Here is a 57,671-nt window from a genome sequence, read left to right as displayed (position 1 = left end):
ACCTTGTAGAGGTCGTTGCCAAAAAATCCGTTCTCTTTATTGAGCAAAGAAATACCGGCGCTCACGCCTTTTTCCAGCGCTTCCTTGATGCCCATGCCGGCTTCCCCTTCCGTTACAGAACCCGTGCCTGTGCCGCCTGATTTGAGTATTCCCTGCGCTTTTTTGAGGATCTGCGCCTCAGAGGAAACTGCCAGGCACAATACGCCTGCCGCCAATAGTAATGTTCTTTTGAGCATAGTTTCTAAAATTGATATAGGTGTTTATTCGTGGATGGACAACAAGGGTACATTCGTTTGAAATGCGATCCTTGATGTATGCCCCCTTTTGAATATGCTGTCAAATAAACCGTGCTTTTTCGGGATGATCAGCAGCAGGTCCGCATATTGTTCTTCTGCAAACTCTGTAATGGCATCCGCGATGTTCGGCCGGTCAATAAAATGATATTGCGGGTTATAGTTGTGCAACATGTTGTCCAGCTCCTGGTTTTCTTCAGGGTGGATGTTTTCTTTGCCTTCTTTCTGGATATTCACCACATGCAGCTCCGGTTTGAACTCATCCAGTATTTTAAAGAGCGGTTCCCGGCGCGTGGTTTTGGCCACTTTGCGGAGATCGCAGGCGAATACGATCTTACGGATGGGCCTGAAGCTGGCCTGTGTAGGCACTACGATCACGGGGTATGCGGAAGATTTCACCACGTCCACCGTGTTTGAACCTACCAGTATCTCTTCCAGCTGGCTGCCGCCGGTGATGCCCATCACGATAATGTCCGCCAGTTCCTCGCGGCACACCTGGTCTATATTGGCCGCCAGCAGGTGATTGTCCGCCCGTACCTCCAGTTTTACGTCGTGCGGCACCAGGGGTGCCAGTTCATTCTGCATCCTTTTCAGGCCTTCGAGGCTGGAGTCCCGGAGGTCTTCCATATTCACCATTGGCACGGCGGTGGGAAGGTCCGGAATGGGAACGATCAGTTCGTAAGCATGATAAAGGATCACCTTTGTTGCGCCCGTTTGCCCTGCCAGCCCGATAGCGTAACGGGCGGCGTTGTATGCTGTTTCAGAAAAATCCGTTGGTACAATGATGGTTTTCATGCCGGGAGGTTTTATGATCCTAAAGTTACACAATAACCGCACCAATCGTTGTTAGAAAGTCATAAATAAATTATAAAAACAAGCAATACGGTGCGTAGCCGACGGGATGAGCAAATCCGCCCGAAAACCTCTATTTTTGCGTTCCATTCAGTACAGGGGATGCCCGCATCCTCTTAAAACCAGTATTTATCACAAAAATGAGCGTAACTACCCAACAACAGCTCTCGGAACAGGAGATCATCCGCCGGGATAAGCTGAAGGAACTGCAAAGCCTGGGCATAGACCCGTACCCGGCGCCTGAATATCCCGTGAATGCATATTCCACGGATATCAAAGCCGGCTACTCAGAAGAAACGAAAGACCAGTACCAGGAAGTATGCCTGGCCGGCCGTATCATGAGCACAAGAGACATGGGCAAGGCTAACTTTGCCGTATTGCAGGACAGTAAGGGTAGGATTCAGCTCTATATAAAACGGGACGACATCTGCCCCGGCGAGGACAAAACCCTCTACGACCAGGTGTGGAAGAAACTCACGGACATCGGGGATTTTATCGGGGTGAAAGGGTATGCCTTTATTACCAAAACCGGCGAAACCTCCGTGCATGTAAAAGAACTGACCGTGCTCGCCAAAGCCCTGCGCCCCCTGCCGGTGGTGAAGGAAAAAGAAGGCGAAACCTTCGACGCCGTGACCGATCCCGAATTCAAATACCGCCAGCGGTATGCGGACCTGGTGATCAACCCGCAGCTAAAAGAAGTATTTATCAAACGCACCCGCCTGATGCAAACCATGCGGGATTTCTATAACGGCCTGGGATACCTGGAGGTGGAAACGCCCATCCTGCAAGCCATACCCGGCGGAGCCACCGCGCGCCCGTTCATCACGCATCACAATGCGCTGGACATGCCGCTGTACCTCCGCATTGCAAACGAACTGTACCTGAAAAGACTGATCGTGGGCGGGTTTGAAGGCGTGTACGAATTCGCCAAAGACTTCCGCAACGAAGGCATGGACCGTACCCACAACCCGGAATTCACCGTAATGGAAATGTACGCCGCGTACAAGGATTACAACTGGATGATGGATACCACAGAAGCCCTGCTCGAAAAAGTAGCCATCAATGTGAACGGTTCCACCAAAGTGACCGCAGGCGATAAAGAAATAGATTTTAAAGCGCCTTACCGCCGCGTAAGCATGTACGATGCCATTAAGGAACATACCGGTTTCGATATCTCCGACCTGGACGAAACAGGGCTCCGCGATGTATGTAAACAGCTGAACATCCAGGTGGAAGCACATTCCGGCAAAGGCAAACTGATAGACGAGATATTCGGTGAAAAGTGCGAGCACCATTACGTGCAGCCCACCTTCATCATCGATTACCCGGTGGAAATGAGCCCGCTCACCAAAAAACACCGCAGCAAAGCCGGTGTGGTAGAGCGTTTTGAGCTGATCGTGAACGGAAAGGAAATAGCCAACGCGTACTCCGAGCTAAACGATCCCATCGACCAGCGGCAGCGTTTTGAAGACCAGGTGGAACTGATGGCCCGCGGCGACGACGAGGCTATGTACATCGACCAGGACTTCCTGCGGGCGCTGGAATACGGTATGCCCCCCACTTCCGGAATTGGCATAGGAATTGACCGTTTAACGATGTTGATGACGAACCAGCCGAGTATCCAGGATGTACTGTTTTTCCCGCAGATGAGGCCTGAAAAACCGAACATTGTCGAATAACAATCCTTCGGATAGATATTCGAAAGAGGCGTTTCCCTGGTACGGGAGCGCCTCTTTCCCGTTTTAGCCTCCCCCTAAGTCCAGGTAAAGTCCGGGTAAAGTCCAGGTAAAGTCCAAGTAAAGTCCAGGTATACCTTTATTATGCTACGGGGATGCCAGTACTATACCGCAGTCATACCTGTATCTAACCGCGGTCATACCGGCCTGTAACTCCCATCTCATTCCCTTTTACCAGTTGCCATCACCCGGGACCTCCCCTGATACTATTTTATCCTGTCTTTCATGGCGCTCTCCTATACCTCTCCTTTACGTATCCTATACGTACCGTATACTTTGGGTATAGGTGAAAATACCATCACGTGAACAAAACCAGTTCCATCCCGTTTTTTAAAAAACCCTTTCTCATGAAAATAAAGATCCCCACGTTTGCCGCGGTAGTGGTATTCGCCCTCATCTGGCTTTATTTCGGTATCAATCACCTGATCAACGCGCATACACTGGCTTCCATGGCGGCCGGGCTGCCCGGGGGTACTTTCTGGATCTATTTCACCGGCGTGTGTATGATACTGGCGGGCATATCCATGATCTCCGGCAAATGGACACGGGTGGCCTGTTACCTCCTGGCGCTGATGTTAGTCGTGTTTATTGCGGTGATACATATCCCGGCGCTGAACAAGGGGAATATTTTCGCGCCTTTTAATATCCTGAAAGACCTGGGGCTGGCTTCCGCGGCTATCATCATAGGCAATGTAAGAAGTCATATCAAACAATTGGGGCAGTGAAAGAATTCACCGCCCCTGTTAATTTCGACCATATCCTATGAAAAACCAGTTCGAAAGTAGGCCGCTTTTATATTGCCCACAAACTGCATTTCACAGAAAGCAGCTTTTAACCTATAACCGGCATATTCCTCCGTATATCCGGTAAACCCTTTGCCGCTGGTATATTTCATTGCCAAATTTGATATTTGATCTTTATTTTCGTTGCCTTGCGGCCGAAATACCCGCATATCATCAACCTGTTAATTATGAGAAGCATGTACAAATCTTTACCGGTATGGATTGCCGGACTGACCATGCTGGCTGCCATGCCGGCTGGGGCACAGGAAAAGAAGGAATTAACCTTTGACCAGATTTTTACCCGTCCCGTATCTATCACCGAACCATTGCCAGTTGTAAGAGGCTGGGCGAACAAAGACCATTACATTGAAGCCCGCAGCGGCCAGGCCCTGTCTGTAGACGTTAAGACCGGCAGCACCGCGCCTTACACGCCACCGCCCGCTACAGGCGCCACCGTGAGTGTAAAAAAGAATGATGTATACGTTCAGATGCCCAATGGCGGAGAAGAGATCAGGGTGACCAACAACGAGGCAGTGGAAAAGAATCCCACGCTTTCTCCCGATGAAAAATATGTGGCCTTTACCCGGAACAATAACCTGTATGCCGTGGAAGTAGCCACCAAAAAAGAGATCCAGTATACCACTGACGGGTCCGACGTGATCTACAACGGCTGGGCTTCCTGGGTGTATTACGAGGAGATCCTCGGCCGCCCGAGCCGCTACCGCGCTTTCTGGTGGAGCCCGGACAGTAAAAAGATCGCCTTTATGCGTTTCGACGATTCCAAAGTACCCGTATTCCCCATCTATAGCGAAGTAGGGCAACACGGATTTTTGGAGAACACACGTTACCCCAAAGCAGGCGATACCAACCCGGAAGTGAAACTGGCCGTAGTGCCTGTTGCCGGCGGCAAGATCACCTGGGCGGACTTTAATGAAAAAGACGATCAGTATTTCGGCCAGCCCTTCTGGAGCCCCGATGGCAGCGCCCTCTGGGCGCAATGGATGCCGCGCGAGCAGAACAATCTCATCATCTACGCCATAGATCCGCAGACCGGTGCCAAAAAAGCGCTGTACGACGAAAAACAAAAGACCTGGATAGACTGGTTCACCGATATCTATTTCCTGCAGGGGAATAAAGGATTTATCGTAAAAAGCGATATCTCCGGCTGGGACCATCTCTACCTCCATAATATGGACGGCAGCCTGAAGCAGCAGCTCACCAGCGGCAACTGGCGCGTGCGCGAAATACTCCTGATAGACGAAAAGAAACAGGCCGTATATTTCACCGCCCGCAAAGAAGCTACTACCCGCTTTGACCTGTACAAAGCAAACCTGAAGGGCGGAGAGCCGCAGCGCCTCACCTTCGGTGAATTTTCCCACGACGTGAAACTGAGCCCCGGCGGTGATTATTTTATCACCACCTACAGCAACCTGAATACACCTCCCCGTATGGCCCTGCTGGATGAAAAAGGCAAAGTGATCCGTGAGCTGGGCAATGCCCGCGGCGCCAATTTCGACAGCTACAAGCTGGCGCCTACAGAATTAAAAACATACAAAACCCGCGACGGCCTTACGCTGCCCCTCACCATCATCTGGCCGCTGAACATGGAGCCGGGTAAAAAATATCCCGTACTGGTAAGCATTTACGGCGGCCCTGACGCGGGCACCGTGTATGATACCTGGCGCGCAAACCTGGCTTCGCAGTGGTACGCCAAAGAAGGCCTCATCCAGGTGGCGATAGACAACCGCGCCGCCGGCCATCTCGGCAAAGTGGGCATGAACTACATCCACCGCCAACTGGGCAAATATGAAATTGAAGATTATATGGACGCCGCTACATGGCTCGGCACACAGCCCGGCGTGGACGCCAGCCGCATGGGCATCACCGGCGGCAGCTTTGGCGGGTATATGAGCTGCATGGCCCTCACGTACGGCGCGGAAGTGTTCACCCATGGCATGGCAAACTTCTCCGTTACGGACTGGCAGCTGTACGACAGCCATTACACCGAACGTTTTATGGACCTGCCGAAAGATAATGTGGAAGGTTACAAGGTAACTTCAGTGCTCACGCATGCCCAGAAGTACAAAGGCCTGCTGCGTATCGTACACGGCACCATGGACGATAATGTACACCTGCAGAACACGATCCAGCTGGTGAACCTGTTCCAGGACCAGGGCAAACACTTTGAGCTGATGCTGTACCCTGGCGAACGCCACGGATGGGGCGGGGCCAAAGGCGCCCACTCCCGGAACGAAACCTACCGTTTCGTATACGCCAACCTGTTACAGAAACCGCTGCCTAAATATTTCCAGGGCACCAACTGATATGGGCTGATATAGCCAAACAAAAAAGCCGCCTCGTAAGAAGCGGCTTTTTTTATTCAATGACTTAGGGGCAAAAAAACAGGGCTGCAAGAATACAGCCCCGAAAAATTTTAACCATATCTTTATTGAAAAACCTGTTACAAATTTCCATAATTTAGAAGTAACTCCAATATCCAAACTAGCGAACGCTATATTTTTTCCAGTTAACGTATAGAAAACAGCTTTGAACGATTTGCATAAAGCCTCATTTGCAGCAAAGCCAGTACAGCATTGCATATCATCACACAGAAAATTGTAATATGGGAAATATCGGGGTAGTAATAGTTCTACAGCGGTGAGAGAAATAAAAAAGGCGGTAAGAATACCGCCTTTGTAATAATTTTAACCATATCCTATGAAAAACCTAAACCAAAGATAGGGCGGGAAATTTCCTTCGCAAGCCTATTTCCGTGAACGTAGTGTTTTAGTTCGTGAAGTCTGAAAAACGGTGTTTATGCAGACGTATTAAGATTAAGTTTAAATTAAATTATTTACCATTATGCAATCCTATGGCCGTTCTTCACGGGGCGGTCTGGCTGCAGTAGCACAATTTCCTTCTCATCACCCACCACGCCCAGTACCAGGCATTCTGAAAAGAAGTTGGCGATCTGCTTCACGGGGAAGTTCACCACCGCCGCCACCTGCCTTCCTATCAGCTCATCAGGCTGATATAAACGCGTTATCTGGGCGGATGAACGTTTGATGCCCAGTTCCGGGCCAAAGTCTATTTCGAGCTGGTAAGCGGGATTTTTCGCCTTTTCGAAATTCACCGCTGTAAGGATGGTGCCTACGCGTATCTGTACCTTTTCGAAATCATTCCAGGTGATCGTTTCCATTCGTGAGATTTTAGGAAAGGGAAATTAAGGCCTTTGGCGGAAAACTGATCCGGGAAATGGAGGAAACGGGTGGTCCGGGGATGTAAACGATTTGTCCGGGATAATTACCGGTCAGGGAAGATTCATGTAAACGATCCGGGAGATAAGAAGGAAACCTTCAGTTGGGAGAAAAAATATAGGGCAGTAAGAATACCGCCCTCAAATATTTTTAACCATATCCTATGAAAAACCGATACAAAGATAGGGAGGCAGTCCACACTCCAAACCTGGTTTTCGTAAAAGAGCGGTTTTGTCTCGTAAACGTATTAAATAAACTATTGTTAACATATGGAAGGAAGATGTAAACGATTTTATCCGGGGAAAAGGAAGCAATAGACCCTTCCCGTTCACCTGATCGGGGAACCGATGGCCGGGGGCGAATAACTTATCCTGGGTGTTGATCCCGGAATGAAGAAGCAGGGAAATGGAGAACGTTTCCGGGAAACCGGTGATATGGAAGAAGGAAACCTTCAGTTGGGGGAAAAAATATAGGGCAGTAAGAATACCGCCCTCAAATATTTTTAACCATATCCTATGAAAAACCGATACAAAGATAGGGAGGCGATCCACACTCCAAACCTGGTTTTCGTAAAAGGACGGTTTTGTCTCGTAAACGCATTAAAAAAAGTATTGTTAACAACAAATTAACCAATATGATTCACCCTTTTAATGCGTCGGGACCCTGGGAGCGGTTCCCATAATAGTATCAATTTCATGCATAACTTCCTTAGTGAATTTGGGATACACTTCCAGGGCCTTCAGGTTCTCCTTCAGCTGCTCTTCTTTCGTAGCCCCCAGGATCGCGCTGGTCACATGCGGGTTTGCAATACACCAGGCCACGGCCAGGGTGGCAAGGCTGGTGCCCAGCTGGTCCGCCACGGTCTGCAAAATGGCTACCCTTGCCAGGTTTTCGTCCAGCAGGTTGCGGTTGCGCAGCCATTCGTAGCCTTCCAGGCTCAAACGGGAGCCTTCCGGCACGCCTTTGTTGTATTTGCCGGTCAGTATCCCGGATGCCAGCGGGCTGAAGATAGTCGTGCCCAGGCCTTCGTTTTTGTAGATCTGCGCATATTCCACCTCCACTTTTTCGCGGCGGAAGAGGTTGTATTCCGGCTGCTCCACCACGGGGCCTATCAGGTTGTACTGGCGGGCGATCATGTTCGCGTGCATGATCTCGGCGGCCGTCCACTCGGAAGTGCCCCAGTACAGGATCTTACCCTGCTGTATCAGGTTGGTCATGGTCCATACCACCTCTTCGATAGGTACATTCCGGTCTGGCCGGTGGCAATAGAACAGGTCCAGGTAGTCCAGCTGCATACGCTGGAGGGCTTCATTGCAGGCTTCTACGAGATGTTTGCGGCTCAGGCCGGTCTGGTTGGGCTTGTTGTTGGTCCCTCTCCAGCCGAAATAGGCTTTGCTGGACACGGTGTAGGATGTACGATCCCAGTTCTTCTTTTTTAAAACCCTTCCCATCATTTTTTCGGATTCGCCCAGCGCGTATATCTCGGCGTTGTCGAAAAAGTTGATACCGCTGTCGTACGCGAGGCCCATCAGCCGGTCGGACAGGGAGTCGTCCACCTGGCCGTGAAAGGTGACCCAGCTGCCGAATGAAAGCACGCTAAGCTGTAAGCCTGATTTCCCTAATCTTCTGTATTCCATGATCGTATGTTTAAAAGTGATCCATAAAAATAGTAATACTTTGGCATGGTTGTTGACAAATATCAACCAGGAAATTTTAGGTTAAAAAATAGGTTAAAGCAAAAGAAACCCGGTCAATCGACCGGGTTCTTTTGTTATATCAAGTCTCGTTTTGCTGATCTTACTGAATGGACAGAATACTGTCCTGCGGGGCGAATGTACCGTAAGCGTTGATGAATTCGCTGCGGGAGAAGTCCTGGTTTGCCCTGAACCCCTGGCCGTAAAGTGTATCGTTTGGCGTTGAAAGCCTGCAGAACCGGTCCGTTGTGAACTGGTTGGTCTTGGAGTCCCATTTCAGGTCTTTACAATCCAGCCGCTGGGCCGTTTTAAGGCTGATGAACACCACGCTGTCACGGAGGTATATGTCCGTGCTGTTTTCCTGGTAGGTGCCAAAATTAGAGGTCAGGATGCTTTCCTTGGTGAGTGAATCCGTATAAAACACCACCTGCAGGCCTTTGGGAAAGTCCGTATGCGGGGGGTTGTTCAGATGCCTTTCCATATAAGGCGCGGTGAGCACACCTTTTACATGGCCGGTCTGGCTCATGATGGTTTCGATATCATATGCCTGTTCCACTCCCAGTTTGTTGATATCGAACTCGCGCACGGCATTAATGTCGTTTTCGCAGCTGATAAACACTATGGCAGCAGCCAGATATATTATAATTCGTTTCAAGCGGATGGATTAGTCGTATTTGGTTTTGATGAACCAACGGTCGCTGAGGGTGAAGCCGAGGGTAACCCTGTAGTAGGTTTCCTTCAGGCGCTCCTGGTTTCCGCGGGAGCCCACCTCAAAGGCGGCATTGATCATCGTAAACTGGTTCACGGCCGGCATGATCCTCTTTACAGGAAAACCTGCGCCAATGGAGAAGCCATAGATGTTCGTGTCTTCCGCACCCAATTTTACGTAATCTTTCCCGAAAAAGCCGCCGAGACGATAAGCAACTTTATTCCAGTAACCGGTAAAGGAAGTGGCGTTTGGTACAAACTGGCCGCCAAAGCTGAGCCTCCAGCTGTCCTGCGTGCTGTCTTTCGCTTCGTAGTTCCTGAAATCGCTCCATTTGGCCATGTTGTAGTCCACGCCGAAGGTAAATTTGTCCGCTTTGGTCAGCATGATACCCGCGCCGAGGTTCTGCGGGTAGATCACGTTGCCCCTGTCCCCGCTGGTATACTGGATGGTATCGCGGGTATCGTATTCGTCTGAGGATGCGTCGTAGAAGAGGGTTTCCTGCATGGTTTCGCGGCGGGCCGTGAGTTTTTGCTCAAGGCTTCCGCTGAGGCCGAAGGAAAGGCTGAGGTCTTTATTCAGTGGTACTACCTGCTGCAGACCGATGGTGTAGAAAAAGCTGCCGTAGCTGGTCCTTCTGCTGCTGCGGGAAGGCAGGATGGTGGCATCGGCAGGATAAAGTACTTTGGTACTGTTGGTCACGTTCCCGAAGAGATAACCGAGGTTTACCCCGATGCTGAAGTTGCCGAAGCCGACACCGGTACCTACGTAGGCCTGGTAAATGCCGCCGTTTCCTTCAAACTGGTTTACCACGGGCACTTTGAGGGTGTCAAAGAAAGTTCTTTCCTGGGCGTCCGCAATATTGTAAGCCACACGTGTCATGGGCCTGAGACCGATATTAAGGCCCCACTTCCTGCTCAGGGGCATGCCCAGCTGGAGGTAAGCGAGGGTACCGAAGCCTGACTGGGAACTGGCGTCTTTGGTGGCAAGGCGGCGCACGCCACCGTTCACCCCTACGTCAAAGGTTACCAGCTGCAGCCTGGAATAGCTGGCCGGGTTCAGGTAGTTTACTGCCTGGGGACTGGCAAAAGCCTGGGCTACGCCTCCCATCCCGAGGTTGACGGCATTTTCCGAACGGGAAAGCTCGCCTAATCCGAAACGAGAGTAAGGTGTGTTATCCTGCGCGGCGGCCTTCTTTACAGAAAGCACACTAATGCCAAGCAGGCAAAAGAAACTAGCTTTTGTCCAATACATTGAGTTCTACGATTGAATTTAAACCTTTATACATTAAATACGGGCTTGCAAATATCTTACTTTTAAGGCGGGAAGCAAAAAATTCCAAATTACCCCCTGTTAAAAGCACGTTAAAGTTCCGGTACCTGGCGGAATACGCGGCGATCATGCCTTCCACTTCAGCCAGGGCGCCCTGTTGCACGCCGCTGAGTATACTCTGGCGCGTGTTGTAGCCGATAAAGGAATACTGGGTGCTGCCTTTTACCAGCGGCAGCTTGTCTGTGAATTCATGTAGGGCCCTGAAGCGCATGTCTATACCGGGGCTGATGCCCCCACCCAGGAATACCCCCGTTTTATGGACAAAATTATAGGTGATGGCACTGCCTGTGCCGACGATGAGACTGTGTTTGCCCGGGAACGTGGCCCAGGCGCCCGATGCCAGCGCCATCCTGTCCACGCCCAGCGTTTCGGGTTTGTCGTAAGCCAGTTTGACGGGAAGCGGCGTGGTGTATTGCAGCCTGATGAAGGGGCACCGCTCCGCCAGCAGCGTTTCGAGGGCGGGCGGATGGTCTATCACGGAAGAGAGGATGGCAGCGGATGGCCTGTATTGGTCCAGCGCGGCTTTTACTTCCTCCAAAAGGCCTGGTTCGGAAAAAAACAATTCCTGTTGCAACTCCCCGTTTTGCATAATGCCGCATTTCAGGCGGGAATTGCCCAGGTCCATACAAAAAACAGATCCGGTCATGGCGCCAAGTTAAAAATTATCCACGGATAAATTCTTGAAGTGCCCGTTGAGCTTCACGCGGTCTTTGAGGCGCTCCATCTCGGTCATCACCGGTATCACCTTGAGCAGGTGGCGTTTGAGGTATTCCAGGCGCTGTAATTCCTGGAAAAGGTGCAGTATTTCGTATTCTTCCTGGAGGGAAAGCCCGGCATGATGGGCCAGGTCGTAGGAGCGCAGCACATCGTCCGACTGCGGGAAACTTTTGCTCACCTGCAGGATCTGGTGCAGCTCCCGCACAGCCTCCAGCACCTGCTTCTGCAGCCGGGTGTTGGAGCGTTCCTGGTTGTCCGGGTAATTCACAACGGCGCCGGCATAGAGTTTTTCCGGTACTTCCCGGATGATCTCCAGGATCCGGAATACTTTCAGGCCTTTCGTCCGGATGTCCAGCTCACCGGTCTCATATACTTTCTCCACGCGGGATATCTCCACCAGCGTACCGTATTCATTCACTTTTTTGTCTATCACCGCCGGGATGCCAAAAGGTTTGTTCTCCTGGATGCATTCGCTCACCAGTTGTTTGTACCGGGGCTCAAAGATATGCAGGTTAAGATGCTCCCCCGGGTACACCACGATGCCTAATGGAAAAATCGGGATGAAATTGGTCATAGTGCTAAAATACATTATTTGGGAAAAAATTCCTGCGGCTGTTAGCACGCGGGCGGGCTAAATTATTTTATAGTTCCGGTAGTCCCAGAGCCGTACCCCAAAGCGTTTCTCCACCCAGTAAAGCAGCTTTCTTTTGATGTTTTTGAACTGCTTGCGGCTGATGTCGTGCTCAAACTGCCAGTTCTTCCGGTTGATGCGGTCCAGCATCACCATGGGGTGTTTGCCGCTGAAACGTTCCAGGGAGTCCACTTCGGAGTAGTCGAACTTTTCCGTGGAGGAAATGCGGGTCATGAGATGGTGGTTGTTCCCATGATATAGGGAAGTGGAATTGATCCACTTGCGGGCCTGTTCTTCAGGGTTTTTTACCCAGCCGTAATGGTACATGTATGCGTCCACGGGTTTTACGCGCAGCTTGCGGCCCTGCAGGCGGAAGCCCTGCGCGTCCCGGTAGGAGCGGATGCCGGGGTTATAACGGATCACTCTTATTTCGTGATTGTACCAGATGCGCGAATCGCCCACGTAATCGTAGCTGCCGTAAAAATGACGATAGCGGAAAAGAAGGCCTTCCACCTGGTCGTCGTTGCTGTAACGTTCCATGGCGGCGCGGATAAGGGGCAGGTCCGATTCATGCACCACTTCATCCGCCTGGATATAAAAAGCCCAGGTGGTGTCCCTACTGATATGTTCAAGCGCTTTATCGGTCTCCACGGCCAGTACGCGCCCGCCCGCCCGGATGTTGTCATCCCATTCGGAATGAAAGATGCGGATCTTTGGCGAGCCGATGGATCTGATCAGTTCCAGCGTACCGTCGTCACAGTTACCCACGCTTACGACCACTTCGTCGCACAACGGGAGGATTGAACGTATGGCTTCCGTTACGGGATAATCAAACCTGACGGCATTTCGAACAAATGTAAATCCGGTAACTTTCATTGACACATAATAAGGTGCTGCAAAGATGTGAAAAATCATCGATACATTTGTCCTATGTCTGCGCCGCTATTAGAACGCCTGCTGAAAGGCGATACCAGGGCCCTGGCACGTTGTATATCCCTGGTGGAGAACGAGTCCCCCGGGTATGAGCGGCTGCTGGAAGCATTGCCTGCAAACGGCCATACCCGCGTTACCGGCATTACTGGCCCGCCGGGAGCGGGTAAAAGCACCCTTGTGAATGCATTGATTACGGAATTGTTAAACCGGGACCAGCGGATCGCCATCATCGCCGTGGACCCTTCTTCCCCGTTTAATTTCGGCGCTCTCCTCGGAGACCGCATCCGCATGAGCGAACATTTCTCAGATCCCCGCGTATTCATCCGCTCCATGGCCAGCCGCGGCGCCCTTGGCGGCCTCAGCCCGAAGATCATGGAAGTGAGCGATCTCATCAAAGCGGCAGGCTTCGATTACCTCTTCATCGAAACCGTGGGCGTAGGCCAGAGCGAAGTGGAGATCGCCGGCATCGCGGACACTACCGTGGTAGTGGTAGTGCCCGAAGCGGGAGACGAAATCCAAACCATGAAAGCCGGGCTGATGGAGATAGCGAACATTTTCACGGTGAACAAAGCGGACAGGCCCAAAGCCGACGAGTTCGTGCGCAACCTCCGACTGCTGGCCCATACCAAACGCAGCGACAACTGGGAAACGCCCGTGATCAAAACCGTCGCCATCAAACGGGAAGGCATCAGCGAGCTCATCGCCGCGCTGGATGCCCACCGCGACCAGGTGCAGGGAAACAATCACCGAAAAGCGCTCCTGCTGACGGAAAAAGCCTACCAGCTTATCCAGCACCGGCGGATGCAGCAGGTGAACAAACAGGCCCTTTTTGCCGATGTACAGCAGCAGATGAACAACCCGCAGTTCAACCTTTACCGCATCGTCCAGCAGTATAGCTGAGAAAAACGTATCTTTGCCCCGTCTAAACAAAAAAGCCGCAGTAATGGTTACTACTACAAGAGTATTCCGTCTGTTCTTCACTTACGCCGTGTTCAATTACGGCGGCTGATTCTGCGCGCATAACCCTCGTACATTTTATCGCATCATATTTCCATTTTTAATCTGAACAAATCATTTTGTTATGGCTTGGTTATTTTTAGTATTGGGCGGTCTCTTCGAGATCGGGTTTACGATTTCGTTGAAGTATTCCGAAAACTTTTCAAAGCTCTGGCCCTCTGTGAGTTTTGTGATCTGTATCGCGCTGAGTTTTTTCCTGCTGAACAAAGCGATCAACAACGGGCTGCCGATCGGCACGGCGTATGCCGTGTGGACGGGTATAGGCGCAGCGGGCACCGCCATTGCGGGAATGCTCTTTTTTAAGGAACCGGCGGCGGCCTGGCGTATCTTTTTCCTCGTGATGCTCATCGGCTCCATCATCGGGCTGAAGTTTGTTTCCGAAGGAGGACATTGATCAAATCCCTATTCCGGGGGATAACCAGGTTTAAATTTCCCCGGGAAAGGGTATTTTCAGACGCAAACAGGCCCGGACGAATGCGTTCCGGGCCTGTTATATAAAATGAAGATTATCGGCTTAATTATGCCCGTTATTGCGGGAAGCCAATAACGGTTTCTGCGAAGCGTTCTCTAAGCCTTGTATGCGATGATATTTTCCGTTTGCCCCACTTTAGGCATTTCTTCTTTTGTATTTACCGGCCTGGTCACCATCGGTTTGTCTGTTTCCAGCAGGCCCGCGTTCAGCAGGGTGTAACCGTGTTTCTTCAGCAGGTCGAAAATGTCGTTGCGCATGCTTGCCGGTATCTCCAGGAATATCTCCGCGATGATCACCGGGTGATATTTCTCCAGGATCTTTTCCAGCGTGGTGAGCACAAAATAATCCAGTCCTTCCGTATCGATCTTGATCAGGGACAGTTTGGGCAGCCAGTCCTGGTATTCCTGCTCTAGGTAGTTACCCAGGTGTTTCCCTTTGATCGATTCTTTCAGTTTGTATTTACCATGACGGTTGTCGTTCAGATCGGTGATGAGCCCGCCGTTGCTCATGGATGCTTCGGAAGAGGCGTAATAGAAATCCACGTCCTGATCCGCCGCGGCAAACTGCAGCGGTACAATGTTCGCTTTGCCTTTGTTCAGTTTTGCGTTTTCCTGCAGTACGCGGAACACGTGGGGGTTCGGATCGAGGGCCAGCACCTTGCCGGAGCCGCCCGCCGCAATGGCCATGGCTACGGTGAGGTCGCCGATGTTTGCCCCGATGTCTATCGCCAGGGAACCTTCGGTGATATATTTACGGAAAAAATCTACTTCATGCTGCGTGATCACTTTGGGTTTCAGCAGTGGGTTCAGCCAGTTGGCAAACTCGATCTTTTCATTGTTGGCCAGCTGAAAGGTATCGATCCTTGTGCCGTACTGTTGAAACACACGCCGCGCTTTTTTACGCGCGAAGGACGCTTTGAAATAGGATAAGATGGACATATGAGTGTTGGTTGTTTTGCGGCCAATATACTTCCATTTTGCAGAATTCTTACAGCCTCCGCAGGAAAACGGTGGAGACGGCGTAAGATGCCGCAGTTGCAAACAGTACAGGGACAATGGCCGCGGGCTGGAGGGAGATTTCCAGTGCAAATAAAACCGCCAGCAGGGGCAGGCGGGTAACGCCTCCCAGCAATGCCGCCACGCCCACTACAGCCGCCAGTTTCGGATCCAGCGGGACGGTACTGAAGATGGATTGTAACCACAATGCCAGCAACAACCCCGAAGCGGCGCCCACCGCCATCACCGGCGTAATGATGCCGCCCGGGATACGCGCGCCGGCGGCGGCTATTACGGTAATGAGTTTATACGTTCCGATATTTATCAGTAGTAAGAGTGTCACTTCTTTCATCATCAGCACCTGCCTGCCCACGGCAATGCCAGGCCCGAACAACACGGGTTTGAACAATACCAGCACGCCCACCAGCAATACCGCCGCAATGGTGAGATACCGGCCGCTGATCATATTCAGGCCCTGCACCGCCCTTACGGTCAGGGCGGCCAGAATGCCCGTCAGCAAACCGAGTAAAATATACACAGCCGTAGCTTCCACACCCGGCACAGGTTGTGGAGCATACGCCGGCAAGCCGAACCAGGCGTAATGTAATGCCGCGCCGGTGAACGCCGCCAGCAACACATAGCCGATCCTGCTGCGCGTTACCGCGAAATATATCAGCGCGGCCGCCGCCAGCGGTGTGCCGAACCATGCCGCAATGCCCGCTGCCATGGCGCTTACCATCAATACCTCTTTTTCCGCTTCGGTAAAACTGCTGCCTGTCCGCAGTATGCCTGCCAGTTTCAATATTATGCCCTCCGGTCCCAAAGGCATGCCCGTAACGCTGTAAACCAGCTGTGCGGCTACTTTGCCGGGAAACCCTTTTTCCCCCAGCCACCAGCTGAGCAACGCACCGGCCATTACAACCGGCAGCAGCCAAATACCCGGAACAATATTTGTTACAAACTTCTCCAGCAACAGAAATCCTTCCAGCAGCAAAAGAGATATAATACCAATGCCCGCTGCGCAAAGAACGACACAACAGCACAGCACCCAAATTCGTTTGAGTGGCTGATGGATATGCGACGGAACAGGCAGGTGATCCGCCAGGGGTAGACCTTCACGATGACTAAAAAATGCGGGCAGTTTCAAGTGGTTGCTGTTTAGGTTTTATCCGTTAATATGATAAATATAGCAAATAAAAGAGATGCCAACCAGATTGTGTAAAGGCTTAAGACGAAGTGTTCCATAATCCGCCGAAATGCTTGCACAAAAAGAATTGTACAGCCATCCGCGCCATGCGGTAAACAACATGAATGTGCTATGCAGGCACATCAAAAGTTTTGTACATTCGGCCCTTCCCGTGCAGACCCATATTCCGGCAGAAAAATTAAGACGATAAAGAAACCATACTAAAACGATACAGTTCAACTAAAAATGGCAAAGGAATCTACCTTTAATCCTGAGCATCAGGCCACGCATACGTCCAGCAAAGTGGTGGCCGCACTGGAAAGAATATCAGAAGCTTTCCGCGTGTTGCTCTGGCAGGAAGCCAAACAATACGGGATCAGTCCTATACAGGTGCAGATACTTACTTACCTTCTTCATTATCCTGAAAAACTGAAAACTGTAACGCACCTGGCAGCACACTTCAACATGACCAAAGCGACCATCAGCGATGCGATCAAATCCATTGCGGCGAAAGGTCTTATAAAAAGAAAAGACGACCTGGAAGACAGCCGCAGCCACTCGCTGCATCTCACCCGCGAAGGTAAGTCGATGGCACGCAAGGTGGAACGTTTTGCGGAGCCCATGGAAGCGTCTGTGCAAAACATGCCGGCCGAAAAACAGGCTAACCTGCTGGAACAATTACTGGGGCTTATCCAGGACCTGAACCAGCAACTGGTGATCACGCCGCAGCGTATGTGTTTTAACTGCAGGTTCTACGACAAAAAAGGAAAGCTGCATTACTGTAACCTGGTGAACGCCTTTTTGAAAGCGGGAGATCTGAGGGTGGACTGCCCTGAATTCAGAACACCCAATACCTGATAATTTCCTGGGAGATAAGCGTGAGGATAATTGGCCGCTTGCGGTGGAGGAATCTCTGTGCCCGGTTAATTCTCTTCGGTCACGCGCTGGCTTCTCCACCAACGCCAGCCAAGGAATGCGCCCAATGCCAGCGGGGTGAACGCGAGCATGAGAATGCCGTTGTTCAGGCCTTTTGCGGGGCCTTCGCCTAGCTGTTGCGCAGTTTTGGTGCACAGCGAGCATTGGGCCAGCAGATCGCCGCCGGGAACCAGCAGCGCAACGATCACGATGAGAAGAAATATCTTTTTCACAAACCGAAATTACATGTTTTCGCCATTACGGCCACTGATCTATGTCAGTTCTGCTCAATAATAGGGCTGGATCATGATGTACACGATCACGCCGGTCACCGCCACATAAAACCAGATCGGCCAGGTGATACGGGCGATCCTGCGGTGTTTTACATTGTCTTCCTGGAAAGCGCGCAGCAGGGTGAACAGTACCAGCGGTACGATCACCACGGCCAGCACAATGTGCGTGAGCAGCAGGAAATAATAAACATACCGGATGCCTCCCACAGCAGCCACTTCTGTGGCGTCCACGATACCGTTGTGGTCCATGTCGCCGAATTTGGTGCTGTCCGTCAGGAAGTGGTAGGTAACGTATGAAAGGAGGAAAAGCACGGAAAGACCTACCGCGGTCAGGTTCGCCCATTTATGCGCTTTCTGGTGCCCGTTTTTAATAAAATACAAACTGGCTACCAGCAGTACGGCCGTTGCGGAATTGAGCACAGCGTGAAAGAAGGGCATGATGGTTACATCAAAGCCGGCTTCCACACCGGGCTTCGGCAATACGAACAATACGGCCACCACCAGCGGTATAGCTATGGAAACGATCGCGATAGGGAGGTTCAGGTTCCTGTTCTTCAGATTCATCATTCACAATTTTTAGTTGCCGGAAGAAAACAGGCGTTTCAGCAGTCCGGGCTTCTTTTTATCTTTTGCAATGTGCAGCACGGCGATATCGTTCACCATGCGGCGTACATCGTTGCTGTCAAGGCCGTTGTAATACCCGCGGATGTAGCGGTCTTTGTCTATCACCACAAATTTCTCCGTGTGGATAAAGTCATCCGGGCCGCCGGTGCCTTCCAGCGCGTTCACAAAAAACTCGTGGCGGGCAAGGTCGTAGATCTCCTTTTTATCCCCGGTGAGCAGCCACCAGTTCTTCGGATCGATGTTATGTTTATCCGCGTATTTTTTCAGCGTCTGCACCGTATCCCGTGCGGGATCTACCGTAAGGGAAATGATCTGGATAAGCGTATCGTTTTTGTTGTACGTATCCTGCACGCGTTTCAGGTTTTTGATCAGGTTCGGGCAGATCACGGGGCAGCTGGTGAAAAAGAAATTCACGATCAGTATCCTGTTCTCCGCGTTTTTCAGGTTCACCTGTTCGCCCAGCTGGTTCGTAAGGGTGAAGTCCTGCACCTTGTGAAATACAGTATCGTAGGTGGTTTTCCCGTCCTTTACCACGGTATCCACTCTCTCTGCAATGAGGTAAGGCGGTACATGCACCACGTTCTTACCATAATGATCCACGATCAGGTACCCCGTGAGAGGCACCAGGATGGCCAATGCTACTCCTAATAATGCTTTCCTGGAAATGGCGGTAAGTTTTAAAACGTTTATAAAAACAAAAATGTAAAAGTGATGCTATCGGCGTGGATGGAATCACTTTTACATTCTGCGTTATAGTTATGCTAACCTTTAATGATGTGCAGGTGCGTGTGCGGGAGCTTCCTTTTTCACGGGGGTGCCGGGAGAGAGGTCTTTCCGCATGTTCTTCCAGCTGTCTCCGTCCGCGAGGAAGGCGATGATGAACCATACGAACAGCAGGAGCGGGAACAGGACGGTCATGATCAGGTTCCTTACTTCATGGCCAAGGTGCATAAATTCGGCAACAATGAAAAATGCTTTCACGATGGTGAGCCCGATGAAGATGGAATTCAGCAGCAGCTTGCCGGGGAAACCGGTGTACAGGTGCAGGAATGCCAGCCCTACTTCCACCATGGTTACAATCAGCAGGATCCAGAACGTTTTCCAGATGGATTTGATGGCTGCCTGCCTGTCGTTTGCGTTAGATGTATGCGCCATGTTTTCAGAATACTTTTCTCTTTATAAAAAATGCGTTCAGTTCAAAATTAAAGGGATGCTTACAGCAGGTAGAAGCAGGTGAATACGAATACCCAAACCAGGTCTACAAAGTGCCAGTACAGCCCTACTTTCTCTACCATTTCGTAATGGCCGCGGTGTTCGTAGGTTCCTTTGATCACGTTGATGAGTACGATACAATTCAATACCACACCGGAAGTTACGTGCAGCCCGTGGAAACCGGTGATGGTGAAGAAGAAGTCGGTGAAGTTCGTGGAGAGCGCAGCGGAGCCATCAGCATTCACGAAGGGGTTGCGGCCCCACCATGCGCCTACTTCGTGAAGGTGCGTCCATTCCCAGGCCTGGCAGCCAAGGAACATGATACCGCCCACGATGGTAAGGCTCAGCCATTTGATCACCGCTTTCCGGTCCATGTAATGCCCGGCGTTTACGGCCAGTACCATGGTCACCGAGCTCATGATCAGGATAAAAGTCATAAGGCTCACAAATACCAGCGGCAGGTTGGTATGCCCCATGAACGGGAATGAGTGGAATACCACGTTCGGGTCGGGCCATGCTTCAGCCATGAATCGCTGTGTGCCGTATGCGATCAGCAATGCGCCGAACGTAAAGGCATCCGAGATCAGGAAATACCACATCATCAACTTCCCATAGCTCACGCTAAAGGGCGAATGCCCTCCGTTCCACCATTTTTTCTTCGCTGTTACTGCGTTATCCATTTGTACGAATTATGAATTTTATTGGTTCTAAACTTCTTTTATCCTAACGTGCCAGGCTGAAAAATATCAGCAGATAGATCCAGAGCCCGTCTACAAAATGCCAGTACGTGGATGCCACTTCGATGGGCACCGTACTGTATGTCCTGACCCGTGTGCGGAAGGCCCTTACAAAAAGCACCATCAGCACTACCACTCCGCCCAGTACGTGTAAAATGTGCGTGCCTACGATCACGTATATGAAACTCGCGGACACCGTTTTGTTCAAAGGCAGGCCGTGCGCCTTCATATCGCTGAAACCTATTACCTGGCAAACCGCAAATGCAATGCCGAGCAGTGCGGTAACGGAGATCAGCTGTTTGTAGGCGCTCATATTCCTGGCCTTGAACTGGCGCTGGGCCAGGTAAATGGTCAGGCTGCTGAGCAAGATCACCACGGTGGACACATAAAACACCGGCGGCAGCTCAAAGCTGAACCAGTTTGCCTGTGCCCTTTTCACTACATATGCGCTTGTGAAGCCCACGAACATCATGGTGATGCTCGCCATGGCGATCCACATGGAATACTTGTGCGGGTGTATTTTGTTCTTTTGAGCGTTCATTGTCATCATTTCCTCACAGTTTAACTTTATCAAACAACAGTGCCAGCAAGATCACCGCCAGGTAGATGTACGATCCGAACATCAGTTTCCGGGCGGAAGGCACATCACATTTCCTGTACAACTCTATAGCCCTCCAAAGGTAAAACCCTCCTATCAGTATGGCCACTACCGCCGAAACGGCGCCGGTCATGCCCAGCAGGTAAGGCGCTACGCCGGCAGGTATCAGCAGCATGGTGTACATGGCTGCCTGCAGCGCGATCATTTTACCCGGGCCGCGGTCCGTGGGCATCAGCTTGAAGCCCGCTTTCGTATAGTCCGTATGCGCTACCCAGGCTATGGCCCAGAAGTGCGGGAACTGCCAGAGGAACTGTATGGCGAACAACGCCCAGCCTCCTTCAGAAAGAGTACCTGCACCGGCTGCCCAGCCGATCAGCAGCGGTAATGCTCCGGGGATAGCCCCGATCAGCACAGCCAGTGAGTTCCATTTTTTCCAGGGTGTATAGACAAAACCATACAGCAACAGGGAAAAAAGGCTCAATCCCGCGCTCAGCCAGTTAAAACCATAACCGAACACCTGGACCGTACCGGCACCCGTTGCTACGGGAAAACCGAAACCGAGGATCGTTATACCGGCTATTCCAGCTACCAACGCCACGATACTTGCTTCCGAAACGGATAACCTTCCTGCGGGAATGGGCCTTACAGCCGTACGCGCCATGAGTTTGTCCGTATCCTTTTCCAGTATCTGGTTAATAGTATTGGCAGAACCGGATACCAGTATGCCGCCGGCAAATAATAAAAGAACTTTTATCAGGTCAAATTCCACGCCCGGCACCAGTAAGTAGGCAACCACGCAGGAGAAAACTACCATGAATGTGAGCGTAAACTTCATCATCATGAAGTAATCCTTCACCCTGCTTGCAATGGCGTATGATAAAGACAACTTTATGGAATTTTCTTGCAACATGTTATTTCTTCACGATTCTGTTCCACAACTTCTATACAAGCGGGTTTCACCCCGCATGGCAGCATTAGTGCTGGCTTTCGTCAGGCGATACAGGCACAGTCTGGGGAATGAAATCTTTCCCGTCCTTGCTGTAATCGTAAGCCCAGCGGTGAACTTCAGGGATCTCACCAGGCCAGTTACCGTGCCCGGGGTTGATCGGTGTAGTCCATTCAAGGGTGGTGGCATCCCACGGGTTAGGCGTGGTCAGCTTGCGGCCTTTGAAAATGCTATAGAAGAAGTTGAATACAAATAATAATTGTGTAGCGAATACGATGATCACCACGAAACTGATGAACTGGTTAAGCCCGCCGAACATATTGAAGGAAGCCCAGTTGCTGTAATCGAAGTAACGACGCGGCATACCGGCCATACCTTCGTAGTGCATCGGCCAGAAGATCAGGTAAGCGCCCACCAGGGTGATCCAGAAGTGGATGAAACCGAGCGTCTGGTTCATGAAACGGCCGTACATTTTCGGGAACCAGTGGTAGATACCGGCGAACATACCGAAGAATGCGGACACGCCCATTACGATATGGAAGTGCGCGATTACGAAATAAGTATCGTGCAGGTGAATGTCGATTGCAGAGTTACCCAGCCAGATACCAGTCAGACCACCGGAGATGAATGTGCTCACGAAACCGATGGAGAACAGGGAAGCGGGGGTGAAACGGATATTACCGCGCCAGATCGTCGTGATCCAGTTGAACACCTTGATAGCGGAGGGAACCGCGATCAATAATGTCAGTAATACGAAGAATGCGCCAAGGAACGGGTTCAGACCCGTCACGAACATGTGGTGCGCCCATACAAGGAACGCCAGGAGCGTGATCGCAAAGATAGAACCCACCATTGCGAGGTAACCGAAGATCGGCTTGCGGGAACTTACCGCCAGGATCTCAGATACCATACCCATCGCGGGGAGGATAATGATGTACACCTCAGGGTGACCCAGGAACCAGAACAAGTGCTGGTAGAGGATCGCGGAACCGCCTTCGTTAGGCAGTACTTTGCCCTGTACGAACAGTTCGCTGAGGTAGAAGCTGGTGCCGCCATGACGGTCGAACAGCAGGAGTACGAAACCGCTCAGCAGTACGGGGAAAGACAGTACACCGAGCACAGCGGTGAAGAAGAACGCCCAGATAGTGAGCGGCATCTTGGTCATGCTCATGCCTTTCGTACGCATGTTGAGGATGGTGGAAATATAGTTCAGGGAACCGAGGAGGGAAGACACAACGAATATCGCCATGCTCACCAGCCAGAGGTCCATACCTATTTTAGAACCGATAGAAGCGTCGCCCAGTGCGCTCAGGGGAGGGTAACTCGTCCAGCCGCCAGAAGCAGGTCCTGTCTGCACGAACAGGGAGCTCATCATGACAACGCTGGCCAGGAAGAAGAACCAGTAGCTCAGCATGTTCATGAAGGGAGAAGCCATATCCCTTGCACCTACCTGTAAGGGGATCAGCAGGTTGGAGAAGGTACCGCTCAGGCCGGCGGTCAATACAAAAAACACGAGGATGGTACCATGCATGGTAACCAATGCATAATATGCTTCAGCAGTGATCCTGCCGCCTTCAGCCCAGTGACCGAGGATGCTTTCCAGCCAGGGGAAAGTAGCATCCGGATAACCCAGTTGCAAACGGAACAATACAGAGAAGAATGCACCAATGATGGCCCAGATGATACCGGTAATGAGGAATTGCTTTGCAATCATCTTATGGTCCATGCTGAACACATACTTCGATATGAAGGTCTCATGGTGATGATCGTGACCATCGTGGCCATTACCATGCCCATGCTCCACGTGTCCGTGATGCGCTAAATCCTGATTGTGCAATGTTGCTTCGTTACTCATAATAAGTTCTGTTTATGATCAGCCGTTAAACGGGGCAGGTTCTCGGGCTTTTTCTTAAATTTTTTACGCTCCTAAAATCTCTGTCAGCTTAGTGATTAGTGCTTTGCAGCCGTTTCAGCCATCGCTACTTTTTTACCTGTAGTATCTGCAGGCGCAGCGGCGGTTTTAGTTGAATCCGCAGCAGGTGCAGGCGTTCCGGCGGGTGCGGGATGTGCCTGTGCATACTGTGTGGGCTGAGCGGCTATCCATTTGTCATATTCTTCCTGTGTTTCCACGATGATATTCGCTTTCATGGAGTAGTGGCCGCTGCCGCACATCTGGTCGCAGGACAGTTCATATACGAAATCCGGGTTGCCGGTACGTTTCCTCATTTCCGCGGTGGTGAACTTCGGCGTGAACCACAGGGTGGTCGGGATACCCGGTACTGCGTCCATTTTCAGGCGGAAGTGAGACAAACCTACGTCATGCACCACGTCGCGGCTGCCGATGATCAGTTTCACGTTTTTACCTACCACAATGTGCAGATCGGGAGAGATCACATCATCCGTGTTCAGGTTATCGGTCCAATCCTGGCCAACAGGATTGTCTTCATTATTGATATTTTTAAAGTTCTTGCGGCCCAGCTGACCGTCTTTACCGGGGTAACGAACGATCCAGTTAAACTGTTTGCCCGTTACTTCCACGATCATCGCATCTTTCGGTGCTTCGGAGGTGATGCGGAGCCAGTGGCGGATACCGAATGCTACCAGTACGGTGAGTACGATAGCGGGGATCACGGTCCAGATCACTTCGAGTTTATTGTTGTGCGGGAAATAAAAGGCCGTTTTGCCTTCTTTTTCCTGGTATTTGAATGCGAACCAGAACAACAGGGCCTGGGTGGCTACAAATACGATCATGGTGATAATGAAGGTAACCCTGATCAGCTGATCGATTCCATCGCCCTGAACGGAGGCGGATTCGCCAAGCATTCTGCCTTCCAGCAGGTCATGGCACCACCATACGCCGATCAATCCCAATACCAGGAATACGATCATCAGGAAACCGTTGATACGGTTGGATTGCTCCCGCGATTTCTTTTCACCTTTCAGAATGGACACATATTCGCTGGCCTTCGCGATCTGGAAGATCACGACGAATATGAGAACAACTACAAAAACTGCTAAATATCCTGACATTGCTAATGAATAATAATTAAGTTATCTAATGCTAAACGTTGTTTCTTGCCCTTACCACGCATCAGGTGTGGTGGATAATGCTTTCTTTCAGGTACGGATGATTCTTCGGCGTCAGCGGTGCTTTTGCCAGCTGGTTTGCCGTCAGGTAAATGATCAGGCCTACAAAACCCAGACCGATACCCAGTTCAAACCAGGGGAAGTTCAGGTGTTTTACGGTGCCCGGCATTACCATCTGGAAGAAATCCAGCCAGTGGCCGAAGATGATCAGTCCCGCCATGAATGCAACGAGTGTATAGTTACGCTTGGAAGAGCGTTTCATCAATATTAACAGCGGTGCGATGAAGTTGATGACCAGGTTCAGGAAGAACACCGGACGGAACACACCCCAAACGCGCGGCTGGAAGTAAACAGTTTCTTCGGGCATGTTCGCATACCAGATCAGCATGTACTGGCTGAACCAGAGGTAAGTCCAGAAGATGCTGAACGCGAACATGAATTTGCCGAGGTCATGCAGGTGCTCATCATTCACCATCGGCAGATATCCTTTGCTTTTCAGGTAGATGACGAACAGTGCGATGAGGGACAGGCCGGATACCCAGGTGCTGGCGAAGGTGTACCAGCTGTACATGGTGCTGAACCAATGCGCGTCGATGCTCATCAGCCAGAGCCAGGGGGTGGTGGAGCCCATGCTCAGCGCGTATACAACAATAAAGCCGGCGCACCAAACGGTACCTTTCCAGATCAGGCTTTTACGGCCTTCAGCGTCCAGCTGCATTTTGTCCTCAGCGAGGGACATTTTGCGGAGCTTTACGGTCAGCAGGCTCCAGAGGCCTATCGTGATCACGGAGGCGATGGATACGAAGCCGGCGTTCAGGAAAGGTGATTTGAATTCCAGGATGCGGTCGCCATGCGGGTGCAGCCAATGGTAGATGTGCCCTTTGTTCCCGAAGATCAGGAAACCCAGCACTACCAGCATGATTGCGCCCAGTACAGGCACTGTCATGGAGATGGCTTCAGGCACCCTGCGGAAGGCGATCTGCCAGCCGCCGTGCGCCAGTGTGGTAACACCGATAAAAAAGGTGCTGGCCAGTACTACCATCAGGAAGAAGGAACTGTTTTGCAGTATCCCCGCCCAAAACCGGGTAGAACCGTGCTCTCCCTGGAATGCAAATAATCCGATCAATAAAGTCAGCAAGCCTATACCCAAAAGCACGAAGCTGGTCGTTTTTAATCTTGCTGGTACTACAAATTGGTCCTTCATTACTGTTGTATATTAAAATACTAAGTTCGAAATGCGTTTAAAACAAATTAGTGCGCTGCTGCTACTGCCGGTGCAGGAGTGGCTGCGGTGGTGGCTGCTGAATCAGCAGCGGGAGCGGCCGGGGCAGCTTCGGGAGCTTTACCGCCGTTCTGCATGGTCTTGATATATCCAACTACTTTCCAGCGCTGTTCAATATCCAGCTGGCTGGCGTAGCTGCCCATTACGTTGTAACCGTAAGTGATCACATGGAAAATGCGGCCTTCGGTATAACCCAGCACCTTACCGGTGAGCATGCTTGCCGGGGCAGCGGGGTACGGGCCGTCTCCGCCTTTGTACAGCGGTCCGTTTCCGTCCAGTTTCTGGCCGTGGCATACACCACAATAAATATCGTAATAACGTTTACCGTCTTTCAGACCGGCTTCATCCAACACAAGGGGATTCTTCACCAGGTTAGCCTGCGCAGTATCTTCCGCCTTCAGGTGATAAGGCAGCATAGCGCCTCTTTTCACCGTACCATCCACGGGCTTCAGGCTCGCCAGGCGGGGATTGTAAAACTCGTATGCACGGGATTCGTACATATCAGGTACATAGATTTTACCGGGCTTTCTGTGGTGCGCTCCCTTGTTCCCGCAGGAGGCCAGGAAGGCTCCGCCAGCTAAGGCAGCTACAATCAGTATGTTGGAAGTCCTTTTCATCCGTAGTTGTTTATCTCGTTTTTTTTGACTTCTAGAAGTCTCGATGGATCTCCTTCGTCGATCTGTCTTTTCAGTTGTCGGATGGAACCTCGCTTCGCTCGGTTTCATCTCCTTAAAAATTCTGACTGTTTCTTCTAAAATTTAATTACGCATTTACCGGAGCAGCAGGCCTGGAAAACAGTTTGTCTTCCTTGTCAAAGCGGCCGATCCACCATCCGGCTTCTACCGTCTGTTCGTTGATCTCTTTCGCACCAACGCTGTCCAGGAATGCTTTCACATCCGCAGCAGGCGTTTTTTCGGTCAGCTCGATCGCCATTACAAACAGGTCGTCCGTCTGGCGCGGGTGGAAGATGTGTTTCTTCACGAAAGGCGCCATCTGGCAGAGATACATAAAGGTCATTACCATGCCCACGGCTGAGAACAGTACGGTCAGCTCGAAGGTGATGGGAATGAATGCCGGCAAGGGGAAATGCGGTTTACCACCGATGTTCATCGGCCAATCTGTTGTAAATACCCAGCTCATAAAAGACAGCGCGGTAGTGGTACCGGTAATGCCGTATATGAACCCTGCGGTGTGCAGGCTGGTCTCTCTCAGGCCCAGCGCATGGTCAAGCCCGTGCACGGGGAAAGGCGTGTATACGTCGTGTATCTTGTAGCCGGCAGCGCGTACTTTCTTTACCGCCGGAAACAATACCGCCTCATCGTCAAAACTGCCTACAACAAATTTTTTAACAGCCATATGGATTATTATTCTGTAATTCTGTTAATCTGATTCAATTCTTAGTGGTGCGCCTGGTCGTGCGCGAATTTTTCTGCATCCTGTTCTTCGTACACGTCCATTTTCTCCTTAAAGTTCTGTCCGGATGTTTTCAGGATAGACTTGATCTCCGCTACGGCAATAACCGGGAAGTATTTGGCGAACAGGAAATAACAGGTGAAGAAGAGGCCGAAAGTACCGAGGTAAAAACCAACCTCAGGCCAGGAGGGGCGGTAGTAGCTCCAGCTGGAAGGCAGGTAATCGCGGTACAGTGAGGTACAGATGATCACGAAACGTTCGAACCACATACCGATGTTCACGATGATGGACATAATGAACGTTACCATGATGTTCCTTCTCATTTTACGGAACCAGAATACCTGCGGGCTGATTACGTTGCAGGTCATCATGATCCAGTAGCTCCAGCCCAGGGGACCCGCGGCGCGGAACTTGTAGAAGGTGTCGAATTCATATTGAACGCCGGAGTACCATGCCATGAAAAGCTCCGTGAGGTATGCAACGCCCACGATGGAACCGGTGAGTACAATTACTTTGTTCATCGCCTCAACGTGGCCGAGGGTGATGTAATCTTCCAGGCCCAGGATCTTACGGGTGATGATCAGCAGGGTTTGCACCATGGCGAAACCGGAGAAGATCGCACCTGCTACGAAGTACGGGGGGAAGATGGTGGTGTGCCAGCCGGGAATTACGGAAGTGGCAAAGTCGAAGGATACAATGGTGTGTACGGAAAGTACGAGGGGGGTGGAAAGGCCCGCCAGCACCAGTGATAATGATTCGTGGCGTTGCCAGTGTTTGGTGGAACCGGTCCAGCCGAAAGAGGCAACTCCATAAAGATATTTGCGGAGTTTGGTTTTAGCCCTGTCGCGAACGGTAGCGAAGTCAGGCAGCAGGCCTGAGTACCAGAACAGCAGGGAAACCGTGAAATAAGTAGAGATCGCGAACACGTCCCAGAGCAGCGGGGAGTTGAAGTTCACCCACAGCGGGCCACGGGTGTTAGGGTAAGGCATTACAAAGAAGGCCATCCATACACGGCCCATGTGCCAGATCGGGAACTGGCCCGCGCACATTACCGCAAAGATGGTCATCGCCTCAGCCGCGCGGTTCACCCCTGTACGCCATCCCTGGCGGAACAGCAGGAGGATGGCGGAGATCAGCGTACCGGCGTGACCGATACCTACCCACCATACGAAGTTGGTGATGTCCCAGCCCCAGCCGATAGTCTTGTTCAGGTTCCACACCCCGGTACCCCAGTATACTTCCCAGGTTACGGAGAAAACGCCGAACAGCAGCAGCAGGACAGAGATAAATAAACCAATGTACCACAGCTTTCCGGGCTTGGCCTCAATGGGACTGATGATATCTTCAGTTACCTGGTGATAATCCTTAACCCCGTCTATTAAAGGTTCTCTCAGTGTGGATTCGTACTTCAAATGCATAGTATTCTGAGCTTTGCTCATCCCGGGATCGCTCCCGGGACTACGTTTATTCAAAACTTAAAACTGATTCTTTACTTGTTCTAATTTCTAGTGATGAGCTTCCTCTTTTTTGTGCTCCGCGCCGTGTGCGGCTGCTACCGGGGCTGCATCCTTGTTACGGATCTTAGCCAGGTAATTGATGGAAGGCAGCACGTGCGTTTCTTCCAGCACATAATAGAGACGATCTTGTTGCTCTTCGTTACGAACCTTGTAAATGCGGCTTTCTTTATCGTTGATGTTGCCGAACACGATCGCATCGGTAGCGCAAGCCTGCTGGCAGGCGGTACGCGCTTCGCCGTCTTTCATCGGGCGGCCTGCTTTTTTCGCGGTCAGTTTTGCATCCTGTAAACGCTGTACGCAGAAAGAACATTTCTCCATTGTACCGCGGCTGCGCACTACCACGTCAGGGTTCAGCACCATGCGGGTGAGCGCATCGTTCATATCGGCGGTGTCCAGCAGGTTGCCTTCAAAGCTGTCCGCACCGTTCCAGTCTCTCCAGTTGAAGCGACGAACTTTATACGGGCAGTTGTTTGCGCAATAGCGGGTACCGATACAACGGTTATAAGCCATCTGGTTAATACCTTCGGAAGAGTGGTTGGTAGCAGCTACCGGGCAAACGTTCTCACAGGGAGCATTGTCGCAGTGCTGGCACAGCATCGGCTGGAATACAACCTCGGGGTTGTTCTCGTCGCCGCTGAAGTAACGGTCAATGCGCAGCCAGTGCATCTCGTGCGCTTTGATCACCTGTTCTTTACCTACTACGGATACGTTGTTTTCAGCTGTACAAGCCACCACGCAGGCGCCGCAACCAAAACAGGTGTTCAGGTCGATGCTCATGCCCCATTTGATGCCGGGGTATTCAAACTTGGTACCGCCGGTGTACAGGGTGGCGTCGTTACGGAAGTCAGCACCATACTGAGCCAGGTGCTCACGGTCGTGGTTCACCTCTTTCGGGTTCTTGATGAACTCTTCCAGGGTGGTTTCTTTCACGATCGGGCGGCCTTCGTAGCTGTTATGCGTCTGGGTCAGGCCGATCTCGTATGTAGAGCCGGTGGCTTCCACCTTGGCTTCTGGTGCAAAGTAATCGAAAGTGGTGCCGTTGAAGGATACGAAGGGATAGGCGTTTTTACCTACTTCGCCGGCAGCTTTACCGATATATTGTTTTTTACCGCGGCCGTAACCTACTGCGATGGCGATAGTCTCGGGGTGGATACCGGGTACGATCAGCAGGGGCAGTTCAACGGTTTTGCCTTTTGCGGTGATCTTCAGTACCTGTTTCTCGGCGTTGATCTCGTAATCGTCGCCCAGTTCGGTTTTGAAGGTTTTAGCTACTTTATTGGATACACAGGCGTAGTTGTCCCATGTAGAACGGGTGATCGGGTCGGGCATTTCCTGCAGCCAGGGGTTGTTCGCCTCTTTACCGTTACCGATCGCTACTTTTTCGTACAGTGCCAGTTCAAAACCGCTTGTTTTCGGAGCGGCGATCCTGGCGGAAGCGGAAGCAACGTCGCCGGTGAAAGAAGCGCCAGCCAGAGCCGCGCCAGCCGCCGGTTCAATTACACCGTCCTGCAGGGTTTTATCCCATGCTTCCTGTGAGCCCAGCTTCGCGATCCATTCGTTCTTCAGGTAATCTTCCCATGCAGTGGCGTTGCCGCTCCAGGTAAGGAGTGAAGACTGGAAAGCGCGGGTTTTGAACAGCGGTGCGATAGTGGGTTGCACGAACGCGAAATAACCGGTGCGGCCTTCCGCATCACCCCAGCTTTCGAGGTAGTGATGGTCAGGCACGATGTATTTGCAAAGCTCGGTGGTTTCGTCGTAGCGGTCGTTGAAGGACACTGCCACGCCTACTTTTTTGATACCTGCTTTAAATTTCTCTGCGTCAAAATAATCGTAAGCGGGGTTTACGCCGTAAACGAGGAGCGCACCTACGCTGCCTGCGTTCATGTCATTCACCAGCTGTACCATATCGGCGTCAATGCCCTGGCGGTAGTTCGCGGTCACTGCCCAGTCGATGGTAGCACCGTTTGCACCTGCGAGGTTATTGATGGCGTTTACGAGGGTCTGAACATTTTGGTCGTTGCTGCCGGACACCACCAGTGTTTTACCGGGGTTTGCCTGGATGGCTTTCGCCGCTTTGGCGATACCTTCTTTCAGGCGTGCGTCCGCGATAACGGGAGCGGAAACGCCGCCGCCCAGCGCTGCCAGCAAAGCCTGTGCTACTACGCCGGCTTCGGAGGGGCGGTGGGTGAACCTTTCGTCAGCATTCGCGCCGGTGAGGCTCATCATGCTTTCGAAATGGAAATGTTTGCTCATTTCCGGATTCTTCGCGTTGATCTTACGGGTGGCACCGTACTGGCGGGAGTATTCGGAAGGGTTCAGCCAGGTACCGAGGAAATCGGCGCCGAGGCTTACAATTACTTTCGCGTTCTCGAAATGATAGGTCGGCAGGGCTCTTTTACCGTAAGATGCTTCGTTCGCAAGCAGCATACCGGAGTAAGACACCGCGTCGTATGTAACATGACGGCTTCCGGGGTATTTCGCCAGGAATTCGCCGATCAGTTTTTTAGTGGTAGGGCTGAGAAGAGTAGAAGAAAGCAGTACAACCGGTTTACCGGCGATGGCGGCGGCTACCTGTTTGTCGAGCTCCGCAAAGGTCAGTTCCTTGATGCGCTCTTCCAGTTTTGTTTTATCAGGACCATTATTGATACCGGGATAACGGAGACGGGCCACGTCATACAGCGCCAGTACGGAACCCTGCACGCGTGCAGTGGTGGATCCGCCGGTGATGGATGACATTTCGTTACCTTCTACTTTGATGGGGCGGCCCTCACGGGTCTTTACCACCAGGGGTACGTACTCACCGTCTACAGTATAGGCAGAAGCATAATAGTTGGGAACGCCGGGCGTAATGTCCTGCGGTTTGTTCACGTAAGGGATAGCCTTCTTTACAGGGATATCACAGCTGGCGGCGATGGTAGCGGCCGCGGTGGTGAACCCCAGGTATTTCAGGAAATCCCGGCGGGGGGTGGTTGCTCCCAGAAAGCTGTCACTCTCTTCAAACGGCAGGTCTTCCCTGAATTCGTTCTTCACTACTTCCTGATGCGCAGTTGTATTGTGCAACTCCTCCAAGCCTTTCCAATACTTTTTTTGCTCCATGTGATTATATCGAGTTACGATTTGAAAAATTAATCTCTTCCTTATTAGATCTTATAGCTATTAATAGTGGCATTTCTGACATTCAGTACCACCCACCATTTCTACAGTTACACTGTCCACTTTTCCACTCTTCATATCGTTGTGTAATTTTTCGAAGATGCTGTAGTAGTTATTGCTGGCAAACTGTACCTGGGTAGTCCTGTGACAGTTCACACACCAACCCATGCTCAGGTCCGCGAACTGCTTCACTTCATCCATATTCTGGATTTCGCCGTGGCAGGTCTGGCATTGTACTTTACCGGCATTTACGTGCTGGGAGTGGTTGAAGTAAACGTGATCGGGCAGGCTGTGGATCTTGGTCCATTCGATCGGGGTGGCGGGTTTGGTGTAACGCTGTGCGTCCTTATCCCAGCCGATGTGATCGTACAATTTCTGGATCTCAGCGGTACCGTTCACTTTTTTACCTTCCGCGGTGAACAGGTCCGGCCCGGTGTATTCCGTAATGGCCTTGTGACAGTTCATACAAACGTTTTCGGAAGGGATCATGGCATGTTTGCTCTTCTCAGCGGAAGAGTGGCAGTACAGACAGTTGATCTGGTTGATGCCCGCATGCACTTTGTGGGAGTAGAAGATGGGTTGCTCCGGCATGTAGTCCTGCTGGCGGCCCAGGCCGATGGCGCCCTGGATGGTGAAGTACCCGCCTACTACGAAGAGGAGAACGATGCAGAGTGCGATATAAGCCTTGTTCTTGTAGAAAGGAACCGGCTCCATACGCTCGTGGCCTTCTTTCTCAGCAGCCAGTTTGTTCAGGTTGCTGTTGATCTGCATCAGGATAACGGCAACGATTGCGAGGATCAGGGTGATAATGCCGAAAAGGAGGCTGTTGCCGCCGTCTTCTTTACCATCAGCTCCCGCTGTTGCGCCGTCCGCTGCTTTAGCGCCACCCACAGGTTTTGCGGCTTCAGCGCTGACATAGGCCAGGATATCATCAATATTGGCATCCGTGAGAGCGGGGAAGCTCGTCATCGGCAGCTTGTTATATTGATTAAAGAGGTCGTTGGCGTACTTGTCGCCAGACTTCAGAACTGCCGCGGAGTTGCGGATCCACGAATGGAGCAGCTTCTTGTCAGCCCACCGGTCTTCAACACCCGCAAGGGCAGGACCGGTCAATTTTTTGTGAACATTGTGACAAGAGGCACAATTCTGCTGAAATAGCGCCTTACCTGCACCAGGATCTGCTGCCCGAGCTGCGGAAAAAGAACTAACCAGTCCCGCGCATAGGATAAGAACACTCACAAATTGCTTACGCAAACGAATGGAAACACGACGATACACAGCCTATTTAGTTTAGATTTGACCTAAGGTTTCTTTAAAAGTGCCAGCAAAAATAAGACAGAATGTTGACAATTTACCAACAAAGAAAAAAATTTTATCCTTGCTTTCGATGCACATTTTATCTATAACCCGCAAGACCGGAATCTGCGGAAATGCTTAACTGTAGCTAATTGTAACCATGCGTAACAGGGAGGCCCTTCCAACTCCATTATAAATTCCTGATAAAAATCATATTTCGTTATTGAAGGGATCGGACATAGTTCTATGATACTATTTTTGCATGAGGGAATAACGGCCGGTCAATATCAAGTTCCTGCCTGTTGAATGAAGGCCCTGCTTTGAAAGAAGCTAACAATCCTTAACAAGATAGAATAATAAAGGTTGAGTTCACCTGATTTTAGTCAATTACACCGGATGATTATCATCAACTTGTGCACAAATAGGATAGCCCGTTCCCTAAATTTATGAAAAAAGAGCTGATCCATACACTCTTATCTGCCTATTTTTGCAGCTCATTAAACAGACCAGCTTGAAAAACATCGCCATATTCGCTTCAGGGGCAGGCACCAACGCCCAGAAGATCATTGATCACTTCAGGGGCTCCTCCCTCGCAAAGGTATCGCTGATCGTGTCCAACAAAGCGGAAGCAGGTATATTTAAAATAGCCGCCCGGGAAAAGATCCCCGCCGTGCTTATCGATAAGGAACAGTTCTTCCGGGGCGATACTTATGTAAAGCTGTTGCAGGAAAATAACATCGACCTGGTAGTACTGGCCGGTTTCCTTTGGAAAGTGCCTTCCAATCTCGTACAGGCATTCCCCGAACGGATCATTAATATACATCCCGCCCTCCTGCCCAAATACGGAGGCAAAGGCATGTACGGACACTTTGTACACGAAGCCGTACTGGCCGCCGGCGATGCGGAAAGCGGCATCACCATTCATTTTGTCAATGAAAAATATGATGACGGCGGCGTGATCCTCCAGGAACGTTGTACCATCACACCGGACGATACGCCCGAAACCCTCGCAAAGAAGGTACAGGCACTGGAACACCGCTGGTTCCCCCTGATTGTGGAACGATTATTGTCATAATTGTAAATGGCTGTTGATGGAAAAACTGTCCGCCTTAGCAGCTTCAACCTACCGCTGTATGAAAAGAATACTACCCATTTTTCTCCTGTCTGTACTTACCGGCTTATCTGTTCATGCCCAGCAATCCCAGGAAGCGCCCTTTCGTAAAAGGACCTACCTGAAAGTAAATCCTACCACCATTATTAATGAACTGGATATTTACATCGAGCAGGACCTCTCGGAAAAACTGAGCCTCGAACTGGGCGTTATCGGCATTTATACGGATTACCCGGACTTCGTTTTCTTCAAACGCGTAGACGTTGGCCAGCGAAAACCGGGGATCAGCACGGAACAATTTGTGGAAGGCCGGGGCCTCGGCATAAGGGCCGGCCTGAAATGGTATCTCATCCGCCGGCAGTCCGCTTTCAACGCACAAGGCACTTATTTCCAACCCGTTCTTTTTTATAAAAGGGTCTTTTACCCGGATGAAGACGTGAATTTTGAAAATAGCCTGTATGTGAACAGCGCGGACAAACACGTCTACGGTATCCAGTTCCTCCTCGGCCGCCAGATCAAAAGAGACAAGTTCATCCTTGACCCTTACCTCGGTATCGGCCTCCGCGGGAAACAATATAAATACACCCAGCACTCCATCAACGGCACCTCCATTACCACCGAACAAAATGACCTCTGGAACATCCTCCCGAGCGTACATTTAGGCATAAAAGTGGGCCTTGCGCTTTAATAGCGTTTTTACACAAATAACATAACCAGCTGTTTTTCAACCCATTCTAAGGGGCAGCGCCGCGCGCCCTCCGGATCAACTCCGCATCAAGTCCGCCTCATCTCCGCAAACCCTATATCAATCATATAGTTACGCTATATGCATTTTATAGGTATCCGCCATGGGCGGGCCTTTCACTTTTCACTTTTCTTATTAACAGAAAAGGTGCAACCGCCACTAAAATCATGGCGCCGCACCTTCTGTTGAACCTGGCTTTCAGACTATTGTTTGGTAAACCTCAACCCTAAAAATCCCCTGATCCCCTGGTTCGGGGCAAATACATAGGTCGGGTCGAAGAGGAGGTTGTAGGGGTCCACCGAACCATCCGCGTTGTACCCTGTCCGTTTGTCGAAGGGGTCGTGGGAATGGGCGATGGAATTTTTAGGCGGAAGGAAATTCAGCAGGTTCTTCACCCCTGCGTACAGCTCCCACTCCTTCCCCAGTTTTTTTGTCGCCTGGATGTTCTGGATACTCCATACCGGCGATTTCCCCGGGCGCGGGTCATTAGGTTGCAGCGGCAGCAGCATGGGGCCATATATATTACCGGTATAATCCAGCGTCAGGCCTATACGGTTAAAGGCATACGAAATGGACCAGGTGCCGGAAAAACGTTCGGTCAGCATCTGCCGGGTCTTCACACCGCCTTCTTTTTCATACACATCCATCAAGGTAACCCCCGCTATCACCTTCAGCGGGAAGGCGAACATCACATCGGCGTTGAGGCTGAAGCCTTTTGAAATGGCATTGCCATGAAGGTTGTCATATAATATGGTATCAGGCTTTGAATAATCGGGCATGATGCGGTTGGTGAAATAGGTATAAAAGAGCGTCGCATCGAGGTTCAGGAAAGCGTTGTTCAGCGGGATCTTTTTGGTGTAGTTCAGGTTCGCGTTCCAGCTGCGCTCAGGTTTCAGCTCGGATTGTACCACCACGGTACGGGCGCCGCTCAGCGCCGCATGATCTTCCGTAAACAGGGACACTACCCTGTAACCCGTTCCCGCGTTGAGCCGTAGCACATTACGGTAGTTCGGCGCCCATTTGTAGGCCAGCCTCGGGGTTACGATGTTACCATGCACGGAATTGTAGTCGTACCGCATGCCCAGCAGCAGGTTATGCCCCGTAGCCAGTTTTATTTCATCCTGCACGAACACGCCGGGCAGGAAAGTTTTGTCCGGTTTGTTTTCTTCCTTGCTGGCGGTGGCCACGGTATTGTCGTCATAAAACGTATACCTGAAAGGGAGGCCGGCCAGCAGGTTGTGTTTCCCCACCTGTTTGTCCCAGGTGAGCTGCGCGAAGGCAATGCTCTGCTTGGCCAGGAATGCCATTGCCCCATATACAGAGTTCTGGTCGTGGTAATTAAAAGAGGTCTGGAACATGACATGTTCTTTCATGGGAAGCTGGTACTGGCCCAGCACTTCAATGCGGCTGGTGAAAATACTTTCCCCGTAAACGCTGTCCGTTCCGCGCCACGTTTTGTTCCATTGGGTCTGCCCGCCCCAGCGGTCTTCATAAAAATACCTTGCGGCAATGGTAGCCACCCGGTCATCTTTCCGGTTGAAGTTCCATTTATTGAATACGGACACGCGATGTTGTAAGGTAACGTCCGTAAAGCCGTCCCCGTTATTATCGATCGGGTGTTGGTAATTAAAGTAATTCACACCCAGCAGGGATTGCGCCCTGGTGCCGGCATTAAAGCGCCAGCCAAGGTCCGCGCTGTATTCCTGCCAGCTGGTGGCCATCACGTCCGCGGTGAATTTCGGAGCGGTAGAAGGCGATTTGGTAATGATATTGATGAGGCCCGCCACCGCTTCGGAGCCGTACAGCGTGGATGCCGGGCCTTTCACGATCTCCACCCTGTCCACCAGGCTGTTAGGTATCCCGGAAAGACCGTACACAGTTGAAAGTGCGCTCACGATGGGCATCCCATCTATCAACACCATGGTGTAAGGGCCTTCGAGACCGTTGATGTGAATGTCCCCGGTATTGCAGACGTTACAGTTGAGCTGCGGCCTCACGCCGTTCACGTTCTGCAGGGCGTCGAAGATGCTGGGGGTAGGGTTTTTCTTGAAGAACACGGGAGAATAGACCTCCACCGGCACAGGACTTTCCATTTTAGTCACCGGGCGTAAGGTGCCGCTCACTACCACTTCATTCAGGTTGGATGAAGTTGGCTGCAAAGTGACATTAAAAGTGGTGATACCCGCCGGTTTGACGGTTACCGTCTGCACGGAAGTAACATACCCGACGGCGCTTACCTGCAAAATGCGTTTTCCCGGGGGCACGTTTTTCAGGTCAAATGTGCCGCTTTCGTCTGTAACAATGCCGGTTTTAAGGTCTTTAAACCCTACTGAAGCAAAAGGCACAGGTTGCTCCCCGGTGGTTACGGTCCCTTTTAACCGGCCCTGCGCATCCGCGTCCAGGGCCGGTGTGAGGAACAAACATATAGTCAGGTTTAGTAAAATTCTGGGGATCATGATTGTATTTTATGAGACAAATTTAAAATCTAATTAAATAGCAATCTAAATTTATTTTTAGGCCAGACTAAATTATAGAATAGGGAACGGATCTTCAAAGACCGCTCCGTCCAGCCATTCGTTCACTTCGGCATCATTACAAAGACAGGCGTTGAGTGCGGCTGTAATTACCTGCCGGTCTATATCCTGGCCGATGATCACCAATTCATTGTACCGGTCTGCATACAGCGGGTGCCACCTGTCCCGGATCAGCCGGGCGCTGGTTTGATCCAGCTCCCATTTTTCTTTGGGGATGCTGCACCACCATACCCCGGCGCGGTCCGCCATCAGCGAAGCGCCGGCCTGGCTCCAGTTGATCGCCACATCAGGCCGGCTGGCTATCCAGCAGAGGCCTTTGGAGCGGAGCACCCGCGCGGGCCATTCCTGCTGAATGAAATGCCAGAACCGGGCCGGGTGAAAGGGCGCGCGGCTGCGGTATACAAAGGATGAGATGCCGTATTCTTCCGTTTCAGGGGTGTGTTCTTTTTCCAGTTCGGCTATCCAGCCGGCGCTTTGGGACGTTTTTTCGAAGTCGAACATTTTGGTGTGGAGGATCTCTCCCAGCGGTACATTCCCCTGCTCAGCCTCCAGGATGCGGGCTTCCGCATTCAGTTTACGGAGGATCGTTTTGAGCGTGTTCCGTTCCGCCGCGCTTACGAGATCGCATTTGTTGAGAATGATCACGTTGGCAAATTCCACCTGGTCCGTGAGGAGGTTCACGATGCTTCGCTGATCCGCCCCGTCGCCGGTAAGCCCTTCGTCCTGCAGCAACTGGCGGCTGCTGTAATGCCGCTGGAAGTTGAAGGCGTCCACCACGGTCACCAGCGTATCCAGCGTGCTAAATGCGCCAAGGTCAATGCCGAGGTTTTCGTCTTTGTAGGTAAAGGTTTGTGCGACGGGCAAAGGTTCGGAGATGCCACTGGATTCTATCAGCAGGTAATCGAATCTGCGTTCCTCGGCGAGGCGCTGCACTTCGTGCAGCAGGTCTTCGCGGAGGGTGCAGCAAATACAGCCGTTGCTCATTTCAACGAGTTTTTCCTCCGTGTGATGGAGTACGCCGGTGTTCCTTACCATTTGCGCATCGATGTTCACTTCGCTCATATCGTTTACGATAACGGCTACACGGAGATTTTCACGGTTGTGCAGTACATGTTGGAGAAGAGTGGTTTTCCCCGCGCCGAGGAAACCGCTGAGTACGGTTACCGGCAATTTGGGCGGGAATTTGCGGAACATGGCGGGGGTAAGTTGCAGCGTATTGGGCATAGTCAGGAGCAATCAGGTTTTTAATAATAATGTTGCGTATCAAAGTGTATGAACGGCGGAGAAAAGATGTTTCAGGCGGCGTCTTTCATTTCCGCATCAGCCTCCCGTTTCACGCGGCATCTTTTACACCCCCTTAAGTTCAGCATATGTGCCACGATGATCAGTAAAGCTCCGGTGGTAATGATCGCAGGCTCAAAACCTTCCGGCGCCAGGAAGTGCCCAACCAGCAGCCCCGCAAAACCCAGCGTGAACCACACCAACGGCCAGATGTGCCGGTGATGGCGCGAGTAGCCGCGGAACAGGGCGGTATACCCCACCACAAAAGACACTGCCAGCAGACCGTATTCCAGCCGGTCGTTCTCCAGTATTTCCAGCCCCAGCAAAGGCAAAGCTGTGATCAGCAACGGCAGCAGCGCGCAGTGCACCGCGCAGGCCAGGGACGCACTGATCCCCAGCGCATCCAGGTTCCATTTTGTAAAAAGGTTCATCCGCATGGTCAGAATATATTTTGTGAGGCAACAAATCTAGTATACTTTTGCAACACAGTTGCAATTTATTTTATTTTCTGGAAATTTTATCAATGGGGAAGGCTATCTTAGCCGTCTTTAAAAGAGGGAATGCAACGTAGTTGCTTTTCACGAACCGAGAAGGATATGATATACACCAAAGACCTCGCATATGCCCATCCCAACGGGCGTTTGCTGCAATTCCCGGACCTTGCCTGCGAAGGCGGCAAGGCCCTGTTGATCACCGGCGCTTCGGGCACGGGGAAAACCACGCTTTTGCACCTGCTGGCAGGCCTGCTCCGCCCTGCCTCCGGGGACGTGCGGGTGGGCGGCCTTTCCCTGCCTCAGTTGAAACCCGCCGCCATGGATAACTTCAGGGGGAAAAACATCGGGCTGGTATTCCAGGCTTCGCATTTTATCGCTTCGCTGAGCATAAAGGAAAATCTGTTGCTGCCCTCCACACTGGTAAAGGCGCCCGTTTCGCAGGAACGGTTGCTCCAGCTGGCGGAAAAGCTGCGTATTGCCGGCCTGCTGCATAAAAAACCGGCGCACCTCAGCCAGGGCGAACAGCAGCGCGCCTCCATCGCCCGGGCATTGCTGCAAAATCCGCAGGTGTTGCTGGCGGACGAGCCCACGGCCAGCCTGGACGATCATAACTGCGAAGCCGTTGCACAGCTACTGGGGGAACAGGCGCAGCAGCAAAACGCCGCACTGCTCGTCGTTACGCACGACAACAGGCTGAAACAACTTTTCCGGGACCATATCCAACTGACATGATCATTCGCATTTCATATAAAAACCTTCTTCATAAACCGCTCTACGCCGTGCTTTGCTGGCTGCTGCTGGCATGCAGCACCGCCGTGCTCCTGGTGCTTATTTCGCTGAACCGCCAGTCGCGCGAGCAGCTGGAGAAACAGATAGACGGCATAGACATGGTGCTGGGCGCCAAAGGCAGCCCTTTGCAGCTCATCCTCAGCAGCGTTTACAACCTGGACGCGCCCACCGGCAATATTTCCCTCGCGGAAGCCAGCCGCTTTATGCATCACCCGCTCGTGGAATCGGCCATTCCCCTTTCCCTCGGCGATTCCTATCATGGTTACCGCATCATTGGCACCACGCCTGCCTACCTCGAAAAATACCAGGTAAAACCCGCTTCAGGCAAGGTATTTTCCCGGTCTATGGAAGTAGTGGTGGGCGCCACCGTGGCCAAACGCGCGGGCCTCAGCATCGGGAAGACGTTTGCGGGAACGCATGGCCTGGGAGAAAAAGGACATGTGCACGAGGAACATCTTTACGTGGTAACGGGCATCCTGCCGCCCACCGGTCTTTCGCTGGACCAGCTGATCCTCACCCCGCTCAGCAGCGTGTGGACGATCCATGAAACCGCGAAAAGCCACCGGGACGAGCATGACCATGCCGAAGGGGATGAGCACGATCATGAAAAAGCTGAAGCCGGTGCAATAACTTCACATCATAAAGATCATGAGGATGAAACCCATGATCACGAAACATCCGGTGCTGCGGAACCTGCCGGTGCGCAGGCGCAGGACAAAACAGCCGAACAGGCTGGCCAGCCGGCGAACAGCGGAGCGGGCGCAGGCATGCCTTTTATGGCAATGGCATCCGCTCCGGCAAAGCCGGAGCAGCAGATCACCGCTGTGCTGATCAAATTCAGAAGCCCGCTGGCACAGTTGCAATTGCCGAGAATGATCAACGAAAACACCAATATGCAGGCAGCGGTGCCGGCCATAGAAGTGAACCGCCTGCAATCATTGCTGGGCGCGGGTACGGAGATACTCCGCATCCTTGGCTGGCTTTTGGCGGGGCTGGCGGCCTGCAGTATCTTTGTGATGCTGGTGCAGGGAACGCATGAGCGCCGTTACGAACTGGCACTGATGCGCAGCATGGGCGGCAGCAGGCTGAAACTGCTGGGCCTCGTGCTCACCGAAGCAGCCATGCTGGCTTTAGCAGGTATACTGGGCGGTTTTTTGCTGAGCCGCGCCGCTTTGTTCCTGTTGCAGCAGGAGGTCTTTACACATTATCACCTGAACTTTTCCAATGCCTGGAAAATCACCGCCGCGGATTTTTACACCGCCGGCGCCATTTTCGCCGCCTGTTTGCTGGCTGCGCTTTTCCCGGCTATAAGAGCTTTCAGGCTCAATATTTCTAAAACACTCGCCAATGCTTAAAATAGAAAGAGTATTAGTGGGCCTGATGGCCTTCCTGATGGTATCCTGCTCGAACGTTTCCCAATACTGCAAACATGGCGGCATCACGGCCGGTTACCTCGGCCAGGTGTTAAGGCTCAAACAGCAGGCGGGCGGCAACCTTCCCGTGTCTACCGTGGATGTGCCCGAAACCCGCACCTGGGCGGACACTGCGTCGGTGAACGTTACCTGGAAACAACTCTCGGACGTGATCTTCGACCGTAAGTGGGATGAAAAGATGCAGATGCCCATGCTCTACCCTTCCTTTTCCCGCAACATCAAAGCCATGAACGGGAAAACCATCGTGATCAGCGGGTATGTGATACCGGTGGACGTAAAAGGCGGCATGTACGTGCTTTCCGCGAACCCGAACAGCTCCTGTTTCTTTTGCGGCGGAGCCGGGCCCGAAACCATTATGAACCTGAAATTCAAATCCGGCAAACCCGAATTTGAAACAGATGACTATGTGAAATTCAAAGGCCGGCTAAGACTCAATGAGAAAAACATTTATGAATTATATTATAACCTGGACGATGCCGTACTGATCGGCAAATAGTCTTAACTTTACAGGTCAGATTTTAAGCTGAATGAATATGTCAAAAAAAGCGATCTTCTATATCATCTTTTTTGTAGTGCTGAGTGCGGGATTCATGGTGTTTTCCGGCCTGATGATCAAAGAAGGTACGGGCGAGTTCTTCGGGAAGGAAAAACTGCCGTTGCTGGGTACCCCCGGCCATAAGGTGCAGAGTTTCTCCTTTACCGACCAGGAAGGCAATACGGTCACGCAGGAGCATGTGAAAGGAAAGATCTATGTAGCGGAATATTTTTTCACCACCTGCACAAACATTTGCCCGGTGATGAATAAGAATATGGAAAAGGTGTATGCGGCGTATAAGTCGAACCCGAATTTTATGATCCTTTCCCATACCTCGGACCCGGAATATGATTCCATTCCTGTTTTGAAAGCCTATGCCGAAAAACATGGCGCGGATGCGAAGAACTGGCATTTCCTGACGGGGGACAAACGCCAGCTGTACAAACTGGCCCGCGAAAGTTACCTCGTGGATGATGGTACATTTACCGGTGAAGATGATTTTATACACACTCAATGGTTCGCGCTGGTGGACGGAGACGGACAGATACGCGGACTGTATGAGGGAACAAAGATTAAAGATGTAGACAAGCTGATCGGCGATATCGACCGGCTTGTACATGAATAAAAAGTTTTAACATGCCTTCAAAGAACAAAGAGCTCATTACTGAGTTATTGAAGTCCAGTAAGCTGAGCATTACGGAAACGCGGGTTAAAATACTAGAGCTATTCCTGAAAAGTAACGGCGCGCTTGAACATGCGGATTTTGAGAAATTAAGCGGGAAGTCTTTTGACCGGGTGACCATTTACCGCACCCTTCAAACCTTCCTCGATAAAGGTATCGTGCATAAGATCCCGACCACGGATACTTCCGTGCGGTATGCCATCTGCCGGTCCGAGTGCCGGGAGCATGAGCATCACGATCACCATGTGCATTTCCGCTGCGAGGAATGCGGCAGTACGCAGTGCCTCGAAGAAACGGATATTCCCGTGCTGTCACTGCCGAAAGGATATGACGTGCGCAATGTGGAAGTGGTGGTGAGCGGGGTTTGCAAGGCCTGTCATTAAAAATTTATGCGGCATAAAAACCGCGGGATAAATGATATAAAAAAAGCGTTCCGGTATGGAACGCTTTTTTATTTTCAGACGGCTTGTTTAAACGATCTTGTTGATCTCCTCCTGTACAAAACCCGCCAGTTCTTTTACGTACTCCGGTGAGAAGTCGAAGCGGATGCCCGCGGCGGTGTAAAGTTCGCGTAGGGCTTTGGTGTAGCCCAGGCTGAGGGCTTTTTCATAATTGTCCAGCGCCTGTTCGGGGTTTTCCTTGTATTGTTTCCACATGGCGATGGCGCCCAGCTGTGCAATACCGTATTCGATGTAATAAAACGGTACTTCGAACAGGTGCAGCTGGCGCTGCCAGCTGCTGGCGCGGAAGTGTTCAAACCCTTCCCAGTTCACATTGCCGGGAGAAAATTCATCCAGGATGCGCGTCCAGGCGGTCGTACGTTCTTCTGTTGTATGCTGCGGATGTTCGTAGATCCAGTGCTGGAATTTATCTATCGTCGCGATCCAGGGGAAAATGGTGATGGCCCTTTCCAGTTGTTGTAGTTTGGCGCGGCGTAGTTCTTCCGGTTTGTCGAAGAAAATATGCCAGTGGTCCATGGTGAAAAGCTCCATGCTCATGCTGGCCACTTCCGCGATCTCCATCGGGTATTCCTTAAAAGCACTGAGTTTCAGCGGGTGGCTCAGGAAAGAATGGACAGCGTGACCGCCTTCGTGTACCATCGTGGTAAGGTCTTTCATCTGGCCGGCAGCATTCATGAAAATAAAAGGCACACCGGTTTCTGCCAGCGGACAGTTGTATCCTCCGGGCGCTTTGTTTTTGCGGCTGTCCAGGTCCAGGCGGCCCATGTCTTTCATCACGCTGAGACATTCCCCGAAGAAGGGGCGCAGTTCGTTAAAACATTCGATGGATTTGCTGATCATTTCCTCGCCGCTTTTGAAAGGCTCAAGGGGTACGGTGCCGGCCGGCTCCGCGTCACCATCCCAGGGCCTCAGTTCGTCCAGCCCGAGTTTCATACGCTGGCGCTCCAGCGATTGCCGCACCAGCGGCAGGATGTGTTCTTTGATCGCGGTATGGAACTGGAAGCAGTCCTCTTTAGTGTATTCAAACCTTCCCAGCTCCACGAATTTATAATCACGGTAATTTTCGTAACCTGCGTTCAGGGCCACCTGGTGGCGTTTGACCACCAGCGTGGAATACAGTTCGTCCAGTTTCTCTTTGTCCTGCAGGCGGCGGGTATTGGTTTTGGTAAATACTTCTTCACGCAGGTTGCGGTCCGGGTTTTCCAGGAACTTGGCGGCCTGCTGTAAAGTATACTCCTGGCCGTTTACGTTGATGGTCATGGCGCCGGAGATCACGCCAAACTGCTGGGCCATTACGCTCAGTTCCGCCTGGATGGGGATATTCTGTTCGTTGAACAGTTGTACCTGTTTTTTGACGTTGCGGAGATAGGTGAAATACAGTTGTTCGTCCAGCTGGTCTTTGTGCGGGCTGGCGAGCAGTTTACGGTTCAGCGCATCGGCGTAGGGTTGGAGTTTGGGTTGTATTTCCATGCAGAAGTAGGTGAACGCTTCTTCAAAGGATTTGTCCGCCGTGTCGCGGGTCATGCGGATCTGGCGCCAGCAGGCGTCTTCACTGATCACGGCTTCCAGTTCGCTGAGGTCGGCCAGCCATTGTTCCAGGTCTGCCTTGCTATTGATCTCCCTGTTCTGCAACGTTTCAAAATAAGGCTGAAGGGCATCCCAGGTGGTTACGGTAAAGTCTTTCGGTAAAAATTGCCTTGGCGGCGCTGTTATATGAGCATTTTGCATGGTGTAAAAATTAATGTCAGTAAAAATAACTGAAAAAAAAATTCCAAACCCGGTATGGGGTTTGGAACCTTTTTTATTGGCAGTTCGATACTATTCTTCTGTTTTCTTCTTACGGGTGGCCTTTGGTTTCTTCTCTTCTCCTTCTGCGGGCTCAGCATCGGCGGCAGCTTTTTTGGCAGCGGCTTTCTTTTTCGGAGCCGGTTTCTCTTCTGCAGGCGCTTCTTCGCCGGCAGCTTCTTCTTTCTTCGCTTTTGCCTTGGCTTTGGGTTTAGCTTCCTCTGCGGGCGCGGGGGCAGCTTCTTCCTCTACGGTTTCTTCGGCTTCTTCCTCAAATTTCAACAGGTCGTTCTTTTTGAGGATGGCAAACCATTTCACCATTTTTTTCATATCGCTCACGTATACGCGGTCCTCGTCAAATTCGGGGAATACGTTCTTAAAGTAAGCTTTGATAGCGTTGTTATCCGCTTTACCGTCAGCCGGTGCGAATTGCGCTTCTTTTTCCTGCATTGCTTTGAAAACCGCTGTCAGGTTCACGTTATCGCCCGTTGTAAATACTTCAATGCTTTCCAATGGGGTAAAATTATGTACCCGGGAAGACACAAAGCGGGTGCTTTGATCTTCCAGCGATCTTACAATAGCGCCATCCTGTTTGCTGGCCAGCAATTGGAATAAACCGCCTAAACCGGTTACTGCAACAATTTCTCTGTACTGCATGAATTCATTTTTAAGAACGGCAAATATAAAAAATTAGCAATAGATATAACGCTGACAAATTTTCACTCCCCGCGTCCGGGGTGCGGGCACGACCTTCTGTTCCGCCATGGTAGCGGATCCAGGTTAAAAATGTTAATCTTCGGAAGGCTCCGGTTGTTAGGGCAAAACAGGCCCGATACAGGAAAAAGGCCTGTTTTTGACCATATTTACCGGATTCTCAGTTGCCCCGCTTCAACACCACCGTATGTTTCCATTGCCTTACGTTCCCTTTGCCATCAAAGATCCTGGAGAAAAAGATATAGATACCCGGCGCAGCCACCACTCCGTCTTCCTTGCGGCCATCCCAGCTGATACTTCCGGTATTCCCCGCCAGGAGATTCTTCGCCAGCTGCCGGACAATACGACCCTGCGCGTCATACACGGTCATGTTCACGGTGAAATCAGGGGCCGGGAAGTTCCAGCGCACAAAAGCCAGGTCGTCGTGGCCGTCATTGTCCGGGCTGAAGACTTCCGGCTGAACCGTAAACCACGCCTCACCCGGCATGTCCGGGGTTTTGCGGGAGTTTTGGTAGCCGGGTGTGGCATAACCTGCCGTGGAAGCCGCGGAATGCCAGTTCCCGGGCTCCTGCGCCGGTTTTTCCATCGAAAGCCTTTCGAGGGATATGCCTTTGGTATCGTGGAGAATACCGGCGTGCAGGGCTTTTTTGTAGCTGAATTCGTCAATTACCTGCCCGTCCGCCTTCAGCAGCACGATGGTCCCTTCGTCCTGGGGCATAGTAGGCAGCGCAGGGATGGGTTCCATGCGGCCGAGACAGGAGTAATGGCGGCAGATCGCGGATATATCCTCTGTGAAGGCGATGTATTCGCCGGGAAGCAGCAGGTATGGCTTTTGAAGCAATGGCAGGGCGGGCTTCATGGCGCCAAGCTCATCACGCTGGGCCAGGTAGAGGCCGCTGAGATCGACGGCTTTGGCGCTGCGGTTATATAGTTCTATGAAGTCCTGCGCACCTTGCGGCGGATCAAAAAGCAGTTCGCTCAGTACCAGGTCGTTCGCGGCTATTGGCTGCGGAAGGGCATATGGTGTAGTGGTTGGAGGCAGTGCCCGGCCATTGCAGTCCTTTAAGCCCTGTATATCGAGATGATAAATTGTTCCGGCGGTCATCGGCGCTGGTAAGTTTATCGTGATGGTATGAAACAACGGCGCTTCCGCCAAACCGATGTCTGAGGCAGCGGCACTGTCCAGCGGGGCGGTGTAGTGAAGACGGATGTGCTGACTGTCTATGACAGAGACACGTGACAATTGCGGCAGCCCTGGAGCAGTGGTATTTTCTTCCACGGCATTTTTCCTACCCGGTGTGCCGCCCGCCGCAAAGTTCTCAGCACCTGCGCAGGGCCATTTCACGTCTTTCATTTCCAGGCTCCAGCCGCCCTGCCCTTTTATACCACCACCATACCAGTCCGCACGGAAATCCACCGCATGTATCACCGCTCCTTTATTATCATACAACGCGATCAGTTCCCCTTCATTCGAAACGGCCAACGAACTGCCGCCGCTGATCGCCGGATGAAACATTGAAGTATTGGATGAAGAAGTGATCACCACTATGCTGTCTGCTAACAACTTGTATGCAGGAAGCACAGCTTGAATGCTACGACCTTTTAACAACCAGCCTCCAAGATCTATTTCTTTACCGCTCACATTCCGCAATTCTATAAATTCCGCTTCGGGTAATCCGGCCGATGGAGACGGGTCCGCCATGATCTCGTGTATCAATACATCGTATCGCCGGGGAACGTATGGCGGCATGGTATCCAGCGGCTTAATAATTATGTCGTCAAAATAATGTTTACCAAAAAAGGAAGCGGTGGACTGCCTGATCATCACGCCAAACCAGGCGGATAACATGTAGGTAGTATCCCTAACCTTGCCTTCTTCCGTTGCATTTGTATACAACGTCCATTCGCCTTCCCCCGTACGGGTGACGCGTATCCGCAGTGCGCCGGCCGTTATGCCGTCGCGGCCGTCAATGAGGCGGGTGGTAGCGCCTTTATTGTCTTTATAATACAGGCTTACATCATCCGTGTTATATCCGATACGGACAAAATAACCGGCATCCAGCTGCGGCGTTTCCGCGGTGAGGTATACGTCCGCATAATTCTGGCTGGATGTGGATAAGTCCAGGTGCGCCCAGAATTCCCACTGCGCGTCGAGCGCGGCGGTGGAGGCCGTGGAGAGATAAAAGGAGCTGTTGGGCCTGGAATGCCGGCTTTGCAGCTTTCCGTCCTTCACCTGGAACGACGTGTCCATTCCCTGCCATGCGGGATCGTGACTGAAATTTCCGTCTGTAAATGATTCTGAAACCTGCGCTGACGCAGCAAAGGGCAACAGGGCCGTGAACAGGCCGCAAACAATGGGTTGCATGATAGAACTATTTAATAGGTTAACAAACTCACCGAATATAATAATTTCTTCTTTTTCTGTATTAATTTTGGGTCCTTCTTTTAACAATTAAATATTACAATGAAAGTAGCCGTAGTAGGAGCTACCGGACTGGTAGGCTCTAAAATGTTGCAAGTACTCGCGGAAAGAGATTTCCCTGTAACGGAACTGATACCCGTAGCTTCCGAAAAATCTGTTGGTAAGGAAGTGGTATTTAAGGGTAAGCCGTACAAGGTAGTGAACGCAGATACGGCTATTTCCATGAAACCGAACGTAGCCATCTTTTCCGCCGGCGGCAGCACTTCCCTGGAGTGGGCGCCTAAATTCGCCGCGGCGGGTATCACCGTGATCGACAACTCTTCCGCCTGGCGTATGGATCCCACGAAAAAATTAGTGGTGCCCGAAGTGAACGCACATGCGTTAACGCCTGAAGACAAGATCATTGCGAATCCTAACTGTTCTACCATTCAAATGGTGCTGGTACTGGAGCCTCTTCATAAGAAGTATGGCATTCAGCGCGTTGTGGTTTCCACCTATCAATCCGTTACAGGTACCGGTGTAAAAGCCGTTGACCAGCTGATGAATGAGCGTAAAGGTGTTGATGGTCCGAAAGCATATGCGCACCAGATCGACCTGAATGTGATCCCGCAGATAGATGTATTTCTTGACAACGGATACACGAAGGAAGAAATGAAGATGGTAAAAGAAACCGTGAAGATCATGGGCGATGAGAATGTAAAAGTAACGGCTACGACTGTACGTATCCCCGTAATGGGCGGTCATAGCGAAAGCGTTAATATTCAGTTCGCTAAGGACTTCGACCTGGCTGAAGTACGCAGCCTGCTCGCAGCGGCGCCGGGCCTGGTAGTGACGGACGATCCGGCAAATGGCATATACCCGATGCCGAAAGATGCGCATGATAAAGACGATGTATTCGTAGGCCGCATCCGCAGGGATGAATCACAGGCTAACACGTTAAATCTTTGGATCGTTGCGGACAATTTACGTAAAGGCGCAGCTACCAATGCTGTACAAATTGCGGAATACCTGAGCAAAAAGAACTGGTTATAAACCGTTTGGAAAATATATTTTAAAAGGCTGAAGAATGTTGTACCGTTCTTCAGCCTTTTTTCTTGTTTTTGTTATACGATTGCTGTTCAATCACTTACCCCTAGCTAATTTCAACCGATTATCAATTAAATCCATCCGATTATTTTCATAATGGTATCATCCGTCCTTTATTGTCAAGGAATTATACAATTGAACATTTGGAATTTGTAAATTTTTAATGTAATTTCATTTCCCCGTCAAAAATTACGATGAGGGTTATACGAAAATCTGTCGTCTGAGTGCACTGAGAGGGTGCCACCTGTCCAACTATTATTTCTTCGTTCATTTTTTGTTAATAGAGTGCATGTAAAAACTACACAGAAGTAGTATTGATATGTGGAGGATAAAGACCAACTTTGATATTACAATCCTATGCTAATAAATTCTTTATCTGAATTTTCCATGAAAACTAAACTATCAAACTAAACACCCTTTATCCTATGAAAACCAACACGAACCGTGAACTTTTGTTAATGCACAAGTTTACCGAAGAGTGGAGCACTAACTTTTCCTCGCAAGTCTCCCGCATCATGAACATCGTAGATCAGAAGGATACGCTAGACGGTATCATCCCGATCATCGAAGTTGCCAATGTTTACAATCAGAAGTTTGCACAAACCAGAGTTGACAAAGAAAATCTATTAAAGAACCGTAAATCACGTCCGTTTGAGTTTTTGATACACAAGAATTGATTTACTGTTTTCTTTCACATGTTCCTGTCCTGTTCATGTACAAGAGTTGACACTAGTTGCCGGAAGAACTCACGAAAAGTTTTTCTCCGGTAACTAGTATTGCAAGCGGATTATTTTATTCTTCCTGCGCGTGATTAAGAAAGTTGATAAAGGGTTGCATCACGGCAAATTTTTTCAGTATTTCCCGTACGAGTGTAGGTTGGATAGTCTCTTCATCGGTAAAGCCCGCGGTCACCACCAGGCTTTTTAGTTTGATATAAGCAATAGCCGGATTGTCCTCATGATACCCCTGTGGCACTGTTTTTAATGAATCCCCGTTCACCTTGCCAAATACACGGATAAAATCCTTCTGGCCCACGATCCCCTGGAATTCTTCAAAATTATAATCTATTTCCTGGCGTATTTTTTTGAGCATGGGCGCTTCAGGCATCCAGAGGCCGCCTGCTACAAAGCTGTTCCCGCCCGGCTCCACCTGGAAATAAAAACCGGCATACGGGCTCTTTTTGCCGCCTTTGGCAAAAGATGCGCCCATATTGGTCTTATACGGGATCTTGTCCTTTGAGAAACGGACGTCCTTGTATATCCGGAATACACAATCCTTGACCTTCAGCGCTTCCATTGCCGGGTCCATCTTGGCCAAACCATCTATCAACTGCTGGGTGAGGCTCTCGAAATCCTCCTTTGCCTGCTGATAATGGGTCTTGTTATCATCAAACCAGGGCTTATTGTTGTTTTGCCGGAGGTCCTTCAGAAATTTCAATGTGGAACGTTGTAGCATATAATAAAGCCCCCTTTTGGGGGCTATAAGATACAAAAACTCCTGTTTGCCAAGCAGAAATTTTCCGCCCGGCAATCAGGAGTCCTTATAAAGGGCCGGCTAAAATAACCGGCCCTTGTGCATAATGGTTTGGTTAAACCTTCTTATATGAGCCTGTGATTAAGATCAGAATTTGTAGATCGCCGCCAGCAATACATTGGCGGAAGAGCTTTTCGGTACATTATCCTTGTCGAAGAACACGTCTTTGGACCCACTGTCAAACCGTACTTCGGGGATCAGCGTGAAGCCGCCGATCTTGTACTGGGCTGAAAGCGTGAGGGCGAATACGTTACCGCCTTCGGGATACTCTGTTTTATCTGTGTAAACTTTAATGTTGTCCTTGTCGCCGAATATCTCGCCGCGCAGCGTCAGTCCGAAGCTTTCAACCGGGTCGTAGTTCAGGTAAAGAGCAGAACCGTACCAGTTGGAGCTTACACCGTTTTTGTACATGGAGTAAGTACCGTTGTAACCGATGCCGAATTTGGGAGCCACCTGGTAGGTGATCACCGCATCCAGCTGGTCGTTGCGGGTCTGGAAGGTGTCCCTGCCGCCGATGTAGTTCAGGTAAAACTTCAGGGGCACGCTGGCCGGAGCAAATCCGTACTGGGCGCCGATGAATTTAATCCCACCCCAGGTAGCAGACTTGAAGTCCGTCGGGTTAAACACCCCTACCATAAAGCTGTGCGACCCGAATGTCAGATCTGCTTTTACCCCGGTGTGGAAGAAGGGTCCGTAGGAAAACATATATGACATGCTGTAGTTCCTGTTGGCATAGGCGTCCACGAGCTCGTAACCTACGTGCGTGGAGTAGCTGCCCATGGTAAATTTCAGCCAGGAAGCCGGAGCATAGGAAATATAAAGTTGTTTGATAGCGAGGCGGGTCTTTTCGTCGTTGTAGGAGAAGTCTTCCGCTCTTTTACCGAAACCGATATCTGCAACCATGCCCACATTTTTGAAAGAACTCTCCAGTTTGAGGGAGATCATGTTCAGTTCAAAGGAGTTGTGCGTATTGGTAAAGCTGGTTTTGCCATCGGTGCTCTCGTTGAAGTTATATTTATAATAAACATCGGCGGAGCCGGAGATTTTAAAACCCGGGGGCAGCAGTCTTAGAGAGTCCTGGGCCTGTGCAGACATAGCAAAGAAGACAGCCAGGAGCGCGAATAAACTTTTTCTCATCATGGGAATTTTAAATTTGGTTAATAAAATGATAAAGGGTTTTGGCTGCTGATTTTACGTTGAGGTGCTGATTCGGTCAGGGCAAAGCGGTTCCGGATCGCTTGCCACCACGGCGCTTTTGACGCTACCGTGGTGACAAACAATTCATCCGGATCAAACAAGAACTAACTATAGTGGTTGATAAATTGCGTAAGGGATATTAAGGACTAGCCGTGCGTAACGCCTATTTCTTCTTCAGCGATCTTGCCTTTACCGTCTATGCTCAGCATGTTCGGGTGATAGATCTCGTTGTGCTGGGTAACGTCCAGGCCGAGTTCTTCTTCTTCTTCAGATACACGCAGCGGGTGGATCAGGTTGATCAGTTTAAAGATCAGCCAGGATACGGTGAAGCTGTAAGTAACTACCAGCAGCAGACCGAGCACTTGTTTATAGAACAGGCTGAAGTTTCCGTAAGCCCAACCGTCAGCAGCAGCCGGGTTGATGGCGGTGGAAGCAAATACACCTGTGAGGAGCATACCGGTCATACCACCTACACCATGGCAGGGGAATACGTCCAGCGTATCGTCGATGGAAGATTTGTTTTTGTAGTGTACCACGATGTTGGAGATGATAGCTGCCACGAAGCCGATGAACAGGCTCTGCGGTACGCCTACATAACCGGCGGCGGGAGTGATAGCCACCAGGCCTACTACAGCACCGATACAGAAACCGAGCACTGAAGGTTTGCGGCCGCGGATCACATCAAAGAAGATCCAGGAGAGACCGGCAGCAGCGGTAGCAGTGTTGGTAGCAGCGAAGGCGGTAACAGCGAGGCCGTTTGCAGCCAGGGAAGAACCGGCGTTGAAACCGAACCAGCCAAACCAGAGCAGACCGGTACCGATCAGTACGAACGGAATGTTTGCGGGCTGCAGCTCTTGTTTAGCAATATGCGCTTTACGGCGTTTCAGCACCAGGGCGCCAGCGAGGGCAGCGCAACCAGCGGAAATGTGTACTACGGTACCACCGGCAAAGTCGAGCACGCCGAGCTTAAAGAGGATACCCTCAGAATGCCAGGTCCAGTGTGCGATAGGCGCATACACCAGGAGGCTGAACAGTACCATGAACAGTACATAAGAAGTGAAGCGGATACGCTCAGCCACCGCACCTACTACGAGGGCCGGGGTGATCACCGCGAACTTCAGCTGGAACAGCGCGAATAATAATAAGGGAATAGTACCCCACGGCTGTCCGGAACCTACGTTATTAAAGAAGAAGTAGGTGGAAGGGCTACCGATCAACCCGCCCTGGGATTCACCAAATGCGAGGCTGAAGCCAACCACCACCCAGATAATACTGATGAGGCCGGTTGCGATAAAGCTTTGCATCATGGTAGAGATCACATTCTTCCTGTTCACCATGCCTCCATAAAAGAAGGACAAACCAGGTGTCATTAAGAATACCAAAGTGGTTGCCACCAGAATCCAGGCAACATCTGCAGCGTTGTACTTGCTTGCATCAGAAAAAGTAGGCACAGTTGGGAAAAAAATGCCAATTACTGCAAGCGCAGTTAAAAATATGAATGGCAGATAATCCTGAAATGAAATTTTCTTCATAGCGTTTCATTTTAAATTTCGTAATAAAAGTAGTCAGGGGATTTAAAACCTCAAATAGAAGGGCCGAAAATTGGAAAACTTTGAAAATATGATGGAATACAGGGGGCTAAAAGCAATCACATTTCAAATAATGATAATATAAATTACGTTTTCGGGTATTATGAGAAGGTTAAGAGAAGGTTAAAATTAGGGATAACTACCTGTTTATCATTAAGTTAAACTATCAATTAGCCGGGAATTACAAAAATCTAATCCGCCGGTACCAATGTGCTACTGTAAAATTTATGCAATCGTTTGAAATGCTTGACTGTAAAGGTTTTAAATATTAGAAGGGATAATACTGTTATCTCAGAAACAGTATTATCCCTTCATTCATATTACAAATATTTCTATCCGATGTTTGTTGTTTTAGCAACTATTTCCGCTTCATATTCTCCAATTCCTGCTGCATGGCAAACATCTGGTCCCTTAACCGCGCCGCTTCCATAAAATCCAGGTCCTTAGCGGCCTTTTCCATCTCCTTCCGCACTTTCGTGATCGATTTCTCCATCTGGGGAATGCTCTGGATCGTATTTTGGTTAAATGCTATCCCTTCATCCGCCACCACGGCCATTTCATCATGTACAGCGTAAGGACTGCTCTCGTCGAAGTGCCGGATGGACAGTACGGACGTCTGGCCCATGATCTGTTCCTTGGACTTCAGTACCGTCTTTGGCGTGATACCGTTTTCTGCGTTGTGTTTACGCTGCTTCTCCCGTCTGCGGTCTGTTTCATCTATCGTACGCTGCATACTGTCCGTGATCTTGTCCGCGTAAAAGATCACCAGCCCGTCCACGTTCCTCGCCGCACGGCCCGCCGTCTGCGTCAGGGAGCGCTCGTCGCGCAGGAAACCCTCTTTGTCCGCGTCCAGGATAGCTACCAGCGATACTTCCGGGAGGTCAAGCCCTTCCCTCAGCAGGTTTACCCCCACCAGTACATCTATATTACCCAGGCGCAGGTCCCGGAGGATCTCCACCCTTTCCAGCGTATCCACCTCGGAGTGAATGTACCGGCTCTTTATATTAATACGGTGCAGGTATTTATCCATTTCTTCGGCCATGCGTTTGGTAAGGGTCGTTACCAGCACGCGGTCGCCTTTGAGTATCCGTTTATCGATCTCGTCCAGCAGGTCATCTACCTGGTTTTTGCTGGGCCTTATTTCTATGGGCGGGTCCAGCAGGCCGGTGGGCCTTACCACCTGCTCCACCACCACGCCTTCTGTTTGTTTCAGCTCGTAATCGCCGGGGGTGGCGCTTACGAATATGGTCTGGTTCAGCAGGTTCTCGAACTCGTGGAAGTTCAGCGGCCGGTTGTCCAGGGCGCTGGGCAGGCGGAAACCGTAATCCACCAGGGTGAGCTTACGCGAGCGGTCGCCGCCATACATGCCGCTGATCTGCGGGATGGTCACGTGGCTTTCGTCTATCACCAGCAGGAAATCTTTCGGGAAATAGTCCAGCAGGCAGAAGGGGCGTGTGCCGGGCCGGCGCCTGTCCAGGAAACGGGAGTAGTTCTCGATGCCGCTGCAATATCCCAGCTCGCGGATCATCTCCACATCATAATTAACGCGCTCGGACAAACGCTGCGCCTCGATGAGTTTGCCTTCCGCCTTAAAATATTCCACCTGCGCCGCCAGCTCATCCTGGATCTCGTGCAGGATCGCCACCATCAGGTCTTTAGGGGCTAGGTACAGGTTGGCCGGGAAGATGGCCGCCGTGTCCATCGTACCTATGCGTTTGCCGTTGCTCACGTCAAAACTTTCGATCTCTTCGATCTCATCGCCAAAAAAGGTGATGCGGTAACCATAATCGACATACGGAAGGTTGATGTCCACCGTATCGCCCTGCACCCTGAAGTTGCCGCGGTTAAAATCGCCGGTGGTACGGGAATACAGGGCGTTCACCAGTCCGTGCAGCAGGGTATTGCGGCCGATGGTGAGGCCTTTGTGGATACGGATGATCCCGTTTTCGAAGTCGGTCGGGTTACCCATACCGTAAATGCAGGACACGCTGGCCACCACGATAATGTCCCGCCTGCCGGAAAGCAGGTTGGACGTAGCGCGAAGGCGGAGTTTGTCCAGCTCTTCGTTGATGGCCAGGTCTTTTTCTATATAAGTATCGCTCACCGGCATATATGCTTCCGGCTGGTAATAGTCGTAATAACTCACAAAATATTCCACCGCATTGTCCGGGAAAAACTGCCGGAACTCCCCGTAGAGCTGCGCCACGAGGGTTTTATTGTGCGTCAGCACGAGGGTGGGCTTTTGTGTATTCTGGATCACATTGGCTACGGTAAAGGTCTTTCCCGAGCCGGTAACGCCCAGCAGGGTCTGGGCCAGTTCACCATCCTGGATGCCTTCCGTCAGTTGATGGATGGCAGTGGGCTGATCGCCGGCGGGTTTATATGGAGCTTGGAGCTTAAAGGGCATAATTCTACTGATTTTGTATCCGGGAGAACGAATTTCGTATTTTATGGGGGAATGAACTTGTTAAAATTTTCGGGCTGAATTCATATTTCCAACCGAAATTCGGGAACAAAATCCGATAAACCGATTTACATGAAAAAGCACTTTTTCAGCCTGGTGCTGGCGGCCCTCATGCTGGCCGGCAGTCTCCGGACGAGCGCCTGGGGCCCCACAGGACACAGAGTTACAGCAGAAATCGCATCCTTTTACCTGACCGCCAAAGCCAAACTCGCCATCAGCAGGATCATCGGGAACGAAAGCCTGGCCATGATCGCGAACTGGCCCGATTTCATCAAATCGGATACCACGGACAAGTATAAACACACTTCCAGCTGGCATTACCTGGATTTTCCCGGTCATATTTCCCGCCAGGAATTTGACCGCCTGCTGGGCGAAGCAAAGGGCGAAAACCTTTACAGCCAGACCCTGGCCATGATCAAAGAACTGAAAACCGCTTCCACCACGCCCGAACGCAAACGTTTTGCGCTGGCTTTCCTCGTACATATGATCGGGGATATGCACCAGCCGCTGCACGTGGGCCGCGATGAGGATATGGGCGGGAACAAGATACAGCTCAGCTGGTTCGACCGGCCTACCAACCTGCACAAGGTCTGGGACGAATACCTGATCGATTTCCAGCAGTACAGCTACACGGAATATTCCAATATCCTGAACCGGGTGGTGACCGCTTCCGCGGCAAAGTCCATGCAAAGCGGCAGCATTCCCGACTGGATGTGGCAATCGCATGTGCTGTCCGACAAAGTATATGCCGGCTCGCCTGAGGGTGCCAAACTGAGCTACAGTTATAATTATGTATTTGTGGAAGACCTGAATGCACAGCTGCTGAAGGGCGGGCTGAGACTGGCGCGGATCTTAAACGATACGTTTAAATAGATTTAAGAAAGCTAACATAGCCGTCATTGCGAGAAGCAGCGGCGCTAAAGTGGGTAGGGCGACGAAGCAATCTCCTGTATAGAATGGACGTACTCCAATACATGGAGATTGCGTCGTCGCGGCTCCCGCACAAAATCCCGCGCTGCTCCTCCTTTAGTTCAAAATAGTTCTTTGAAAAAGATTGCTACTACTATTACTACTATAAGCATTTAAGGAGGGGGGCCCGGGGGAGTGCGGATACTGTGAAAAAGATGTGCATTTTTGTGG

At 51.1% G+C, this 57,671-nt stretch carries 52 protein-coding genes (1 of these 52 running past the window's edge); 16 read left to right on the top strand and 36 right to left on the bottom strand.

Annotated elements, in window-relative coordinates:
* A protein-coding gene (locus EG028_RS13635; protein ID WP_120517302.1) for a DUF4197 domain-containing protein crosses the window boundary here: on the bottom strand, positions 1–236 show its 5' portion. Its footprint begins 496 nt before the window's first position; the window shows 236 of its 732 coding nt (coding positions 1–236); its start codon is at positions 234–236; the stop codon falls past the left edge of the window.
* A 24-nt stretch (positions 237–260) separates the two neighbouring features.
* Positions 261–1,088, bottom strand: a complete 828-nt coding sequence (locus tag EG028_RS13630) for a universal stress protein (protein WP_120517303.1) — start codon at positions 1,086–1,088, stop codon at positions 261–263.
* A gap of 197 nt (positions 1,089–1,285) precedes the next feature.
* Between EG028_RS13630 and lysS the strand changes: the two genes are divergently transcribed.
* From lysS to EG028_RS13615, 3 genes are all read left to right on the top strand, one after another.
* A complete protein-coding gene (gene lysS / locus EG028_RS13625) occupies positions 1,286–2,824 on the top strand; it encodes a lysine--tRNA ligase (RefSeq protein WP_120517304.1) in 1,539 nt (512 codons plus the stop codon).
* 404 nt (positions 2,825–3,228) lie between these two features.
* The gene (locus EG028_RS13620; protein ID WP_123864664.1) at positions 3,229–3,606 is read left to right on the top strand and encodes a DoxX family protein; all 378 of its coding nucleotides are present in this window, start codon (positions 3,229–3,231) and stop codon (positions 3,604–3,606) included.
* Between the two features lie 254 nt (positions 3,607–3,860).
* Positions 3,861–5,987, top strand: a complete 2,127-nt coding sequence (locus EG028_RS13615; protein ID WP_120517306.1) for a S9 family peptidase — start codon at positions 3,861–3,863, stop codon at positions 5,985–5,987.
* Positions 5,988–6,523: 536 nt separating this feature from the next.
* Here EG028_RS13615 and EG028_RS13610 read toward each other — a convergent pair.
* The 7 genes from EG028_RS13610 to EG028_RS13580 form a co-directional block, all read right to left on the bottom strand.
* The gene (locus EG028_RS13610) at positions 6,524–6,862 is read right to left on the bottom strand and encodes a tRNA-binding protein (RefSeq protein WP_120517307.1); all 339 of its coding nucleotides are present in this window, start codon (positions 6,860–6,862) and stop codon (positions 6,524–6,526) included.
* A 705-nt stretch (positions 6,863–7,567) separates the two neighbouring features.
* A complete protein-coding gene (locus EG028_RS13605) occupies positions 7,568–8,557 on the bottom strand; it encodes a potassium channel beta subunit family protein (protein ID WP_120517366.1) in 990 nt (329 codons plus the stop codon).
* 160 nt (positions 8,558–8,717) lie between these two features.
* Positions 8,718–9,269, bottom strand: coding sequence for an LPS export ABC transporter periplasmic protein LptC (gene lptC / locus EG028_RS13600; RefSeq protein ID WP_123864663.1), 552 nt, complete (start codon positions 9,267–9,269; stop codon positions 8,718–8,720).
* 9 nt (positions 9,270–9,278) lie between these two features.
* Entirely contained in the window at positions 9,279–10,574 is a 1,296-nt protein-coding gene (locus tag EG028_RS13595; protein WP_123864662.1) for a hypothetical protein, read from the bottom strand.
* Positions 10,555–11,298, bottom strand: a complete 744-nt coding sequence (locus tag EG028_RS13590) for a type III pantothenate kinase (protein WP_120517310.1) — start codon at positions 11,296–11,298, stop codon at positions 10,555–10,557. The genes EG028_RS13595 and EG028_RS13590 overlap by 20 nt, the downstream gene beginning before the upstream one ends.
* 9 nt (positions 11,299–11,307) lie before the next feature.
* The gene (locus EG028_RS13585; RefSeq protein ID WP_120517311.1) at positions 11,308–11,943 is read right to left on the bottom strand and encodes an LON peptidase substrate-binding domain-containing protein; all 636 of its coding nucleotides are present in this window, start codon (positions 11,941–11,943) and stop codon (positions 11,308–11,310) included.
* Positions 11,944–12,000: 57 nt separating this feature from the next.
* Positions 12,001–12,876: a glycosyltransferase family protein gene (locus tag EG028_RS13580; RefSeq protein ID WP_120517312.1), complete on the bottom strand. Its 876-nt coding sequence runs from the start codon at positions 12,874–12,876 to the stop codon at positions 12,001–12,003.
* Between the two features lie 54 nt (positions 12,877–12,930).
* Between EG028_RS13580 and meaB the strand changes: the two genes are divergently transcribed.
* Together meaB and EG028_RS13570 are read left to right on the top strand one after the other, a co-directional pair.
* Entirely contained in the window at positions 12,931–13,833 is a 903-nt protein-coding gene (gene meaB / locus EG028_RS13575; RefSeq protein ID WP_120517313.1) for a methylmalonyl Co-A mutase-associated GTPase MeaB, read from the top strand.
* Positions 13,834–14,014: 181 nt separating this feature from the next.
* Positions 14,015–14,344, top strand: a complete 330-nt coding sequence (locus EG028_RS13570; protein ID WP_120517314.1) for a DMT family transporter — start codon at positions 14,015–14,017, stop codon at positions 14,342–14,344.
* 173 nt (positions 14,345–14,517) lie between these two features.
* On the opposite strand, the gene EG028_RS13565 is transcribed toward EG028_RS13570, so the two are convergent.
* Together EG028_RS13565 and EG028_RS13560 are read right to left on the bottom strand one after the other, a co-directional pair.
* The gene (locus tag EG028_RS13565; protein WP_120517315.1) at positions 14,518–15,360 is read right to left on the bottom strand and encodes an FkbM family methyltransferase; all 843 of its coding nucleotides are present in this window, start codon (positions 15,358–15,360) and stop codon (positions 14,518–14,520) included.
* Positions 15,361–15,409: 49 nt separating this feature from the next.
* A complete protein-coding gene (locus tag EG028_RS13560) occupies positions 15,410–16,411 on the bottom strand; it encodes a chloride channel protein (protein WP_120517316.1) in 1,002 nt (333 codons plus the stop codon).
* Positions 16,412–16,849: 438 nt separating this feature from the next.
* Between EG028_RS13560 and EG028_RS13555 the strand changes: the two genes are divergently transcribed.
* Entirely contained in the window at positions 16,850–17,461 is a 612-nt protein-coding gene (locus tag EG028_RS13555) for a MarR family winged helix-turn-helix transcriptional regulator (RefSeq protein WP_120517317.1), read from the top strand.
* 65 nt (positions 17,462–17,526) lie between these two features.
* Here EG028_RS13555 and EG028_RS13550 read toward each other — a convergent pair whose 3' ends face one another.
* The 15 genes from EG028_RS13550 to EG028_RS13480 form a co-directional block, all read right to left on the bottom strand.
* Complete coding sequence (locus EG028_RS13550; protein ID WP_241559135.1) at positions 17,527–17,751, bottom strand: hypothetical protein; 225 nt, start codon at positions 17,749–17,751, stop codon at positions 17,527–17,529.
* 54 nt (positions 17,752–17,805) lie between these two features.
* A complete protein-coding gene (locus EG028_RS13545; protein ID WP_241559136.1) occupies positions 17,806–18,378 on the bottom strand; it encodes a DUF420 domain-containing protein in 573 nt (190 codons plus the stop codon).
* A 9-nt stretch (positions 18,379–18,387) separates the two neighbouring features.
* Entirely contained in the window at positions 18,388–19,071 is a 684-nt protein-coding gene (locus EG028_RS13540) for an SCO family protein (protein ID WP_162946529.1), read from the bottom strand.
* Positions 19,072–19,203: 132 nt separating this feature from the next.
* On the bottom strand, positions 19,204–19,590 hold the full coding sequence (locus tag EG028_RS13535; RefSeq protein WP_120517319.1) for a cytochrome C oxidase subunit IV family protein: 387 nt from the start codon (positions 19,588–19,590) through the stop codon (positions 19,204–19,206).
* Between the two features lie 59 nt (positions 19,591–19,649).
* Positions 19,650–20,327 (bottom strand): cytochrome c oxidase subunit 3, encoded by a 678-nt coding sequence (locus EG028_RS13530; RefSeq protein WP_120517320.1) that lies wholly within the window; start codon positions 20,325–20,327, stop codon positions 19,650–19,652.
* Positions 20,328–20,370: 43 nt separating this feature from the next.
* Positions 20,371–20,934: a cytochrome c oxidase subunit 3 gene (locus tag EG028_RS13525; protein ID WP_120517321.1), complete on the bottom strand. Its 564-nt coding sequence runs from the start codon at positions 20,932–20,934 to the stop codon at positions 20,371–20,373.
* A 4-nt stretch (positions 20,935–20,938) separates the two neighbouring features.
* Positions 20,939–21,868: a protoheme IX farnesyltransferase gene (locus EG028_RS13520; protein ID WP_241559137.1), complete on the bottom strand. Its 930-nt coding sequence runs from the start codon at positions 21,866–21,868 to the stop codon at positions 20,939–20,941.
* Positions 21,869–21,956: 88 nt separating this feature from the next.
* Complete coding sequence (locus EG028_RS13515; RefSeq protein WP_120517323.1) at positions 21,957–23,783, bottom strand: cytochrome c oxidase subunit I; 1,827 nt, start codon at positions 23,781–23,783, stop codon at positions 21,957–21,959.
* A gap of 95 nt (positions 23,784–23,878) precedes the next feature.
* On the bottom strand, positions 23,879–24,958 hold the full coding sequence (locus tag EG028_RS13510) for a cytochrome c oxidase subunit II (protein ID WP_120517324.1): 1,080 nt from the start codon (positions 24,956–24,958) through the stop codon (positions 23,879–23,881).
* Between the two features lie 61 nt (positions 24,959–25,019).
* Positions 25,020–26,219: a quinol:cytochrome C oxidoreductase gene (locus tag EG028_RS13505; protein ID WP_120517325.1), complete on the bottom strand. Its 1,200-nt coding sequence runs from the start codon at positions 26,217–26,219 to the stop codon at positions 25,020–25,022.
* Between the two features lie 47 nt (positions 26,220–26,266).
* Positions 26,267–26,797: a c-type cytochrome gene (locus tag EG028_RS13500; RefSeq protein WP_162946531.1), complete on the bottom strand. Its 531-nt coding sequence runs from the start codon at positions 26,795–26,797 to the stop codon at positions 26,267–26,269.
* Positions 26,798–27,059: 262 nt separating this feature from the next.
* A complete protein-coding gene (locus EG028_RS13495; RefSeq protein WP_120517327.1) occupies positions 27,060–27,653 on the bottom strand; it encodes a DUF3341 domain-containing protein in 594 nt (197 codons plus the stop codon).
* A 41-nt stretch (positions 27,654–27,694) separates the two neighbouring features.
* Complete coding sequence (gene nrfD / locus EG028_RS13490) at positions 27,695–29,128, bottom strand: NrfD/PsrC family molybdoenzyme membrane anchor subunit (RefSeq protein WP_120517371.1); 1,434 nt, start codon at positions 29,126–29,128, stop codon at positions 27,695–27,697.
* A gap of 87 nt (positions 29,129–29,215) precedes the next feature.
* Positions 29,216–32,323, bottom strand: a complete 3,108-nt coding sequence (locus tag EG028_RS13485) for a TAT-variant-translocated molybdopterin oxidoreductase (protein WP_120517328.1) — start codon at positions 32,321–32,323, stop codon at positions 29,216–29,218.
* Between the two features lie 60 nt (positions 32,324–32,383).
* Complete coding sequence (locus EG028_RS13480; RefSeq protein WP_241559138.1) at positions 32,384–33,619, bottom strand: c-type cytochrome; 1,236 nt, start codon at positions 33,617–33,619, stop codon at positions 32,384–32,386.
* Positions 33,620–34,187: 568 nt separating this feature from the next.
* On the opposite strand from EG028_RS13480, the gene purN reads away from it, so the two are divergent.
* Positions 34,188–34,751 carry a phosphoribosylglycinamide formyltransferase gene (gene purN, locus EG028_RS13475; RefSeq protein WP_120517329.1) on the top strand — a complete coding sequence of 188 codons (564 nt, stop codon included), beginning with the start codon at positions 34,188–34,190 and terminating at the stop codon, positions 34,749–34,751.
* A 58-nt stretch (positions 34,752–34,809) separates the two neighbouring features.
* A complete protein-coding gene (locus tag EG028_RS13470; RefSeq protein ID WP_123864661.1) occupies positions 34,810–35,475 on the top strand; it encodes a hypothetical protein in 666 nt (221 codons plus the stop codon).
* 260 nt (positions 35,476–35,735) lie between these two features.
* Here EG028_RS13470 and EG028_RS13465 read toward each other — a convergent pair whose 3' ends face one another.
* The 3 genes from EG028_RS13465 to EG028_RS13455 form a co-directional block, all read right to left on the bottom strand.
* Positions 35,736–37,988 (bottom strand): TonB-dependent receptor, encoded by a 2,253-nt coding sequence (locus EG028_RS13465; RefSeq protein WP_120517331.1) that lies wholly within the window; start codon positions 37,986–37,988, stop codon positions 35,736–35,738.
* 72 nt (positions 37,989–38,060) lie between these two features.
* Positions 38,061–39,302: a GTP-binding protein gene (locus EG028_RS13460; protein WP_241559139.1), complete on the bottom strand. Its 1,242-nt coding sequence runs from the start codon at positions 39,300–39,302 to the stop codon at positions 38,061–38,063.
* Between the two features lie 59 nt (positions 39,303–39,361).
* Positions 39,362–39,784, bottom strand: a complete 423-nt coding sequence (locus EG028_RS13455; protein ID WP_120517332.1) for a MerC domain-containing protein — start codon at positions 39,782–39,784, stop codon at positions 39,362–39,364.
* 159 nt (positions 39,785–39,943) lie between these two features.
* On the opposite strand from EG028_RS13455, the gene EG028_RS13450 reads away from it, so the two are divergent.
* The 5 genes from EG028_RS13450 to EG028_RS13430 are packed head-to-tail and all read left to right on the top strand — an operon-like array spanning position 39,944 to position 43,663.
* Positions 39,944–40,573: an ABC transporter ATP-binding protein gene (locus EG028_RS13450; RefSeq protein ID WP_120517333.1), complete on the top strand. Its 630-nt coding sequence runs from the start codon at positions 39,944–39,946 to the stop codon at positions 40,571–40,573.
* A complete protein-coding gene (locus EG028_RS13445) occupies positions 40,570–41,985 on the top strand; it encodes an ABC transporter permease (protein ID WP_120517334.1) in 1,416 nt (471 codons plus the stop codon). Before EG028_RS13450 ends, EG028_RS13445 begins: the two co-directional genes overlap by 4 nt.
* Complete coding sequence (locus tag EG028_RS13440) at positions 41,978–42,559, top strand: hypothetical protein (RefSeq protein ID WP_206614456.1); 582 nt, start codon at positions 41,978–41,980, stop codon at positions 42,557–42,559. The genes EG028_RS13445 and EG028_RS13440 overlap by 8 nt, the downstream gene beginning before the upstream one ends.
* Before the next feature lie 37 nt (positions 42,560–42,596).
* Positions 42,597–43,223, top strand: coding sequence for an SCO family protein (locus EG028_RS13435; protein WP_120517378.1), 627 nt, complete (start codon positions 42,597–42,599; stop codon positions 43,221–43,223).
* Positions 43,224–43,234: 11 nt separating this feature from the next.
* On the top strand, positions 43,235–43,663 hold the full coding sequence (locus tag EG028_RS13430; protein ID WP_120517335.1) for a Fur family transcriptional regulator: 429 nt from the start codon (positions 43,235–43,237) through the stop codon (positions 43,661–43,663).
* A gap of 87 nt (positions 43,664–43,750) precedes the next feature.
* On the opposite strand, the gene EG028_RS13425 is transcribed toward EG028_RS13430, so the two are convergent.
* From EG028_RS13425 to EG028_RS13415, 3 genes are all read right to left on the bottom strand, one after another.
* Positions 43,751–45,469 carry a M3 family oligoendopeptidase gene (locus EG028_RS13425; protein ID WP_120517336.1) on the bottom strand — a complete coding sequence of 573 codons (1,719 nt, stop codon included), beginning with the start codon at positions 45,467–45,469 and terminating at the stop codon, positions 43,751–43,753.
* A gap of 90 nt (positions 45,470–45,559) precedes the next feature.
* A complete protein-coding gene (locus EG028_RS13420) occupies positions 45,560–46,183 on the bottom strand; it encodes a DUF5606 family protein (protein ID WP_120517337.1) in 624 nt (207 codons plus the stop codon).
* A 217-nt stretch (positions 46,184–46,400) separates the two neighbouring features.
* Positions 46,401–48,605: a lamin tail domain-containing protein gene (locus tag EG028_RS13415; protein WP_123864660.1), complete on the bottom strand. Its 2,205-nt coding sequence runs from the start codon at positions 48,603–48,605 to the stop codon at positions 46,401–46,403.
* Between the two features lie 99 nt (positions 48,606–48,704).
* Here EG028_RS13415 and EG028_RS13410 point away from each other — a divergent pair, with 99 nt between their 5' ends.
* Both EG028_RS13410 and EG028_RS13405 read left to right on the top strand, forming a co-directional pair.
* The gene (locus tag EG028_RS13410) at positions 48,705–49,694 is read left to right on the top strand and encodes an aspartate-semialdehyde dehydrogenase (RefSeq protein ID WP_120517339.1); all 990 of its coding nucleotides are present in this window, start codon (positions 48,705–48,707) and stop codon (positions 49,692–49,694) included.
* Between the two features lie 479 nt (positions 49,695–50,173).
* On the top strand, positions 50,174–50,425 hold the full coding sequence (locus tag EG028_RS13405) for a hypothetical protein (RefSeq protein WP_120517340.1): 252 nt from the start codon (positions 50,174–50,176) through the stop codon (positions 50,423–50,425).
* A gap of 115 nt (positions 50,426–50,540) precedes the next feature.
* Here EG028_RS13405 and EG028_RS13400 read toward each other — a convergent pair whose 3' ends face one another.
* From EG028_RS13400 to uvrB, 4 genes are all read right to left on the bottom strand, one after another.
* Positions 50,541–51,185: a DUF2461 domain-containing protein gene (locus tag EG028_RS13400; protein ID WP_241559140.1), complete on the bottom strand. Its 645-nt coding sequence runs from the start codon at positions 51,183–51,185 to the stop codon at positions 50,541–50,543.
* Positions 51,186–51,368: 183 nt separating this feature from the next.
* Positions 51,369–52,421: a porin gene (locus EG028_RS13395; RefSeq protein ID WP_120517341.1), complete on the bottom strand. Its 1,053-nt coding sequence runs from the start codon at positions 52,419–52,421 to the stop codon at positions 51,369–51,371.
* A gap of 203 nt (positions 52,422–52,624) precedes the next feature.
* Positions 52,625–54,010 (bottom strand): ammonium transporter, encoded by a 1,386-nt coding sequence (locus EG028_RS13390; RefSeq protein ID WP_120517342.1) that lies wholly within the window; start codon positions 54,008–54,010, stop codon positions 52,625–52,627.
* A gap of 415 nt (positions 54,011–54,425) precedes the next feature.
* On the bottom strand, positions 54,426–56,474 hold the full coding sequence (gene uvrB / locus EG028_RS13385) for an excinuclease ABC subunit UvrB (RefSeq protein WP_120517343.1): 2,049 nt from the start codon (positions 56,472–56,474) through the stop codon (positions 54,426–54,428).
* A gap of 129 nt (positions 56,475–56,603) precedes the next feature.
* Between uvrB and EG028_RS13380 the strand changes: the two genes are divergently transcribed.
* Positions 56,604–57,404: a S1/P1 nuclease gene (locus EG028_RS13380; protein WP_120517344.1), complete on the top strand. Its 801-nt coding sequence runs from the start codon at positions 56,604–56,606 to the stop codon at positions 57,402–57,404.
* Positions 57,405–57,671: the final 267 nt, after the last annotated feature.

The organism is Chitinophaga barathri (assembly GCF_003807585.1).
Lineage (GTDB): Bacteria > Bacteroidota > Bacteroidia > Chitinophagales > Chitinophagaceae > Chitinophaga > Chitinophaga barathri.
Note: the sequence above shows the minus strand (reverse complement) of the source record. Positions and strands in the feature narration are given on the sequence as shown.

Bases quoted from the DNA above. Each gene is read 5' to 3' on its own strand.
- nrfD (WP_120517371.1), bottom strand. From the start codon at position 29,128: ATGCATTTGAAGTACGAATCCACACTGAGAGAACCTTTAATAGACGGG.
- EG028_RS13485 (WP_120517328.1), bottom strand. From the start codon at position 32,323: ATGGAGCAAAAAAAGTATTGGAAAGGCTTGGAGGAGTTGCACAATACA.
- uvrB (WP_120517343.1), bottom strand. From the start codon at position 56,474: ATGCCCTTTAAGCTCCAAGCTCCATATAAACCCGCCGGCGATCAGCCC.
- EG028_RS13535 (WP_120517319.1), bottom strand. From the start codon at position 19,590: ATGGCGCATACATCTAACGCAAACGACAGGCAGGCAGCCATCAAATCC.
- meaB (WP_120517313.1), top strand. From the start codon at position 12,931: ATGTCTGCGCCGCTATTAGAACGCCTGCTGAAAGGCGATACCAGGGCC.
- EG028_RS13555 (WP_120517317.1), top strand. From the start codon at position 16,850: ATGGCAAAGGAATCTACCTTTAATCCTGAGCATCAGGCCACGCATACG.
- EG028_RS13420 (WP_120517337.1), bottom strand. From the start codon at position 46,183: ATGCAGTACAGAGAAATTGTTGCAGTAACCGGTTTAGGCGGTTTATTC.
- EG028_RS13405 (WP_120517340.1), top strand. From the start codon at position 50,174: ATGAAAACCAACACGAACCGTGAACTTTTGTTAATGCACAAGTTTACC.
- EG028_RS13505 (WP_120517325.1), bottom strand. From the start codon at position 26,219: ATGAAGGACCAATTTGTAGTACCAGCAAGATTAAAAACGACCAGCTTC.
- EG028_RS13525 (WP_120517321.1), bottom strand. From the start codon at position 20,934: ATGATGACAATGAACGCTCAAAAGAACAAAATACACCCGCACAAGTAT.
- EG028_RS13455 (WP_120517332.1), bottom strand. From the start codon at position 39,784: ATGCGGATGAACCTTTTTACAAAATGGAACCTGGATGCGCTGGGGATC.
- EG028_RS13605 (WP_120517366.1), bottom strand. From the start codon at position 8,557: ATGGAATACAGAAGATTAGGGAAATCAGGCTTACAGCTTAGCGTGCTT.
- EG028_RS13590 (WP_120517310.1), bottom strand. From the start codon at position 11,298: ATGACCGGATCTGTTTTTTGTATGGACCTGGGCAATTCCCGCCTGAAA.
- EG028_RS13465 (WP_120517331.1), bottom strand. From the start codon at position 37,988: ATGATCCCCAGAATTTTACTAAACCTGACTATATGTTTGTTCCTCACA.
- EG028_RS13615 (WP_120517306.1), top strand. From the start codon at position 3,861: ATGTACAAATCTTTACCGGTATGGATTGCCGGACTGACCATGCTGGCT.
- EG028_RS13395 (WP_120517341.1), bottom strand. From the start codon at position 52,421: ATGATGAGAAAAAGTTTATTCGCGCTCCTGGCTGTCTTCTTTGCTATG.
- EG028_RS13430 (WP_120517335.1), top strand. From the start codon at position 43,235: ATGCCTTCAAAGAACAAAGAGCTCATTACTGAGTTATTGAAGTCCAGT.
- EG028_RS13390 (WP_120517342.1), bottom strand. From the start codon at position 54,010: ATGAAGAAAATTTCATTTCAGGATTATCTGCCATTCATATTTTTAACT.
- EG028_RS13410 (WP_120517339.1), top strand. From the start codon at position 48,705: ATGAAAGTAGCCGTAGTAGGAGCTACCGGACTGGTAGGCTCTAAAATG.
- EG028_RS13445 (WP_120517334.1), top strand. From the start codon at position 40,570: ATGATCATTCGCATTTCATATAAAAACCTTCTTCATAAACCGCTCTAC.
- EG028_RS13545 (WP_241559136.1), bottom strand. From the start codon at position 18,378: ATGATGAATCTGAAGAACAGGAACCTGAACCTCCCTATCGCGATCGTT.
- EG028_RS13415 (WP_123864660.1), bottom strand. From the start codon at position 48,605: ATGCAACCCATTGTTTGCGGCCTGTTCACGGCCCTGTTGCCCTTTGCT.
- EG028_RS13450 (WP_120517333.1), top strand. From the start codon at position 39,944: ATGATATACACCAAAGACCTCGCATATGCCCATCCCAACGGGCGTTTG.
- lysS (WP_120517304.1), top strand. From the start codon at position 1,286: ATGAGCGTAACTACCCAACAACAGCTCTCGGAACAGGAGATCATCCGC.
- EG028_RS13515 (WP_120517323.1), bottom strand. From the start codon at position 23,783: ATGAGTAACGAAGCAACATTGCACAATCAGGATTTAGCGCATCACGGA.
- EG028_RS13620 (WP_123864664.1), top strand. From the start codon at position 3,229: ATGAAAATAAAGATCCCCACGTTTGCCGCGGTAGTGGTATTCGCCCTC.
- EG028_RS13630 (WP_120517303.1), bottom strand. From the start codon at position 1,088: ATGAAAACCATCATTGTACCAACGGATTTTTCTGAAACAGCATACAAC.
- EG028_RS13530 (WP_120517320.1), bottom strand. From the start codon at position 20,327: ATGGATAACGCAGTAACAGCGAAGAAAAAATGGTGGAACGGAGGGCAT.
- EG028_RS13565 (WP_120517315.1), bottom strand. From the start codon at position 15,360: ATGTCCATCTTATCCTATTTCAAAGCGTCCTTCGCGCGTAAAAAAGCG.
- EG028_RS13440 (WP_206614456.1), top strand. From the start codon at position 41,978: ATGCTTAAAATAGAAAGAGTATTAGTGGGCCTGATGGCCTTCCTGATG.
- EG028_RS13585 (WP_120517311.1), bottom strand. From the start codon at position 11,943: ATGACCAATTTCATCCCGATTTTTCCATTAGGCATCGTGGTGTACCCG.
- EG028_RS13570 (WP_120517314.1), top strand. From the start codon at position 14,015: ATGGCTTGGTTATTTTTAGTATTGGGCGGTCTCTTCGAGATCGGGTTT.
- EG028_RS13435 (WP_120517378.1), top strand. From the start codon at position 42,597: ATGTCAAAAAAAGCGATCTTCTATATCATCTTTTTTGTAGTGCTGAGT.
- EG028_RS13610 (WP_120517307.1), bottom strand. From the start codon at position 6,862: ATGGAAACGATCACCTGGAATGATTTCGAAAAGGTACAGATACGCGTA.
- EG028_RS13510 (WP_120517324.1), bottom strand. From the start codon at position 24,958: ATGTCAGGATATTTAGCAGTTTTTGTAGTTGTTCTCATATTCGTCGTG.
- EG028_RS13470 (WP_123864661.1), top strand. From the start codon at position 34,810: ATGAAAAGAATACTACCCATTTTTCTCCTGTCTGTACTTACCGGCTTA.
- EG028_RS13595 (WP_123864662.1), bottom strand. From the start codon at position 10,574: ATGTATTGGACAAAAGCTAGTTTCTTTTGCCTGCTTGGCATTAGTGTG.
- EG028_RS13380 (WP_120517344.1), top strand. From the start codon at position 56,604: ATGAAAAAGCACTTTTTCAGCCTGGTGCTGGCGGCCCTCATGCTGGCC.
- EG028_RS13500 (WP_162946531.1), bottom strand. From the start codon at position 26,797: ATGTACGAATCCCGTGCATACGAGTTTTACAATCCCCGCCTGGCGAGC.
- EG028_RS13495 (WP_120517327.1), bottom strand. From the start codon at position 27,653: ATGGCTGTTAAAAAATTTGTTGTAGGCAGTTTTGACGATGAGGCGGTA.
- EG028_RS13580 (WP_120517312.1), bottom strand. From the start codon at position 12,876: ATGAAAGTTACCGGATTTACATTTGTTCGAAATGCCGTCAGGTTTGAT.
- EG028_RS13425 (WP_120517336.1), bottom strand. From the start codon at position 45,469: ATGCAAAATGCTCATATAACAGCGCCGCCAAGGCAATTTTTACCGAAA.